Raw genomic sequence first — 57,671 nt, 5'->3', positions numbered from 1 at the left:
ATACTTCCGTTCCCCCCGAGCACACCGTAGGCGGCGCTAGCTCCGGTAATGCAAGCCAGTAACATCAAAAGCGGCAGGCCCGCCGCGGCCGCCTGCTGCATGCGGTCGTAATAGACCGTCAGGCCTTCACGCTGCGCAATCAACCGGGCCCGCTGCACCAAACGTTGTGCGAAACCGCCGCCGCCCGCAATACTGCGACGCGTTTCGGCGGCATCTTCAATGGGTCCCCAGGTGGCTTCTTTGACACGCAGGGACTCGGCCAGACAGTAGTCCTTAAAACCAACCGGATCCGATGGCGGAACTACAGTTTTAGGCATAATAAACACTAATAATTTAACGACGATAAATCACGCCAGGTGCTGGCGGGGCAAAACCCATGCCAGCCACTACGCCTGCTGCTTATACTTACAAAAAGACGGGTTCGTTGGGCAAGTAGTCAACATCGGACGCTGCGCCTTCTTCTGATGCAGGCGCATGGGCTTTTAGAATAACTTCAATATCATCAACCGCCGCCATCAGGCCCTCAACATACTCTTTACGCACAAATGCCTGCTGCAAGGTTACGCAGACCCTGCTCCATTGCTCGGGAGTAGCCGTGATCGCACGATCCGCAACAATTTCAATACGGCGCTGGTCCAGCGCCAAATACAATAACACCCCACTGTTCTGGGGCGTATCCCACACGCGCAGTCGGCCGTAAACTTCAAGGGCACGCTGGTGACTGTCACTTTCGTGACTGGGCATGATGGCTTCGATAGCCAACACGAGCTCTCCAGTGTGTCCCACCTCACTGGTGCGGATGCGTTCAGCCACATGTGCCAGGACCTCGGCGTTGAAGTGCCGCCTGCGTAGCCACTGACCCTGCATTTGGGCCAGCCCAGTGACGTTTCTGAATGTGCTTTGCATGATTGATTGTCTCCTTACCAACTGCCCGAGGCGCCACCGCCGCCGCTACTGCCGCCACCGCCTCCACCGAAGCCGCCGCCTCCAAAGCCACCGCCTCCACCGCCAAATCCACCCATTCCCCCTCCGAGACCGCCAATAACGGCACCTCGTCTGGATGCACGTCCTGAACTGGAGCGGCCACCTGCGCCAAAGGCGCGGCCAATTTTAGAGAGAACGAAGGCAACTACCGCTGCCAGCAACGCGAAAGGCAGACTCCAAAACATGAGGAATACAAAGACTCCGATAGCAAAAGCAGCGAACCACGAAGGCATGAGGAACGCCATCATGGCTAAAGGTAGCAGCATAATGCCAGGCCCTTCGTCATCATAAGCCCCCTGCTGTCCTGCACTTTGTACCGGAGGCGGCGGCAGCTCTTCACCCTTGACCAGGCTGATCAGGGAGTTGACGCCCGCCTGTATGCCTCCAACATAATCGTCTTCACGAAACCGGGGGTAATTTGCTCACGGATGATGCGACCACTTTGCAAATCAGTGACGGCTCCTTCCAGACCATAGCCGACCTCAATACGTAGGCGCCTATCGGCTTTCGCAACCACGAGGAGAATGCCATCATCGACGGACTCCCTGCCCACCTGCCATGCGTCATAGGCGCGGCGAGCATAAGACTCAATCGTATCCTCACCCGTCGTTGGCACAATCAAAACGAAAATCTGCGACCCTTTCTCTTCTTCCAACGACTGCAGCTGGGTGCTCAGAGCCTGTTTCTGTTGTGTAGTGAACGTGGCCGTCGTATCGGTCACCCAGTCTGTCAGCGGGGGAATAGGCTCTGCCTGGGCCCATGCCGAGGACATGAATAGCAGTGTGACGAGCGCACACAAGCCTGCAGCCGCGTATTGCCGCCATCGTACACGCTGTACCATCGACATAATGGTCATGAAGGACTCCCCTGGGAAATGGCTTAATCAGCGACGGGTGAAGGAATATCAAACTTCACTTCAGGATCACGACGCAATTCGTCTTCACGCGAGACGCCGTAGGGTTCTTTGAGCTTATAGCCAAATACCTTCGCGGTAATCAGGGTTGGAAACTGACGAATATAGAGGTTATAGGCCTGAATGGCATCGACATACCGACCCCGCTCGGTTGCGATACGGTTTTCGGTGCCTTCAAGCTGCGTCATCAAATCGCGAAACAAACCATCGCTTTTAAGCTGAGGGTAGTTCTCCGAAACGGCCAACAGACGAGACAGCGATGACGAGAGCTGATTCTGTGCCTCTTGGAAACGCCCCATGAGCTCTGGGTTGTCCAGGTCTTCGACATTAACGTTAATGCTACCCACCCTCGCCCGGGCTTCGGTCACTTCAGTAAGTACCGTACGCTCATTAACCATGTACGCATTCACCGAGTTAACCAGCTTGGGTACAAGCTCGGCACGGCGCTCGTATTGATTCAGAGTTTGCGACCAGGCGGCTTTTACTTGCTCGTCCAGGCTTTGGATGGTGTTATAACCGCAGCCACTTAACAGCAACGCTACGGCGGACACCATCAATAGTCGAAGATAATTTTTCATACTTTACTCACGAAAAAATCGAATAAAAAGGGTATCCGCTTGCATCCATAACAACAAGAACAACTTAACATTGCTTGTAGTCCTGATGCTTTCTGAACACCGTAGCGAGTGGAAAACGCACCGCCTGTCTCCACACTGCTGCTGTCGATTCTAATTCGAATACGTGTCTAAGCGCCGGCTCAGGGACGCTTTCGCAGATAATCTGCAGAGCATAGGAGAAACACGCTATAATATTCGGATTGCGCAACCTACCAATCGTCGCGTTATTTCTGCAGGTCAATCTTTCCTGCGTAGGCATATTCGCCTTCAACCATTCTAATCGTCAGCCTAGATTGGTATTGCTTTAACTTGCAATAGGCTCGTCGCTGGAAAATCTTTTGAACTCTGAAATTACTTTTGCCTCCCTCGGTTTGGCAGATGCTATTCTGCACGCCGTCACCGATGCTGGCTACACACACCCTACTGCTATTCAAGCGCAAGCTATCCCGCAAGTCATGAAAGGCGGTGACCTTTTAGCTGCTGCACAAACAGGAACAGGTAAAACCGCAGGTTTCACGCTGCCCATCTTGCATCGTTTGCTGGGCCAGCCGGCCAAGCAGCGCAAAGCTGGCACCCCACGTGCCCTGATTATGACTCCCACGCGCGAACTCGCAGCGCAGGTCGAGGAATCAGTACGCCTCTATAGCCGCAACACCGATATTCGCTCGCTCGTGCTGTTTGGTGGCGTCAATATCAACCCCCAAATTCGCGCCCTGCAACGCCCCATCGATATTATCGTGGCGACACCCGGCCGCCTGCTGGATCACTGCCGTCAAAAAACCATTGATTTAAGCCAGGTAGAAATCGTGGTGCTGGACGAAGCCGACCGCATGCTCGACATGGGTTTTATCCGCGATATTCGTCGCATCCTGAGCCTCATGCCTTCCGAGCGTCAGAACCTTTTGTTTTCTGCTACGTTTTCGCCTGAAATCCGTGAGCTGGCGCGCAACACGCTGCGCAGCCCTATCGAAATCTCGGTCACACCTCGCAACACCGCCTCTGAACTCATCACTCAGCAAGTTGTGGTTACCGAGCAAGCGCATAAACGTGATTTGATCAGCCACATTATTCGTCAAAGCGGATGGCATCAGGTGCTGGTGTTTTGCCGTACTAAACATGGTGCTAACCGTCTTGCCGAAAAACTCAGCAAAGACGGCCTGAACGCTGCTGCCTTACATGGCAACAAGAGCCAGTCTGCACGTACGCGTGCCTTGGACGGCTTCAAAACCGGCAAGGTTGTCGTCTTGGTTGCCACCGATATTGCTGCCCGAGGCATCGATATTGACCAGTTGCCTTACGTCATTAACTTCGAACTGCCTCAGGTGCCAGAAGATTACGTACACCGCATTGGCCGTACAGGCCGTGCCGGTAGCGAAGGCCTGGCCCTCTCACTGGTTGATCGTAGTGAAATCAAATTGCTCAAGGCCATCGAACGCCTGATCAACCGCGATATCGATCACATTGAGATCGCTGATTTTGAACCACCGGCACGTAGCGCACAAAGCGAAAGCGACGAACCACGTCGTCGAAACGCGCCACGTCATGGCGAAGGCGCACGTAACGGTCAAGCCAATCGCCGCCCTGGCGGTCGTGACAACGCAGGCCGCGGCGCTCAGCCCGCAGGAGGCCGTGCGCGTACTGCCGATGCCCGAGGCCGCCGTCCACAACCGCAGCGTACGCGCAGCAGTGGTTCGACCTCTGCCGTAGCCACTACCCAAGGCTAGGCATACACGCTCGCAGCAAAAGCTAAACTAGCACACCGAGGCTATACATGCCTGGGTGTGCCACCTATTTCATTGGACGTTACCCGTAGAACATCCGCTTGCTCCGTAAAGGAAAACCCATGTCCGCCGGCGACTTAAGCAAAGAAGTCAAAAAACGTAGAACTTTTGCTATTATTTCCCACCCTGATGCTGGGAAAACCACGCTAACTGAAAAGCTGCTCTTGTTCGCAGGGGCCATTCAAATCGCGGGCAGCGTTAAGTCGCGCAAGGCAGAACGTCACGCATCGTCCGACTGGATGGAAATCGAAAAGCAGCGCGGCATTTCGGTCGCATCGTCGGTAATGCAAATGGAATACCGGGATTGCGTGATCAATTTGCTCGACACCCCGGGTCACCAGGATTTCTCTGAAGATACCTACCGGGTACTGACTGCCGTTGATGCAGCGCTGATGGTTATTGATGCGGCCAACGGTGTTGAGCCTCAAACCATTCGTCTGCTACAGGTCTGTCGCGCACGCAACACGCCGATCATCACCTTTGTGAACAAGCTGGATCGAGAGGTTCAAGAACCACTGGACCTGATCACCGAGATTGAAGAGCACCTGGGCATGGAAGCCATTCCTTTTTCGTGGCCAGTGGGTATGGGACGCTCCTTTGGAGGGGTGTTCAACATCCAGAAAGACCACCTTCACGTCTTTACTTCGGGCAAAGACCATCGCAGCGCCGACGACGAAATGCTACCAGGCCTGGACAATCCTGAAGCTGAAGCACGCTTTGGCGATAACTTTCGCAAGGCACGCGATGAAGTCCAGCTTATACAAGAGGCTGTGCCTGATTTTGATCACGACGCCTTCTTGTCCGGTCAGCAAACACCTGTTTTCTTCGGCTCTGCCATTAATAATTTTGGTGTGCAGGAAGTATTGGACGCCCTGGTAGACCTGGCTCCGGCGCCTGGCCCACGCGAGGCCTTGCAACGCGTAGTTCGTCCGGAAGAGGACAAGTTCAGCGGAATGGTTTTTAAAGTTCAGGCCAACATGGACCCTGCTCACCGCGATCGTGTGGCATTTTTACGCGTCAGCTCTGGTCATTTTCAACGCGGTATGCGTCTGAAAGTGGCACGCACCAATCGTGAAATCCGCCCTAACAACGTGGTCTCTTTTCTGTCACAACGTCGCGAACTGTTAGACGAAGCCTATGCAGGGGACATCATTGGTATTCCCAACCATGGCGTGCTGCAGCTGGGCGATGTGCTCACTGAAGGTGAAAGCCTGCAGTTCACTGGCCTGCCCTTTTTCGCCCCAGAACTATTTCAGGCGGTCGAGGTCAAAGACCCTTTACGAACCAAGCAATTGCGGGTTGGTCTCACTCAGCTAGGCGAAGAAGGCGCTATCCAGGTATTCCGTCCTTATCTTGCCAGCGGAACTTTGTTATTGGGCGCTGTAGGTCAGTTGCAGTTCGAAGTGGTCGCACATCGGCTAAAAACTGAATATAACGTCGAAGCCCGCTTGTCACCCTCACGCTACAATCTGGCGCGCTGGGTAACGGCAAGCGACGATAAGGTAATGAAGAAATTCATCGACACCAACGCCGCTAACATTGCCTATGATGTTGTTGATGCTGTAGCGTTTCTGGCAAGCTCGCCTGCACAACTTCGTGTGGCCCAAGACCTGAATCCCGGCATCGAGTTTCACGCCATGCGTGAGCATAGCGGTCATGTGTTTGGCGAAGGCGTCTGAACTCTACGGGCGTTGCGAACTTTCCAAAGCCAGCAACCCCATTGCACCAGTCGGATTCTGTCACAAGCCCGCCTACAGTTTTCGCTACAATGTGCACAGTCGTCTAAACAAGCTCTTGCTACACAGAGCCAGATGATGACCTTTTTTATCACGGACCCTTATCAATTATGTCCTGGCGTTTAATTCTTGCTGTACTGTTGCTGGCGATCGGAGCCTCGATATGGGGCGGAATTACCATGGGTAACTGGCTTATCGAGCATGGCCCTCTACGGGACCCCATCATGACGGAAATTATCGAGCCTGTAATGATGCCCACCCTTGATGCCGATGGAAAACCCTTCACTGCCGAACCCCCGCAGCCTTTAGTCAATGGCCGACTGGGTGTACCTGAGCCCTACGATGCCATAGCCTGGCAAATCGATAACCAAGCTGCCGACAAAGACAATCCACCTATAGCGCTGGCTACTACGCGCATCACCATGGCCGAAGCGCAGGCTGTTGCAGCGCAGTCCAGCGGCGGTTTACAGGGTATTGCCAGCGTAGGTAATCTGGGCCTCTCCGGGGGTGCCAATGAAGTTCAGCCTGTCGATATATCAGCGCCTCCCCCACCGCCAGCCCAAGAGGTAGCCAGCGCTACCGATCCCAATTGGCGTGGTGATATGCAGCGCGAGCTACACGCCTGCTCGCAACGTGGCTTCTTTGATCGCCCTAGCTGCTCTTGGGATGTACGCAATAAATATTGCGGCCCGAATAACGCCTGGGGAAAAGTAGCAGGATGCCCAAGCAAATCGTTCTGACACGCTGCGGCGGCCTTTAGCGGTGCAACGCGCTTGCTATGACTGAAGCGGATGCTTTGACCTGAAAAAGGTATACGCAATGTGTCTGGCAGAAATAAAAAAGCTTCTTGGTATTGCTGTTATGCAATAAACCAAGAAGCTTTTTAGCTGTACTTAAGCAACAATTACTGCTCAGACATCTGAGATTGTAAATAGTTGTGAATACCGACTTTCTCGACCAGTTCAATTTGTGTCTCAAGCCAATCGATATGCTCTTCAGTATCGATCAAAATCTTAAGCAATAAATCTCGCGAAACGTAATCGCCTACCGACTCACAGTGGGCAATACCTTCTTTAACGGTAATTTTCGCGCCTTTTTCAAGACTAAGATCACAGGCCAGTAGCTCGGGTACGTTTTCACCAATGCGCAGCTTGTGCAAATCTTGAAGATTAGGCAGGCCATCAAGCATAAAAATACGTTCGATAAGCATGTCGGCGTGCTTCATTTCGCCGATGGACTCATCGTATTCATGCTTACCCAGCTTATCGAAGCCCCAGTGATTCAACATGCGCGCATGTAAAAAATACTGGTTAATGGCAGTAAGTTCGTTTTTAAGCTGTTGGTTCAGATGATAAATAACTTGTGTGTCGCCTTTCATACGCGCCTCCTGATGGTCATCGCTCTATGCAATCGACACTATAGCAGCCCAGACACGAAAATAGATGACTAGGCCTACGGCGAGACAGGCTAATTTTACCCACACAAGGGGTATCGACCGCTGCACCGCTATCAAAACACGCGGCTTGCGGTGATTCAGGAGTATTACGCTAGTGAAGCGTAAGAAGGCATGCGGACTGGACTCGCATCGGTATCATTGGCAGCCGTTTCGGCTGTACGGGTAACTTGAGTGGCAAACATCGAACTTTGACCCGCATATTGGCCACCAGGTAAATATTCAATAGCCGTATCGGCACACGCCCCACAACACGACGCTACCCCCAGCTGACCTTGCAGATCGGAGATGCTGGTAGCCCCGTTAGAGACGGCCTCTTTAACTTGACGCTCGGTAATGGCGTTACATATGCAAATATACATGAGAACTATTATCATCCGCACTCAGGAAAATTGCAACGCCCTAAACCGTAAAATCTGACCTTCTTTATTAGGAATAACCCTGGAAATCCAAAGAACGTGGTTTTTATACATTTAGTGTATCTGATCAGACACTTAAAATCCGGATTGCTCTGGCTAACATCAAGTGGGAGCGCAGCCATTTAACAGCAGAGAGGCTTTAGCGTCTCACCGCCAAAGCACGAGCCTTACGCTGCGAGGCTGCCTCAATGCCAAGCAGATCACGATACTTGGCAACCGTACGCCGTGCGACCGTGATTCCGTCTTTGGCCAATAGCGTAGCCAAAGCATTGTCTGACAAGGGCTTGAGCGAAGGCTCCTGAGCAATAAGCTCACCAATGCGCGCCTGCACCGCGCTAGGCGCAATGGAGCTTCCGTCTTCGTTGGGCAGGCCTTCACCAAATAACGAGCGCAACTCAATCATGCCCATCGGTGTCTGCATATACTTCTGGCGTGTGGCTCGCGAGACAGTGGACTCATGCAAGGCCAGCGGCTCGGCAATATCACGAAGCAGTAAAGGACGCATGGCCGCCGGCCCATATTCAAAATAGCTGCGCTGATGATCCACTATGGCCTGAGCCACGCGTACGATCGTTATATGCCTGTTGTGCAGGCTTCGGATCAATGCCTGAGCGGCCTGATGCTGCTGTGCCAGCTCGGGATGGGTTTGCGAAGTCCAGCCATCCAGCTGGACCAGCTTCAGTTTGGGCACAATGCGTGAATTCACACTTGCTATCCACTGATTGCCTACTCGTTTGAGAAAAACATCAGGCACTACATAGTCGGCAACATTGTCTGCCCACGGCGCTCCGGGACGGGGATTAAAACGGAGCAACAAACCATAGACCTCTTGTGCCTGAACAAATGACACACCCAGAGCATCGGCCAGGCGCTGCACACTGCCTGTAGCCAAAAGAGGCAAGTGCCTGGCAATAGTCGCTTGCGCATTACGAGCCAGCGACGGGCTCAGACGATGCCGCTCTCGATCCAACTGCAAACGCAGGCAATGTTCCAGCGAACTTGCCCCAACCCCGGCAGGCTCCAGCTGCAGCAAATGCTGATAGGCTGACTTTATATCGTCCAGATCCAGCCCCGCTTCTTCAGGCAAATAGGCCAAAAAGTCGCTAAGCTCACACTGCAGATAACCGTTATCGTCTAACTCGTCGATCAAAAGCTCAAGCAACACACGTTCGTAGGGCTGAAAGCGGCTCATGATTAATTGTTCTTTCAGGTAACGCGCTAAACTCGGAGACTCAGACGCTTCTGGAAACCAATCGTTGTCGTCGTCGGGTGCAGAGTTGGTAAAACCCAACGCCGAACTTTCAGAGGCCAGGTTTGCAGGTGCCTGATCAGCAGATTCGGTGCCATACTGCTCACTATCTATACGCTCTAGCAACGGGTTATCCAGCAAAGCTTGCGCGACTTCTTGCTCTAACTCCAGCGTCGATAATTGCAATAGCCGTATCGACTGTTGCAATTGCGGTGTCAGCGCTAATTGCTGCTGCTGACGTAACTCCAACGACTGACTAGTTTGCATAAATACAATGAATAATCCGATTACTGAACGTAGGCCTTTACCCAAAGCCCAAGATAGCACCGTATTACGCAGCACCATCATTAAACTCACCGCCACGCAAAAAATACTTAGTGCCAGCGTGATTGTGGTGGTGGCCTTGATCTGGTGGGACTTGCTTAATCGCTTAATCGCCTTCGGGCGTGGTATCGATTACAGCGGTCTCAGTGCCTTAGGGCTGGACACCATTGCGTTAATACAGCAATACAACCCGTTTTTCTGGTGGACACTGGTTGTAATCTGTACCTTTATTATTGCCTATTTTCTGTACCGTTTTACCCTCTACACCCATGTTCTATGGCAACGTCGTTCGGTTGATGAAACCGTGTTTGCAGAACTCATCAAAAACCTCTCCGCCTCTGCCTGCGAAGTCATCAACTGGGCATGGCATGATCGACGCCACCCGATTACTGTCGGCGATTTGCAACGAGCAGCCAATGAGCTGCGTTCGGGCCGATTTTCAAAGATAAGTCTGGCAGAACAGCATGCGGCACTGGTCGATGCCGGACGTAAGCGTACTGAAACCGATGAAAACAACTTGCAATCTGTCGAATTCCATGTTTGACTATCATAATGGAAAATTCGCACAGCCTTCTTCTTAGCACTTCGTTCAGCAGCCATTCGGCCTGCTACGGGCTATGGGGCGCGTCGCTTAACCTCAACGGTTTATTTTCGTCAGCACAAACAGCACTCCTGCCACTACTACTAGCGCCCGGTTGCCGGGCCTAGAGTCTAGTGGCAGCTCGGCAGCCATACCAGCCACCTCATTTGAACACCGTCACCGGTTATTCAAGTAGTTAGTGGTTCTGGTGGCGGTGAAAAGTTACTTAGCCTTTTCGCCCGACAGGTGCAACAATGATCTCCAACCCTTCAAAAAAATACATTTCGTTCTCTCCGTTTGAACGCGACTTTGCCGAACGCACATGGCCTTCCAAGCGTATCGAAAAAGCGCCCATCTGGATGTCTACCGATCTACGCGATGGTAATCAGTCGCTGATCGAACCCATGAGTGTGCCGCGTAAACTCCGCTTTTTCGAGTTGCTTGTAAAAATAGGTTTTAAAGAAATCGAAGTCGGTTTCCCTTCCGCCTCGCAAACCGACTACGACTTTGTACGAAAGCTAATCGACGAAAACCGAATTCCAGACGACGTTACCATTATCGGCTTGACGCAGTCGCGTCCAGATTTGATCGAACGTACGGTAGAGGCCATGGCCGGTGCCAAAACCGCCATGATTCACCTCTACAATGCCTGCGCTCCCGCTTTTCGAAAAATCGTCTTTAACATGAGCAAAGACGAGATCAAGAATATCGCTGTCACCGGTACGCGTTTGATCAGGGAAGCCGTGAAGACCCATCCTGAAACCACGTGGCGCTACGAGTACTCGCCAGAAGTCTTCAGCACCACCGAGCCTGAGTTTGCCCTCGAAGTGTGTAACGCCGTGGTCGAAGCCTGGGATCCCAGCCCTGCTGATCCTGTCGTATTGAATTTGCCCGCCACGATTGAAGCGACCTCGCCCAACCTTTACGCCGACCAGATCGAGTGGATGCATCGTAACTTGAAGCGTCGGGACAGCATCGTGTTAAGCCTGCATCCCCATAATGATCGTGGTACTGCCGTTGCCGCAGCTGAGTTCGGTGTAATGGCAGGCGCAGACCGCATCGAAGGCTGTCTATTTGGCAGCGGCGAGCGTACCGGCAACGTTTGCCTGGTAACGTTAGCCCTGAACCTGTACACCCAGGGAGTACATCCGGGCCTGGACTTTTCGGACATTGACGAAGTTCGCCGCTGCGCCGAAGAGTGCAATCAGCTGCCCGTGCACCCCCGTCATCCGTATGCAGGCGACCTAGTCTTTACCGCATTTTCAGGTTCGCACCAGGATGCCATCAAAAAAGGCTTTGCTGTGCAACAAGCCGATGCGCCCTGGGAAGTACCTTACCTGCCCATTGACCCCGCCGACCTGGGCCGTAACTACGATGCAGTGATTCGTGTCAACAGTCAGTCTGGCAAGGGCGGGGTGTCGTATCTGCTTGAACAGGAACACGGCCTGGCCTTGCCGCGCCGTTTACAAATTGAGTTCAGCCGTGCAATTCAGCGGGTTACCGAAGAAACCGGCAAAGAAGTCACGCCCGACTCTGTACACAGCATTTTCACTCGCGAATACCTGGATACTAAAGGCCCCTGGAAACTGATCACGCATACGGTCAGCAGCCAGCCCAAATCAGAAACGGGCGGCCAGCGCTTTGACATCGAAATCCTGGTAAAAGTGGACGGCGAAGAGCGTCGCCTGCACGGTCATGGCGAAGGCGCCTTAGCCGCATTTATCAATGCCATAGACCTGCCTATTAAAGTAATGGACTACACCGAGCATGCCATAGGCAGCGGCACTGATACCAAAGCAGCTACCTATGTAGAAGCACGTATTGACGACGGTATTAACGGTTTTGGCGTAGGTATACACCAAGATATCCTGACATCCTCATTCAAAGCGATTCTTAGTGCAGTAAACCGTTATGAATTAGCAAAGCGGGCAGATACGGTTAGCGACTTAACAGACACCAATGCCATAAGCGTATAAGTCTGCCCAAACATCATCTGCGGTGATCCTGCAGAGATATAAAAAAAGCGCCTGTATACAAACAGGCGCTTTTTAGCTTCTACCTTATAGACAGGCAGTCGCATAGACGGATTACTTACCAAGCAGTGTCGGCGGGCTCCCAGACCACGTCAGCCTCTGCGTTGGCCGATTTGCGCATCAAATCGAGCAATGGATACGCGCGCTGACGAAAACTGACGGGCTGCTTCATGGCAGGCACAGGAGGCTCATCGTCGTGTTCGGGAGTGTCTTCGGAATGCTCGGGCTCATTATCCATAGACATCACCTTTTCGATACGTCGAATGGCTGTAGCCAACTGATCATGGGGAATAACGCCGCGGGGCGGAAGCTCGTCGGTGTAAGGCCGGCCCGCAGCCTGTAAAATAGGCAAGGCATGTGCAGAGAACATCATGACTTTAGCAGCGGCTTTGGAATTAAACACAAGTAGCATAATGGCTTCCTTTATTGGTGTATCACAGACCTATGATAGCGATCATAAAGCAAAAGCGTTAGTCATAAAGACACCCCACGTTCTGCGCCACTACTCAAACGTTACCAGCCAGAGAAGAATTCAAGCCCAAATCACGCTATTATGTAAGCCTTAGTCGCTTTGGTCCTGACTACGCAACTTGTTGGCGCCCACTAGGGGCCGCTACACCTAACTACAGAATTTTCTATGCTTGCAGAGCAACAACAACAGCTCATCGCGCTACTTCAAAGCGCTGTCAGCGCACTGGTTCCAGATGCGTCTCCCACGATCACCCTCGAGCGCCCAAAGGTCGCTGCTCATGGTGACATTGCGTCCAATGTGGCGATGCAACTGGCTCGTCCCGCCAAACGCAACCCGCGCGAGCTCGCACAACAGGTGCTTGATCACGTGCTTGCCGATGCCGCTTCCGCAGCGCTTATTGCCTCGGCCGAAATCGCAGGCCCGGGCTTTATTAATTTCCGCCTGACGCATGCTGTACATCAGGCCGTGCTAAACGCCATACGCGAGCAGGGCTCAAACTATGGTCTGCAGCCAGCCCGCGACGATAAGGTTATGGTCGAATTTGTATCGGCTAACCCTACCGGCCCCTTGCATGTAGGTCATGCCCGGCAAGCGGCCTTGGGCGATGCGATTTGCCGCCTCTTCAGCAGTCAGGGCCATAGCGTCACCCGCGAGTTCTACTACAACGACGCAGGCAATCAAATTGATAACCTGGCCATCAGCGTTCAAGCGCGTGCCAGGGGTATTGATCCCGACTCTGAGCAATTCCCCGCTGATGGCTACAAAGGCGATTACATCGTTGATATTGCTCGCGAGTTCACAGCCAAAAGTAGCGTAGAAGCTGCTGATGTTGAACGTGTGGACGCTACCGGCGACATCGACAACCTCGACGATATTCGTCACTTCGCCGTGGCTTATTTACGTCGGGAGCAAGACCTAGACTTGCAGGCTTTTGGTCTGAAATTTGATAATTACTACCTTGAAAGCTCACTCTACAGTTCTGGCCGTGTCGAAAAAACCGTAGCAGCCTTAACCGCCGCTGGCCATACCTATGAAGACGACGGCGCATTATGGTTGCGCACCACTGAATTAGGTACCGGCGACGACAAAGATCGCGTCATGCGCAAGCGGGAAGGCGGCTATACCTATTTTGTGCCCGATGTCGCCTATCACGTAGCCAAATGGGAACGTGGGTTTCATCACGCCATCAATATTCAGGGCACTGACCATCACGGCACTATTGCTCGCGTCCGCGCCGGCTTGCAAGGGCTAAACATGGGTATTCCCAAAACCTTTCCAGCCTATGTGCTGCACAGCATGGTTAAAGTCATGCGCAATGGTGCAGAAGTCAAAATATCCAAACGGGCGGGTAGTTATGTGACGCTACGCGAGCTCGTCGAATGGGTAGGACAAGACGCCGTACGTTTCTTTCTGGCCCAACGCCGCGCCGACTCAGAGTTCACTTTCGACATCGATCTGGCCCTATCTCACAGCGAAGAAAACCCGGTGTATTACATTCAGTACGCGCATGCCCGCATTCACTCGATGGTGAGCCAGTCAGGCTCAACCGCCGAAGCCATTAGTGCTGCAGACCTAAGCCTGCTTAGCGCGCCTACCGAGTTATCGTTGCTGCAGCGTCTAGCCGAGTACCCTGCCATGCTTAGCCAGGCCACTATCGATCTCGCCCCCATCAAGTGGCTTTCTGGCTGCGCGATTGTGCTGCCGACTTTCACTCCTGGTATAACGCCGAGCGCGTCAATATCGACGATCAAGCCTTGAAACTGGCTCGTCTTGCGCTAGCGACGTCCTGCGCGCAAGTCATTGCCAATGGCTTAAATGTGCTGGGCGTTTCAGCACCTACAAAAATGTAATTTCTTTATGGCCACCCGACGCAAAACCTCTCGCTCAAAACCCGCACGCAGCGGCAGTACACTGTTTGGGATCATCATCGGGCTCGTCCTGGGGCTTGCCGCTGCGGTGGCGGTGGCGCTTTATATAACAAAAGCGCCCATGCCTTTCGCGGATCGTGCCAGCCGAGACCCGGCCTCAATCTTGTTGCCCGATGTCCGTGACGCTCCCGACCCAAACCTGGCGCTGTATCCGGGCCATACCGACGCACCCGTCTTTAATGGTAACGATCCTCTGTCCGGCCTGACTACGCCCGGCTCGCGCCCGCCGGCAGCTTCTGCTCCAAAGGCACCTGATGCCTTGGGCGACTTGATCGCGACCCTGCCCAGAGGCACTAACCCGGCGCCTGGAGCAGCTAATCCCACAGCCACGCCCCCGCCAACAATTCCACCACAACCAATGCGCCCACTGTTGCCGCATTGACGCCAGCCAAGACAACGGCGCCCAAACGCAATACCTACTTTTTACAAGCGGGTGCATTCCGCTCATCCAATGATGCCGAAGCCGTCAAGGCACGCATCTTGATGATGGGTCTGCAGGCAGACGTACAGGTGGCTCAACTTAATGGCAGCGCCATCAATCGGGTACGTGTAGGGCCTTTCAACGGTATAGACGAAATGAACCGTGCCCGGGTCAGCTTGGGCGATGAAAAAATTGAAACTTCGGTGGTGGCTCAGCCTTAAGTCAAAATAATTTGTCCCCAGACAGTCAGTCGCAAGCTACGCAGGCTGATAAACAAACATTGCTGATACAAAGCTGGATCTTAGAACGTTCGGCAATGTCAGATACTGAACTTCGTAAACGAAACGCAGTCATAGCTGTTGTCGCTATTAAGGAAATTTTCGATGAACAATAAAAACCGTATTTTAAAACTGGCCGCTGGTACCGCTATTGCGTTTAGCGCCCTGCTAAGCCCCCTTGGCATGACGGCCAATTCGGCTTCAAACCAAGGCTATGTCACATTGAGCACCACCATGCCCTCTGACACAGCCAACAAAACCGAAGTTCTTGAATTCTTTGCCTATAGCTGCCCCCATTGTGCAGCGGCCGACCCTATTGTAGAAAGCTGGTCTGAGACCTTGCCCGACAATATTGCCTTTAACCGTGTGCCTGTTGCATTTAATGCCGGCATGGGCGACTTACAGCGCATGTACTACACGCTCGAAGCCCTGGACAGGCTGGATCTGCATCCAAAACTGTTCGATGCGCTGCACAAAGAGCGTAAGTCACTGTTTGACGCCAAAGCGTTGGCCAAGTGGGCTGTAGATCAAGGTATTTCCAAAGACGAATTCGACGCTACCTTTAGCTCCTTCGGTGTAAATACCAAGATTGCCAAGGCCAATGACCTTGCCAAGGCCTATCGCATTGACGCTACCCCTATGATGGCGGTTGGCGGCAAGTATGTAACGTCACCATCCATGACCAATGGTCTTGCCGAAATGGTGCAGCAAGCCGATGCGCTGGTAAAACAGCTTGATTAAAGGCTGACTGTAACGGGTTCTTAAGAGCGGACTATAACGAGTTCTTAAGGCGGGCCGTCGCTTCCAGAGGAGCCGGCACGGTGTGCTTGTTTCCGCATCTGCCTCGTCCAGTCGGCGGCGGACGAACTCGCTGCGCTCAAACAGCGTCCGCCTTTACCCGACTTCCCTTCGTCAGCCTGCGGCGCACACCTACTCGCCGGCTCCTCTGGAAGCGACGGCCCTCTAGCACAGGTGGTTGCTCCCCCAATTGCCCAGAGCTACTGGAAAGGCAACAGGGGTAGAGAGACGGGCTTATAAACTACTTGGCTTGAAGCAACTGCTTGGCGTTTAACAGTACAAGCTCATTGTCATCCTGCTGCTTAGGTTCGCGGCTGCTGGAAAATGGGAAGTTATTATCGTTTCCAACCACGATACGCTCCTCATCAATAATATCGACATTTTCGATGGTCAGGAACGGAAACTGCAGAACGCCATCTGTTAACGGTTTGCGTGCAACCTTATTGGGATCCTGAATATTCAGTAAATCAATATAAGCGATCTTGCGCATTGGCTTAGCGACTGTATCAGCTGAGAACTCCACTTTATAGACACGCTTGAACTTTGGCAGGTTTGAGAAACACGTCGTCGTGTCGGCTCCGTCCTTGCAAACCTTGTCGGGCGTACCTTCGCCATTGTCCCGCTCGATAACCAAGGCGGTGGTCTCGTCAATCATGTTGAAGTCACCAATGGCATTGCCTTTATTTTCTAGCGGGTAAAACCAGGAACGGCCTGTCCATTTTTCATCCGCTACGCTGAACTCCAGAACGCGCAACCCCCTTTACCATCAACCTGTTCCATCTCGCTGCCGTCTTCATCCCATAGCGGGCCTTCAAGCATTGGGTATAAGAACTTGCCATCCTTGGATGCTGCCATGCCCTCATAGCCCTGTGAACGCCTCAAGTTAACGTTCGTGTAGGTAGCGCCAGGAGCCCCAGGCGATGTCACAGCATAGTGATCAGGCGAATGAATTTTTTGCCATCTACTTCAGTTTCAAAAAAGGCCAGCACCTTGCCGCTTTTATCGACCTTAATTAAATAAGGGCCGAACTCATCACCTATCCAAAAATTTTCGCCGATGGGCTGAAAGCTTTCGGTGTCCAGATCGGAACCCGTCAGGTAGCGCTCTGCCGACTCTTCATGAACAATGCGAAATGGTACTTTTTTATCTGGGTCGCTTAAGAAAATGGTCGCCATAGGCTTGAACTCACCTGACTTCCAATCAATTTCATACTGATTCAAATACAGCATGGAATCCATGGAGTTGGCTTTGTTGCCAAAGCCGTTGTCGGTAAGAATCCAGACACTGCCATCATCCATGACCTTTATCCCGGAGTGCCCCTGCAATGGCTGGCCTTTGATGGGTAAAGAAATTCCGGTTTCGCGATCTGCCGACTTGCCCATGACGGTGCCCAGGGCCTCGACTCGCTGCCTCGTGGTGTACTTACCGGAAATTTTCAAATCGTTCGGTGCATTATCAGGAACCTGAATAACGCTTTGCGCAGGCAGCACGGCGTGCGCTTCAAGCACAGCAGGAAGCTCCTGCTGCGCTGCTACCGTCATCGACGCTGAACCTAATACTGCTGCCAACACTGTCAAACGAAAAAGCTTCATGTTTTATCCTTAAACAACTACGAGAAGCAGCTAGTCTAGGGACCATTGATGACGGGATAATGAAATAGCGTATACGCTACTCGATTGCAGCGATAAGTGATATTTCGAGTGGGGCTTTACCGGGAAGGGTAAAAACACCTATCGCAGCACGGGAGCTGATTCCTTCCTGACCTAATTCGGCAAAGAGGTAGTCAGAGGCAAAGTCGGCGATCTTCGAGTGCTTATCAAAGGCCTCATCGCTACTGGCCACATAGACTGTCATGCTTAAAATCTGTGCGATGCGCTCGTTCGTGGTCAAGGTAGCCCGTGCAGCATTCAGGGCGTTAGCCACGGCCAGTTGGGCAGCTTCTTTGTAATCATTCAGGTCGTCGCCGCTTTGCACGCCACCGGTGCGAATCAGCTGGCCATCGCGGCGAGGTGTCATGCCAGCGGTAAAAACCTGTGCACCACGTCGGGTAGCGGGTGCGTAATTGCCTTGTGGAATGGGCGGGTTCTGCGAACTCATTTTCTATACCTTTGAATCATCAGCACGCAACGCTCGACGGCGTGCACTGCCGCATTGTGATCCTGTGAGAAGTTAAAACGAATACTATTGCCGGAGTGCGGGCCAAACTCATTTCCTGGTGTGACCGCCGCATCTACCTGAAAAATCAGTATACCCACTCTGAAAAGCACGTAATCAACACTTTTATTGCGCTGACTCCATGTTTCTAAAGATAGTTGCCTGCTCAACGGCCAGACGCTGCGCCTGATCAAGCTCTACCCATTCAAATCTAAGAAACTCTCCGGGTGCGCGCTGTGCCAGCCGTGGTAAGTCTACCCAGGCAACATTCGCGATACGAGGGTAGCCGCCCGTCGTTTGCGAATCAGCCATCAACACGATCGGTAATCCATCAGGGGGAACCTGTATGGTTCCTGCCGTCACAGCCTCGGATAGCAGTTCTGGCTGCTGAGTACGTTCAAGGACTGGCCCTTTCAGGCGATAGCCCATGCGATCAGACTGAGGGGAAATTTGATAGCTTTCTGTTCCAAGCGCCTGAATGCTTTCCGGAGCAAAACTATCGTATTCACGGCCAGCCACAATACGTACAGACGCATTCACACCCTGCACCACACCTAAACCAAACATGGGCATGCCGGTTAAGGCTCGTGTCAACGCTCCAACCGGTGCGGGTTTTAGATGAATCTGCGAACCTTTCTTCAGTGGCCCTCCATCTAGCCCACCATAGCCGGCACGCACATAGGTGCTGGCACTTCCCATAACGGGCTCAATGGCGAACCCGCCCTGAACGGCCAAGTAGGCCCGCAGTCCGGCGCGCCGTGCGCCAAAGGCCAGGGTGCTTCCCGCTGCAATGGTAATGACCTTATTAAGCGCTATGGCCTCGCCATTAATAGACGGCGACAAGTCGGCGCCACACACCACCATCACGGCCGGAGTGTTAAAGCGTAATGTGGGTCCGAGCAAGGTGATTTCCAGAGTGGCTTCGTTAGCATCATTGCCGACCAGCCAATTTGCTATTCGATGCGCTCTTTCGTCCATCACGCCATTCAATGGCACACCTAAATGCTGAAAACTTCTGCGGCCCAGATCCTGAAATGTAGAAAGCAGCCCTGGCTTAATGACATCAATACTCATGCACGGTCTCCTTGCTCGCTGGCAATTTGCAAAAACTCCTCAGCCTCGATTGTTACAAAACGCACCTGATCTCCGGCCAGTAATAACGAAGGAGCTGACCGCTTTGCATCAAACAGCGTAAGGGGCGTACGGCCAATAAGATGCCAGCCTGCGGGAAGAGGCATAGAATAAATAACACTTTGGCGATTGGCCAGCCCAATAGAGCCCGGAGCCACAGAAGTACGCGGCGAACTGCGGCGTCCAACGCTAAGACTCTCACTAAATCGACCAATATAGGAATGCCCGGGCGAAAAACCGAGCATAAATACGGACACCGGGTACTGCGTGTGCAGACGAATCACTTCTTCAGGACTCATCTGACATCGTTCGGCTACTTCTTCCAAATCAGGACCGTACTCGCCCCCGTAACAGACGGGAATCACGACTTCCCGGGGCCGTACAGCCTGGGCATGACGCGGCTGTACAATACGCAGCTCTAACTGCTCAACAAGCAGCTTATAAGGTGACACCCATGCGTTGTCAGTTGCAGCCTCTGCCGCTTCCAGCACCCGCTCGGGAGCATAGTGCAAGGCCACGCTCACCATGCCCGGCACAATAGCGTGCACACCCGCAGGCATGTCTCGCTGCAGATCACGGGCAAGCAGGCTAGCATGCCGATTAGCTTCTGCCGGATCATCATCATGGAAGACGACGACTAAAGACCGGTCACCAGCAGCATGAATTGTCCATACTGGTTTGCGTACGCTCATAAACTATTCCTTCAGGGCCTTGGATTGGATATTGGGTTCCAGGCAGTATTCTCATCAGGCATCCACTCGTTGCTAAGCATATCCATCAGCATCACCCCCAGGGCCCTGACCATGGGATCGGCGGTTGGACGATGGCACACGGCCAGCTCAAACACATCAATTGCCGGCAGGCCCTGCGCTGCACCCAAGACGAAGTGATCAGCGGTGACCGCGCGGCGCGGCAGCAAGCTAATGCCCATGCCGTCGGCAACTGCCGCCTGTATTCCACTTAAGCTCGAACTGGTGAAGGCAATGCGCCACTTGCGCCCCATGGATTCCACCGCGTTGATAATTTCATCGCGATAGACCCCCGCCGTGGAAAAGTCACCAGCGGAATGGGATCAAGATGAAAAGAGGGATGCTTCGCGCTATCTACCCACGCGGTCTTTTCCGGAATACGTGCGATAGCCTCGCGGGCCTGGTGGCGTTGCTTAATAAGAATAAGGTCCAGCTCGCCGTGATCGTAGCTGGAAATCAGATCCGTGCTTAAGCCGCTCGTTACCTCGAGCTTGACTTGAGGATGCTGCCGATTAAATGCAGCAAGCCTGCGCATGGTGGCACCACTGGAAAAATCTTCAGGCACACCAAGCCGAACAGCAATTGTTACCGCCACCCCGGACAACGCCTCGTGCAACTGATCATTAACAGCGAGCATCTGGCGCGCATAGCCCAGTACGACCAGCCCCGCATCGGTAGGAAGTACGCCACGGGTGCCACGATCAAGTAACTTATGCCCCGCCATGTCTTCAAGGCGGCGCACCTTCTGGCTGACGGTGGACTGCGTCGAATGCAAGCGCGTCGCTGCCGTGGTGAAGCTTGCACAGTCGGTCACCACCAGCAAGGCTTTTAATAGGTCGAGATCAAAAAGGGGTTGATTCGATTTTTCGATAATAGACATAAGCACATTCAAAACACAAATACATAAAGCTCGTGTTAATAGTAAGCTGCCAGCCATAAAATTGCGCCTAAAGCATGTCTTTAGTTATACCGCAAAAATAGCCTTGCTCTTTATAAAATCACAAAAAGTGCAGGAGCTTCTCTGATGCGGCCTCACGGTCAACAGTACCGTCATGGTTATTCAAAAAATGGATAGGCCCTATTAATACATTTAACTTGTAGATATAGAGTGATATAGATATCGTGTTTATATCCACGCCGTGCACTATTGGCTTGTCGTCCCGAAAGGTGGTCAAAGCGCGGCATGTCCATGCTTTATAGAATTAAAGACACAGGGGCTCAACGTTGTCCCCTCTGTCGCGGAATGCGCCGTTAAGTTCAACCCGGCCGCACCGCATCAGTCGCGCCTTTGACCCAAGCAGATGCCGCCCTTTGGGTTGCGAGTAATGCTTCGCCTCGAAGTCGTCAGAATCACAAAACGGCGCGACAGCCATAACAACGAAAACTATTACAGAGACTTATCTATGTCCGAAAAAACCTATTACGCGCCTGCTGGTGGCCATCCGCCGCAAACTCAACTGCTCACTGACCGGGCCATGTTTACCGAAGCCTATGCCATTTTGCCCAAGGGCGTTATGCAAGACATCGTGACCAGTTGGCTGCCATTCTGGGAAAAAACACGCCTTTGGGTGCTCGCTCGCCCCTTGTCAGGTTTTGCCGAAACCTTCGCACAATACATCATGGAAGTCAGTCCAGGCGGCGGTAGCGATAAACCTGAACCCGATGCCAACGCTGAAGGCGTATTGTTCGTGGTTGGCGGTGAAGTCGAGCTAACCCTTGAAGGCACCAAGCACATCATGAAAGAAGGTGGTTACGCCTTTATTCCTCCGGGTAGCCAGTGGACATTGCATAACCGCAGCGACGACATCGCCAACTTCCACTGGATTCGTAAGCACTACCAAGCGGTAGAGGGTGTGCCTCTGCCTGAGGCTTTCGTTACTAACGAAAAAGACGTAGAGCCCTTCCCAATGCCTGGCACAAATGGTGCTTGGGTGACAACGCGTTTCGTCGACATGTCCAACATGAGCCACGATATGCACGTCAATATCGTTACATTCGAACCCGGTGGCGTCATTCCTTTTGCAGAGACGCACATCATGGAGCACGGGCTGTACGTACTGGAAGGCAAAGCCGTCTACCGCCTGAACCAAGATTGGGTTGAAGTCGAGGCCGGCGACTTTATGTGGCTGCGCGCCTTTTGCCCGCAAGCTTGCTACGCTGGTGGCCCTGGCCGCTTTCGTTACCTGCTATACAAAGACGTTAACCGCCACCCAAGCCTGAGACTATCTGGCCTGTAAACCCGATCACGCTACAGCAGCAATATCTTAAGAAATAAAAGGCCTGAGTCCGGTATCGCACCGGACTCAGGCCTTTAGCTTGAAAGGGTTAACGAAGCTGAATGGCTAACGGCAAACCAGGCTGTACAGTCGCTCATCTACAGCCTTCTTTTTATTCATCCAGCCCTAGAAAAAGCCCAGCGCCTCATCGCTATAACTCACCAGCAAGCATTTGGTCTGCTGATAATTGCTCAACGCCATCTTGTGAGTTTCGCGCCCAATGCCCGACTGCTTATAACCGCCAAATGCAGCATGGGCAGGATAAAGGTGATAGCAGTTTGTCCACACGCGACCCGCCTGAAGCCCCCGTCCGACTCGATAGGCGCGTGAACCATCCCGGCTCCATACGCCAGCGCCCAGGCCAAAGCTGGTGTCGTTGGCAATGGCGATGGCCTCGTCCTCATCTTTAAAAGTAGTCACAGCAGCAACCGGACCAAAAATCTCTTCCTGGAACACCTTCATCGAGTTTTTACCCAAAAGCATGGTGGGACTGACATAAAAGCCATCATCCAGACCCTCGCCCATGCGATTGCGTTCACCCCCTGTCAGGCAAGTCGCCCCCTCTTCGCGCCCAATATCGATATAACCCAGGATTTTATCCATTTGTACCTGAGATACCTGGGCTCCCACCATGGTCTGAGAGTCAAGCGGGTTGCCTTTCTTGATGCGTTCGACACGCTCGACGACGCGTTCGATAAACTGCTCGTAAATGGATTCCTGCACCAGCACACGTGAAGGGGCTGTGCAGACTTCGCCCTGGTTCAGCGCGAACATCGATGCGCCTTCCAATGCTTTATTAAAGAAGGCATCGTCTGCAGACATGACGTCTGCAAAAAAGATATTGGGGCTTTTGCCGCCCAGCTCGACCGTTGCGGGAATCAGCGTATCGGCTGCGTTGCGTAAAATCATCTTGCCCACGGGCGTGGAGCCCGTGAAAGCGATTTTTGCGATGCGCTTACTGGTCGCCAGGGCGTTGCCCGCTTCTTTACCAAAACCATTCACAATATTGACCACGCCGGCCGGCAACAAGTCACCTATAGTCTCCATTAGCACCAAAATTGACGCAGGCGTTTGTTCCGCTGGCTTCATGACCACAGGGCAGCCTGCTGCCAAGGCTGGAGCAAGCTTCCAGGCGGCCATTAAAATCGGGAAATTCCAGGGAATAATCTGGCCAACAACGCCAACAGGCTCATGAAAATGATAAGCCACTGTTGTACTGTCAATATCAGAAATCCCGCCTTCCTGGGCTCGAATGCAGCCTGCAAAATAACGAAAGTGATCAATAGCCAAAGGAATATCCGCCGCGCTGGTCTCGCGCAAGGGCTTGCCGTTGTCAATAGACTCGGCTACCGCCAGCAAATGCTGCTTCTGCTCCATTCGATCGGCAATACGCAGCAAAATCGCAGAACGCTCGGCAACCGAGGTTTTGCCCCACGACTCACGCACTGCATGCGCGGCATCCAGGGCAAGATCGATGTCGTCCGCACCAGATTGCGGCACCTGGCAAAACACCTCACCCGTAATAGGCGAGATATTTTCAAAATAATTACCCCCACCGGAGGTACCCACTTTCCGCCTATGTAATTCTCGTACTTAGACTTGAACGGGAACTCAAGATCAATACCAAACTGCTTCAAATCTGACAAATTCATGATGAAACTCCTGAACGGGGCACCTAGAATCGCTGATCAAAGACAAGCCAGCACGCACTTAATGATTCTGATAATTTAACAGGCGGCGAAAAGAAGGGATATATGAATTAACCCTTTGTTTTTGAATACTTGGGCGTGAATCAAATGGTGATCTCGGTCATGCGGTCAAACTTTGTTGCGCACGATGACGTCGGCTGCAGTCAGAGGCTGATATGAAGGCTCCGGACATATTCACTAACGTTATCGTAGGCACCGTGCTTCCCTACGATCGCAGGCATGCGGAGTGTCTCTAACATCCATAAGCACATGAAAAAGGGCGACTTTTCAGTCGCCCTTTTACTAAGCTAACGCGTTAAGGCTGGTTGCCTTAGTCGTTACGCTCAGTCACCAGGATCAGGTGGTAGCCAAACTGAGTTTTAACGGGGCCTTGCACAACGCCCACGGGCGCACTGAAAACCACTTCATCAAACTCTGCAACCATTTGGCCGCGACCAAAACTGCCCAACTCGCCGCCCTGGCGGGAAGACGGGCAGCTGGAATTGTCTTTAGCCAGCTGCGCAAAATCAGCGCCGCCTTCAATTTCGGTCTTCAATTCTTGCGCTTTTTCTTCGCTGTTGACGAGGATGTGACTTGCTGAGGCTTGTGCCATGAAATGCTCCTTAATAAACGTTCTGAAAGGTTAACCCAATTCGAGCTGCGGCGCTTCAGGCTTCTGGAATTTGAGCTTAAAGGCAAGACCCAGCGCCATATCGCCAAACGGCTTATACCGCTAAATCTGCAATGCGAGCATGAAGGTCTACGCCCCACATGGTCCTTCGGCTGCTAAAACTCACACTTAGATCTTGCATGAAAAACAAGTTCAAACTACACTACCAAAACGTTTTGGTTGACAGTTTATACACAACCAAAACGTTTTATATAAAAATATAACGACAAACAAAACGGCACAGATATGCAATATCATCGCTGCCGAAGGAGACAACCATGCAAGGTTCTACATGTTCGCCAGTGGACGAAATTCAATCTCCACAAAAAATGCTCGCTTTCGGGCTGCAGCACGTTGTTGTGATGGCGGCATCGCCGATTGCCTCCGTATTCTTGATGAGCAAAGCGCTGGGCTTTACACCTGAGCTAACCATCCAGTTATTAAGCGCCACCTTCATCGTATGCGGCTTGGGCTCGCTCATCCAATCGTTTGGCCCTCTTGGATTCGGCGCACGCCTACCCTTTGTCATGCTGCCGGGGGCGCGCCTATCATTTTATTTATTTTGATAGCACAACAAACCGATTTGCAGACAGCGTCTGGAGCCGTCATTCTTGCTGCCCTCCTGTATTTCTTGATTGTGCCGATTTTCAAGCGATTCTTGCGCTATTTCCCTTCGTTGGTCATTGGCGTGATGCTGATCTTGGTTGCCATCAATCTCGCACAAATTTCTGGAAAACTTATAGCAGGTGCACCAGGATCCCCAGATTTCGGAAGCCCAGTCAATCTGTTGATGGCCTTCATCACCATTGCCTCTACGCTGCTATTTTCACGCCTGCTGCGAGGCACCAGTCGCCAGTTAACCATTCTGCTCGGTTTGCTGGTGGGGGCCTTCTCGTCAGCGCTTATGGGCCTGATGTCAATTGATCAGGTCTCGCTCACACCATTGCTTGCCGCTCCGACACCTTTTCCTTTTGGCTCACCTAAATTCAACCTTATTGCTGCTACTCCACTATTAATTTTCACCCTCATCTCTATGGTGGAAGCCACTGGACAGACTGTAGCGTTAAATGAGGTATTGGGGAAAAAACCGAACAAGAACAGCAGCTTGACGTTCCCAAGACCATACGTGGAGATGGTTTGGCCTCGTTGATAGGCGGAATCTTTGGTACCTCACTCATCATCACAAGTGGAGAGAACATTGGCATTATCCGTGCCACCAATGTCCGCTCGCGCTACGTCACTGCCGTTGCCGGAGGTTTTTTAGTGCTATTTGGCCTGTTCACACCTTTGTCTTCGTTAATCAGCCTCATTCCGGGAGCCGTCATCGGAGCGACCGGCCTGCTGGTATTCGCTATTGTCGGCACCATGGGAATCGATATGCTGCGTAAAGTCGATCTGCGCGAGCACGGCAATATGTATGTGGTCTCGACCGCTCTGGCTATGGGCCTGCTTCCTATTGTAGTTCCTGGAATCTACGAACATGTTCCCTCCCAGTTGCGGCTGTTGATGGCCAATGGTGTTGCCATGGGTGCCGTCACCGCTGCTGTGCTTAATTTTGTATTCGTACACCTGGGTAAAAGACGTACAGCCCTGCCCGCCGCCAGCCCACTACCCAGTCAAGAGTAAACAAGAAGGTATTTTCATGAAATCGCTTTTTCCCACAAACCTGGAAACACTACAACAAGCCAATGTGTTTTTGCCCGAATGGCTGCTGTTAGACAAGGGCACCGTACGCGACCATGCCGTTGTCGTAGAGAATGGCCTATTCATCGCGGCTGGCCCTCGCAGCCTCATCCTTAAACAATACCCGGATAGGCCAAGGGTAGAGCTGCCCGGCAAACTTTTAATGCCAGGCTTTGTAGACTCGCATCACCATCTGACACAGTCATATGGAAAATCGCTGGTTTTCGGGGAACCATCTGAAATCTTTAAACGCGTATGGGTGCCCTTGGAAAGCACTTTGAATGCCAATCATTTATATGCCTCTTCAAAGCTCGCTGCATTAGAAGCCTTGCGAGGTGGTTTCACTACCGTGTGTGACGCAGGCACAAGATCTTCAGAAGGGCTGGACGCCATTGTTAACGCCACGACAGATGCTGGCTTGCGCTGCGTGCTTGGCCTGATTTGCAATGACAAGGTGAATGACCAAATCGTTGACCCTATCCCGATTCAACGTCGTGCCGTGCAGCATTTGTCCCAATGGGAACATCATCCACTGATCACGCCTTCCCTGGCAATCTCCATACCCGAGGTCGCTAGTGATGCCATGTTGGCAAGCGTCTATCAACTATGCGAAGAGGCAGGTCGTGTGTTTCAAACGCATGCCAATGAGCATCTGGTCGCAGTTGAGCGTTCGCTGAATACGAATCGCCTGCGACCTATTGAGCATCTGAACAACGTCAACGCCTTAGGGCCTGCGACCCTGCTCGCTCACGCCACGTTGGTGACGCCATTAGAAATAAAAATCATGGCTGATCGAGGCTGCGCGGTTGCCTATAACCCGGTGGCCAGTGCATGGAAAGGCAATGCCGTCGCACCTGCTGAGTCCATGAGCATGCAAAATGTTAGATTAGGTCTCGGTACCGACGGCACCCGCAGCGACGCCTTCCGCCTCATGGATTACGCAGAAGCAGCTCAACGCTTCGCCTTCGGAATGGCTGTGGGTGATTCTTCCTGCGGTGGAGGCTGGTTATGGTTGGACATGGCCACCCGTGGAGGCGCAGATGCCATAGGTTTAGGAGAAGAAATTGGCGACATTAGTCCAGGGAAACAGGCAGATTTTTTACTGCTCGATATACGCGTACCTGAAATGACTCCATCCTGGGATATTCCATGGGAGCTCGTACGCATGGCCGCACGTGACCAGATACAAGCGGTATTCGTTGACGGAAAACTGCGCCTTTGGGAAGGCTGGCCTATTGATTGGGACGCCCTGGCGTTGATGGACGAAATCAATAGCATCGCCGAGCATGCCATTAGCAATGCGAATATTCAGAAGCTGCATGCCCCTTCTGCTCTGCATCGCACCCAACGTCAGGAAAAGAGTGTACTAACGTTATGATCGCCCATTTCGCCTTGATAACAGCTACAGTATTTATCGCCGCTTTTATTCAGGGCACTACGGGCATGGGGTTTGCCCTGATCGTCGTACCCATACTCGCCCTGATACAGGCAGATATGATACCGGGCGCCTTGTTATATTTAATGCTGCCTTTAAATGCCTACGTGGCCTTACGTGAATACAAAGCCATTGATATACGCGGAGCAGGTTGGATTACTGTGGGCCGATTAGCAGGCACCTTTGCAGGGTTGTGGGTCTTGGTGCTGCTTTCCAGCTACTGGTTGAATATGGTCGTCGGCATCAGCACTATTCTTGCAGTTATCGTTTCGCTCACTGTACCGGCCTTCACGCCTGGGAAAAAGGCTTTCACTTTAACGGGTCTGGTAACTGGCATTACTGAAACCGCAACCGGTATCGGGGGCCTCCACTGACCTTGGTTTACCAGCATGCGCCGGTTTCCACCCTACGTTCAACCGTGGCGCTATGCTTTCTGGTAGGCGAGATCATTTCGCTTATTGCCTTGGCAGTTACCGATAATATTGCCTGGAAACACCTAGAGTACGCACTATGGTGCTTGCCTGCGCTATTGCTGGGGATGCTAGCCAGTCATGCAATACATGCTCGAATCAATCAGCGAACGCTTCGTTTAGGTGTATTGATTTTTGCGTTTATGTCAGGCGTGTTCGTTATCTTTTCCAGCTAAACAAATGATCCAGTAGAAAGCCGCGCAACCAGTTCTGGCATAGGCCCCGCAACACAGCTTCGGTGCCTGTTGCCAGAAATATGCTCAAAAAGAAGCTCAACAGCCAGCGAGGCAATATCCGTCAAATGCAGATTAATCGCTGTTAGCGGAGGCGTTGCTGTCCGTGCCCGTAGTCCATCGTAACGAGTTGCCACCATCAGGTTATGAGGAATGTGCTTCCCCATGGCTGCCGCTTGGCGCATTACACCTGTGGCAAAGGCATCAACCGGCACACAAATCGCATCCGTGTCGGGATAGCGCATAAATAGTTCTTGGCATGCTTTTCTTCCACCCTCCTCCCCATCCTCTTCGTCGGCTTCAGCGTACCGATGCTCCAAGCCATGTACATCGATAAATTTCTTATATGCCTGGGCGTTAGAGCGATAAGAGCTCCGTGCTGCAGTGCCCTGCAACAGGGCAATTCGGCGACAGCCTCGGGCATAAAGATGTTCCAACAGCAAGGTAGCTGTTGCCTCGGAATGCAAGTCTACATAAGGAATGACGCTATCTGGCCCCGATTGAGAACCGATGGATACCAAGGCCACGCCACGATCCTGCAACAGTCGAATACTGGGGTCGTCTGCCAAAGGTTCGATTACGATGGCGCCATCAATATCCAAGCGCTGAAGTAAGTTAGCTGCAATCTCTAAAGGCGGCACAAACACCAGCGCTAACCCTTGCTTCATGGCTTCTTCCGCCGCTATGGCGGCAATCTCCATCATGAAGCCGAGCCTGGACTGCCCACCGGAAACCGCAAACGGCATTGCAGACACAATAGCGATGCTATTAGATTGCCCAGAACGTAAACGCTGTGCACGCACATTGGGCGTATAGCCCAACTTCTCAGCAACCTGTTTCACCATAGCTCGAGTCACAGGATCTACCGCACCCCGGTCGTTCAGCGCGTGTGATACTGTCGTCAGCGAAACACCAGCTACTCTGGATACATCGCGTATAGTCACACGGCGCGCAGTATCGTCGCCCTTCATGCGTCACTGACTCCTGCGGATTTAAATGGTAGAAACTGCACTTTATTATTCACCTTAGCCAATACCCTTAGCTCACATTAATCGCAAGCAAACTGGAAATAGCGGCTGCCTTACCGTTGCCTGCCTGAAGTATATGCGAAGCCTTGAACACGGATGACACTGCCGAGGCAGAATAAGAACAAAGTCCTTTTTATAGAGAGCTACAACGACTTACGTAGCGACATCATCATCAAACGATCCAATGCATTCGCAAACTCGCGCCGATCAGCCTGACTAAAGGCCGCCGGCCCGCCCGTCTCCACACCCGCCCCTCGCAATTCTTCCAGCATGTCCCGAATCGACAAGCGCTCACGTATATTATCGGCGGTAAAACGCTCACCTCGGGGGCTCAGCACGAAAGCGCTCTTCTCGACCAGTTGCGCAGCCAGCGGAATATCGCCTGTAATGACCAGATCGCCAGGGCTGGCGTGCAACACGATGTAGTCATCGGCCACATCAAAGCCTCGTGGAACCTGCACCGCTTTAATCAAAGGCGATGGCGGCGTATGCAGCATCTGATTCGCCACCAGCGTTAAAGGCCGCTGCCAGCGCTTTGCCGCGCGAAACAGAATATCTTTTACCACGACCGGACAAGCATCCGCATCAACCCAAATCTGCATCACGTCCATCCTGTAAACCTTGCTCCACCATTAGCAGCAAACGCTGCGACAAATTTTTAAGCTGCGCTTCAGGATAGTCCCGAAGAGGGCCATCAAGCATCAGCATGGCCATGCCATGCACCCCCGACCAGGCTAAAAACTCCGCTTGCGGACGCTGGGCAGCAGACAATAGACCCGCTGCCTGCATGCGGTCCAGCGCCATCCCCAGCAACTGAAAAGGGTTCAAGCCCATATCCGCCTGCACCAAAGGCAAGGTATCTTCATCTAAGCTGAAGGGAATCACAAACGCCGTACGGAACAAGCCTGGCTCATCCAGGGCGAAGCGTATATAAGCCCGGCCAATGGCACGCAAACTGTTCCTAGCGTACTCAGGTGAGGAGTCAAAAGGTCCCAATGCAGACATTTCGGTCTCCATGGAGCGCGCGACCTGCGCCAATGCCGCGGCGCGTACGGCATCCAGCAAATCGCGCTGTCCTTCGTAGTGCCGATACGCTGCACTAAAGGCAACTCCCGCCCGGCGAGTGGCCTCGCGCAGCACAATGCCATCTGGTCCATGCTCGCGGGCGAGATCCAAAGCGGCATCCAGTAAAGCCTGCTTCAGATTGCCATGCCTGTAAGTCGTGCGCGGCCTGCTCTGCTGTTTGTTACTCATAAAATTTTACGTATTTTTTCAGATTAGCGTATTGCTTCGATTCTACAGCCTATGCTAATTTATGTGAACGTCGTACACATTGTAATGCAAAGCCCCTCGTTCAATTCCTTTAGGCAGGAGAATGACATGCAGGTATATCCTTATTTGATATTCAATGGCAACACAGCTGAAGCAATGACGTTTTATCAGCAGGTTCTTGGCGGAGAACTCAACATGAGCCGTTTTTCAGAAATGCCGGATTTTGAGCAGCACTTCAATGCTGAAGTGGCTGATCGTATTATGAACGCACAACTTAAATTCGATGATGGCCTGTTTATGGCTTCAGATGGGTGCCCGGACCAACCCACCGGACCTATAGATGGTTTTGCGGTGGCGCTGGCGTTCAACGACACCACCCGGGCAGCTTATGTCTTTGACGCCCTGGCTGCAGATGGCACTACCATCATGCCGTGGGAGCCCACCTTCTGGGCCGACGCTTTTGGCATGGTCAAAGATAAATATGGCGTCACCTGGATGGTCAACAGTGGAATAAAAAATCACGGCTAGAGAAGTGGCAGGACGCGCCGGGCGGCTTACTTATCCCGTTTCTGCGCTTCCAGGGCCTGCAGAAAAACGGATAAATTCGAGTTTAAGTCGGCCAGCACTTGATCGCTTAACGCCGACAGTATTTGACGCTCATTCTCTACATGCGACTCAACTGCACGATTGATCAGAGCCAGGCCCTTATCCGTCAATTGCACCAGCATGCTGCGCGCGTCCTGCTCATTCACCACACGGTGTATAAAATCACGACTCTCTAAACGCTTGAGCCTGTGCGTCATCGTTCCCGACGTCACCATCAAAGTAGAAAAAGCTCGGTAGGACTCAGTTTGTAAGGCGCGCCTGAGCGCAACAGGGTTGCAAGCATATCGAACTCCCAGAAACTAAGCTCAAACTGTATGAAGCCCGGCTCCAGCTGTTGCTCCAGCAGGGCTGCGCAACGTTTGAGCCTACCAATAGGGCCCATGGGACTAACGTTCAGATCAGGGCGTTCACGCGCCCACTGAGCAAGGATACGGTCCACTGCATCCGGCTGTATTTTGCGAGTTTCAGATTTCATTTATCTTGACTTCAAGGTAATTGGCATTCAGAATAATAATAACTTGAATTGAAGATAGATTCCCATGAATTCCACTACTATCGCGCCATCCTCTTTGTGGCGGGCTGTCTTGCTCACTGCCCTTGCGCCGATGATCTGGGGCACCACCTACATCGTCGCCTCCGAGATATTGCCGCCTGACCGTCCTTTTACGGCAGCACTTATCCGTGCCTTGCCAGCGGGCCTGTTGCTGGTGCTGATCACACGAGAAATTCCCGCTCGCCACCTGTGGTTTCGACTGTTAACGCTAAGCGCTCTGAATATCGGCATCTTCCAGGCACTGCTCTTCGTGGCAGCCTACCGCTTACCGGGGGCTGGCAGCAGTGCTGGGTGCCATACAGCCTATATTGATCATGGGTCTGATCTGGATGGTTGAAAGCAAATCACCAACCCGGATTACCTTGCTGTCGGCCATAGCCGGAGTCGTTGGCATGGCCATTCTGCTGCTATCACCACAAACCGTATTTGAACCCATCGGCATAGGCGCAGCCTTGCTGGGCGCCATCTGCATGGCCACCGGCACCTGGCTTGCCCGCCGCTGGCAACTGGGCATGTCAGTACTTGCGCTTACAGGCTGGCAACTGCTGCTTGGCGGGCTACTGCTCGCTCCCGTAGCGTGGTTGGCAGACGACCCTCTTCCGGCGCTCTCTATGAGTCAATCCTTAGGCTATGTCTACCTCAGCGTGGTCGGCGCCATGCTGGGCTATGTACTCTGGTTTAAAGGCATCGCCCGCTTATCCAGTGTAGCCGTGTCATCGCTGGGCCTGCTCAGCCCCTTAACTGCGGTGATCGTTGGCTGGGTTGTACTTTCACAGGCAATTACCGGAGTGGCCTTTGTGGGGCTGATAATGGTGCTGGTGAGTGTGCTCGTAGTGCAGTGGGCGGCAAGTCGGCCGGTTTGAGCCAGTAAATGGTTCACCCAGAACAAAAGCTATTGAGCATGACAGCTATTTAGGTGTGTAATCGTTTTACTGGCTGCAATAATCCATCACGATGCCCAACAAGGAGGCACCATGTCGAGACTGACCGCCAAAGACTTCTCCCCGGAATTGCTTGAGCTGTATGACTTTTATGTGCATGGTGCCATCAGCAAGCGCGAGTTTCTGAACCGGGCCGCCAAATTCGCCATCGGTGGTCTAACGGCCACGGCTATTCTGGCTTCCATGCGACCTAACTATGCATGGGCTCAACAAGTCATGTTCACCGATCCGGACATTACGGCCGAGTACATTAGCTACTCATCGCCGCAAGGTAACGGCACCGTTCGTGCCTACCTGGTCAAACCCGCCAACGCCGAGGGCAAATTGCCCGCCGTGGTCGTGGTCCACGAGAACCGGGGGTTGAACCCCTATATTGAAGATGTTGCGCGCCGTCTCGCCAAAGCCGGCTTCCTGGCGATTGCACCAGATGGACTCAGCTCAAAAGGCGGTTACCCGGGCAATGACGACAAAGGGCGTGAGCTGCAGCAGCAAGTTGATCCAGAGCGGCTGATGAATGACTTCTTCGCCGCGATCGAACTGATGTCCACAAGCGAAGACTCAACAGGAAAAGTCGGCATTATCGGCTTTTGCTACGGCGGTGGCGTTTCAAACGCCGCCGCTGTGGCCTACCCGGAACTGGCAGCCGCCGTGCCGTTTTACGGACGGCAGGCCAGCCCCGAGGACGTAGCCCGCATCCAGGCTCCTCTGCAACTGCATTATGCAGAGCATGACCCCAACATCAATCAAGGCTGGCCCGCCTACGAGGATGCCCTCAAAGCGAATAACAAGGTCTACGAGGCCCACATCTACGCCGGCGCTAACCACGGATTCCACAACGACTCAACGCCCCGGTATGACAAGGAAGCGGCAGAGCTTGCGTGGAGTCGTAGTATTGAATGGTTTAAGCGGTATTTGGGGTGATGCTTGAATTGAGCCATGCCAAAACCTTATCCACCTCTGCAATTTACTTTGGATCCCGCTAGTACAGACCCCCTGTATCGGCAGTTATATTCTCGCTTCAGACACGCCATTGCTGAGGGAATTCTCAAGCCTGGCGATCGTATTCCGTCGGCAAGGTCCCTTGCTAAAGAGCTTGGCTTAGCGCGTGGCACCGTTGCAGTGGCCTATGCATTGTTAAGCGCAGAGGGCTATGTATTAGCGCGCGGGTAAGCCAGCACTATCTGGTATGTAGCCCCATTGATGCAGTCGCCGTCGATATTGGCGACTCTTATATTTTTTGAAGGAGACCCAAATGACCCAGCGGTTGAATTATTACAGTCTTGCCCCAGCCTTTGGCAAGAAACTTCAAGAGTTCAGTGTCGCGCTTGAGAGCAGCGAAGTAAATAAAGAAATGGAACACTTGATCGACATTCGTGCGTCGCAACTGAATGGCTGTGCATTTTGCCTGGATATGCATGTAAAGCAGGCAAAAATCAGTGGTGAACGCGAGCTGCGAATTCACCATATCGCCGTCTGGCGTGAATCCACGCTCTTTTCGACACGCGAGCGGGCCGTCCTTGAATGGACCGAAGCCGTTACCCAACTGCCACCACACGGTATTTCTGATGAGATCTATACCGCCGTCCGCAACGAACTTTCCGAGAAGGAGCTGACCGACCTTACATTCCGCATTGTTGCCATCAACAGCTGGAACCGCTTGTCAGTGGCATTTCGGAACGTACCGGGCTCAATGGATGCCGCGTTTGGGCTAGATAAGGCGGGACTGAAGTGAGTTGGCAATTTACGGTGTTTGCCTAGAGAAGTCGACCGTATCAGGGTTACGCGGTCAAAATTGGCAGTGTTTTAAGGTGTTTATCAATTGCGGTTCGTACATCTTTATCCATGGGCAAGTGATTCTTCTCGCTGGCCCAGCGTTGCATAAAAAGCGCAACGGTTTCCTGCGCGGTACCCATCACCAGCTTGCGTGGTAAGGCAGCTTTAGCGGCCAAATGCTCCAGTTCGTCAAAGGTGTAGTCCGTGAATGCCTTGCCACGACTGAATGTCAGGGCGGATCTGTCTTCCGGAATATAGGCAATGGTGGAGACAAAGTCGTAGGCAGGCGACAGCTCTACATGCTGTCGATCTCGATAGATAAGCGACCAGTTTTTGAGGTGCATGTCGCCATTGCCGATAAGAACATTAAACGTCGCCCTGCGGATAAACTCGGCGATGCCGCCGTCACCGGACTCGGCTGCGATGACCCTGGCCAGATTGCGGTAACTGGCTTTCTCGTACTTGGCCTGCGGAAACACGCCGAACACTTGGGCAAAGTCCTCCGTGTGAATGCTGTGGCCTTCGTCCGTGCGGTCAAAGCGTTCAATGATAAATGCTTTGCTACCCAAGTGGCTGATGCCTTCAGGCAGATTGTTGATAGTGTCAACATCGACAATATCGATGGCAGGAACATCAATGCCCACCATTTTGGCCAATGCCATCATGGAAAACTCGTTCTCAGGTACATGCCTAAAATCCCGAGAAGGCAGTTTGACAATCCAATGCCCGCCAATGCCTCGTGCGGGAATCGTCAAGCCGCCCAAAGCGCTCATGACAGCGGAAAATTTCAGCTGTACGCCGGCCAAAGAAAATCGCAAAGCATGCTCAATGGCAGTTGACGTGACATCGTCGGGATTCGTACGGGATACATTCGGCCATGCTTGATTGGTTTCGGTGGTGACAGTGATGGCACCAGGCAAATCCTGGCCCAGCGCACCTAATAGAAAGTATTCCCTTTCTGGGTGCACGCCTGCCGTGTCAGCCAGATATTGGCGCAAATGCCCTTCAGGCAGCAAGTTGGAAAAAAGGGCATGAGTTTGCTGCGGTAAGGTTTGAAGTCGGTCAGCAACTGACCGAACGTATCCTTAAAGCTCAGGCTTAGCGTCGGTCTGTTTGAGTCATTGATATAGATGTCATTAAACACGAACAAGGTACGTTCGCCGCCGACATAGGTGAGAGTGCCGATAGGCTCGTTGTAGAGTCGGACGGTCAAGGTGGAAACATCCGTCATTACTGATCGTCCTCGTCCAGGGTGTAGGCGGGCTTGGCTTCGCTGGCCGACCGTTGAATGGATGTATTACTAGCGACTTGACGCACTATTGACCGCACAGCTGGCATAGCCTTACGCGGGATAAGTGCCACTTCCAGATCCAGGGCATTGACAATGGCGATCAAACTCGAGATCCGCAGATCTACCTGATTGCTTTCAATCCTGGAGATGTGCGACTGCGGCACGCCAGCTAATTTACTGAGTTCGCGTTGACTCAAGTTTTTAGCAATGCGTGCTTGCCGCAAGCGGTCGGAGAAGTGTTCGAGGTTATAGCTCATAAACTGATGCGTGATTTTGCATCACACCCTCATTTTGATATATAAAACTATATCATGAAAAATGAGTAAATGAGTAAATGAGTAAATGAGTAAATGAAGTATCTGATATATGCTAATAGATCATATATTTTATTTATATAGAAAAATATATCAAATATCAGCCCCTCGTTCCTGAGAATGGACCAGCCCTGATACCCCGATGACATGGAATATTGCCAGTTACGCCGCAATGACGTGTGCAAAAGCCGTGGATGCGTACTGGCAGCCCACCAACTCGCTTATACGCACCTAAAGCAAATTAAAAAATCGGCAACAGCTCAAACGCCATTATTGAGAGCTGGCATGGCGAAAAGCTTATGAAAGGGTATGATACGTCGCATAGATAATCAGGAAGACAATGTGAATTTCATTTTCCGTGGCGACGAGCTTCTTTTATGCGAATCGGGCAGCGACTTTCCCGACGCTGACACCTGTGCCCTTATAGGCGCAGGGCCCGACGCACTTCATTTAATACAGCTTTCGGCTGACTCCAGGCACCATACCTGCCATGTCGCCCGCGACGTCGAGGCGCCGGCAGGCTTTGCCTTTCGCAAGCTTCGGGCTGCCATGACCGAGCTTGGTGAAGACGGTGCACTGGCAGGTCGGGCCTTTCAAGTGTCAGAGTGGGTGCGCACCCACCGGTATTGCGGTGTCTGTGCGACGCCCATGCGCAAGTCGGAGAAAGAACTCTGTTTTCACTGTCCCGCCTGCGGTTTTTCTGCCTACCCGCGCATTTCGCCTGCCATGATGGTGCTCATCAAACGAGGCGACGAAATACTGCTGGCGCACCATAAAACATACGGCACCGCGCGTTACTCCCCACTGGCCGGCTTTGTCGAGGCAGGGGAAAACATAGAAGAGGCGATCCACCGCGAGGTGCTCGAAGAAGTTGGCCTGCAGGTCAAAGACCTGCGCTATTTCGGCAGTCAGTCTTGGCCCTTCCCGCATTCCCTCATGATCGCCTACACAGCCGAGTACGCCGGCGGCGAACTTTGCATCCAAGAGGACGAAATCACCGATGCGCGCTGGTTTGGTCCGGGAGATGCCTTGCCCGAGATTCCTATGACTGAATCTATTGCTGGCCGTTTAGTGAGGGCAAATTTGCCGAAGCCCACTTCACATCAACACTAACTATCTCGGCAGATAGCAGAGCCAGTTAATAGCTTTGCTGACAAAACAATAAAAATATTATGCTTTGAAGCAATGACTAGATGCTTTTTATAAGTTCTTTCCATGCGTAAGATTCGGATCAATAACTGACAATGGCTTTTAGGGCTTAAGTATTGATATGAGTAATAACGATGACAAAGAGACAACAATCCCCAGCTCTGGCCCGGCCAAAGGCATGCGCAAGGCACTAACTTCTTATGGCGATGAAGGCTTTTCTTTATTCTTGCGTAAAGCTTTTCTCAAAGGTGCAGGATATACTGATGATGCCTTGGATCGTCCCATTATTGGTATCGCGGGTGCGGCTAGCGCCTACAATCCTTGTCACGGGAACATGCCAGAATTACTTGCTGCGGTAAAGCGTGGGATCATGCTTGCAGGCGGCTTGCCCATGGATTTCCCCACCATTTCCATACACGAAAGTTTCGCTACGCCGACCAGCATGTATTTGCGTAACCTCATGTCGATGGACGTGGAGGAAATGATCAAAGCGCAACCCATGGATGCCATTATTTTAATAGGCGGCTGCGACAAGACGATTCCGGCTCAATTAATGGGGGCTGCGTCGGCTGGAATTCCCACCATACAATTGGCCACTGGAGCGATGCTGACGGGTTCATATAAGGGAACTCGGCTGGGCGCCTGTACGGATTGCCGCAGCTATTGGGGAAAGTTTCGTGCGGGCGAAATGTCCGAGCAAGAAGTGGGCGTTGTAAACAATCAACTCGTAGCCAGTGTAGGCACTTGCTCTGTGATGGGCACGGCAAGCACCATGGCCTGCCTCGCAGAAGCGCTAGGGATTATGTTGCCTGGGGGCGCGACCCCTCCCGCCGTCACCGCTGATCGCATGCGTACTGCCGAGCAGACGGGTACTCGTGCAGTGGAGTTAGCCAAGTTTGGCGAAGGTATCGACAAAATACTCACGTATAAAGCTTTTGAAAACGCTATGCGTGTGCTGTTGGCTTTAGGCGGATCCACTAATGGAATTGTGCACTTAGCCGCAATCGCAGGCCGACTGGGCCTGACCGTAGACCTTGATCGCCTGGATCAAATGGGCCGTGAAACACCAGTTTTGGTGAACCTGAAGCCAACAGGTCAATTCTATATGGAGGACTTCCATAAAGCAGGCGGAATGCCGGCGTTGCTGCGTGAGTTGCGGCCCTTGCTACATTTGGACGCGCTGTCGGTCAGCGGACAAAACATGGGCGACATCATTGACCAGTACGACGACAGCTACAACACCGAAGTGATTCGTCCTTTTGATCGCCCTATTTATGCACAAGGCGGCGTCGCGGTGTTACGCGGTAACCTAGCCCCTGGTGGCGCCATTATTAAACAATCTGCTGCAACTCCTTCACTCATGGAGCATGAAGGACGCGCCGTTGTTTTTGATGGCATGGAAGATCTCGTGTCTCGCCTCGACGACGAGAATCTTGATGTAAACGCTGATGATGTCTTGGTGCTGAAGAACATAGGCCCCAAAGGTGCTCCTGGCATGCCCGAGGCGGGATACATTCCCATCCCGAAAAAACTTGCTGCTGCCGGCGTAAAAGACATGGTTCGTATTTCTGACGGACGCATGAGTGGCACGGCCTTCGGCACGATTGTGTTGCACGTTACGCCTGAGGCTGCCTTAGGTGGTCCCCTCATGTGCGTGCGTACCGGAGACCGTGTTCGTCTCTCAGTCAGTGAACGCATCATTGACCTTCTCATCAGCCCAGCAGAGCTAGCTTCTCGCCAAGCCGAGACAATCCCTACTGCCTTAGAAAGGCATGGTGTAACCCGCGGTTATAAACGTTTATTTCTACAAACTGTACTGCAAGCCGATAAAGGTGCGGATTTCGATTTTCTTGTGGCGAGCCCCGCTTCGTCCAACAAATCAATTTAAGCACCCTGCAGTGGGCAAGTAGACTACGGCAACTAAAAAAGAGGATAGTCATATGTGGTCTAAAGAATCTACATTTTGTATTACCCCGCCGAAAACCAGCAAAAGTCCGGCGGTAGCATCGCAAGGAATGAGCGTCACAAACCATCCCTTGGCGTCGTCGGCATCCAGCGAAATGCTCGCACTGGGAGGCAACGCCATTGATGGCGCGATTTCTGCATTACTGACACTAACGGTCGTTGAGCCGATGATGATCGGTATTATGGGTGGAGGCACGACACTGTTGCGTACCGCAAGTGGGGAAAACGTCGTAGTAGACGGACTTTCCTGCGCCCCCAAAGGCGCCTCCCCAGACTGCTATGAACCCATATCCGAATCGTGGCCCAATTACATGGAGGTAAAGGGACGCGAAAATTGTGTCGGCCCTCGTTCTTTTGCCGTTCCGGGAAACCTTAAGGCATGGCATGAAACCCATGCCAAGTATGGACGGCTCTCCTGGGGTAGATTACTAGGTCCAGCCATTCGTCACGCGCGTGAAGGCTTTGCAGTGAGTCATTATTTTGCTGCCTGTCTGAAAGACGCTTTGGCGGATATGGCTAATGACGCAGCAATGTCGGCCATCTATCTTCCCAAAGGTCAGCCGCTAGCACCAGGCGACCTGCTGATTCAGAAAGACTATGCTCAGACACTTGAGCAAATTGCCCTGGATGGCGCGGACGCTTTGTGGAACGGCAGCTTCGGCACAGCGTTAGAAACCTGGTTACCGAAAGTAGATACGTTATTGACGATGAACGACATCCGCACCTATCAGGCTGTATGGCGTCAACCGGTACGGGGCAGCTATAGAGGCTACGAGATAGTGGGCCCACCGCCTCCCTGTTCGGGCGGAGTGCATGTGCTGCAGATGCTAAAACTGCTGGAGCATGTCGATATGCGTGCTCTGGGGTTTGGTACTACCGCCAGCACCCACTTGCTGCTTGAAGTTATGAAAATAGCAGCATCGGATCGTGCCCAGGCCATGGGCGACCCTGCCTTTATCGCTGCGCCTGTAGAGACCTTGCTCTCTGCAGCCTATGCCACGAAGCGCTGGGCTCAAATCCAACAATCTCAAGCAGGACATTACACCTCGGCGTTGCCACATCATGAGTCGCCCAATACAACGCATGTCACGGTAGCTGACAGCGAAGGAAATATCGTCTGCGCAACACACACGATCAATAGTCTTTTCGGTGCGCGCATGGTGGTTCCGGGAACTGGCGTCATGATGAATAACTACATGTATTTATTCGACCCTCACCCGGGTAACGCCATGTCAATTCAGCCGGGCAAGCGAGTAACCAGCGCCCAATCACCCCTAATTGTGTACAAAGACGACCGACCGTGGTTCGCCTTGGGCCTTCCAGGCGGCGCACGCATCTATACCTCTGCGTTGCAAAGCGTAGTTAATCTCATCGATCACGGTATGAGTTTGCAACAAGCTGTGGAAGCACCCCGGGTGTGGACTCAAGGCCAGCACGTCGAGCTGGAACATCATTTTCCCGATGATCTGCGCACAGAATTAACCGAGATGGGTCACGAGCTCTGCCCTGTCCCTCATATAGGGGAGGTATGAATGCAATCCAATTTGACGCTACCGGCACGATGACTGGCGCGGCATGTTGGAGAGCAGATGGAACACCAATGGGAATCGGAGGCGGATTAGCTAAACCGGGGGTTTCTTTCTGGCCCGAAGGAAAACCCAACAATTAAAAACTGGAGGATAGACATGAAATTATTTTATAAACCGTTGATTGCAGCTACCGTACTGGCTTTCTCGCCAGCAGGAGCTGTCAGTGCCCAAGAACCGGTTACTTTAAAAGTGGCAACCCACGCGTCGTTGCGGCTGCTTGACCCTATGACCTCGACCGCTGACATCACCCGTGATCATAGTTATGCCGTCTACGAAACATTGTTTTCTTTAGATAGCAAATACGAACCCAAGCCACAAATGGTAGGCGACTACTCGGTTAGCGAAGACCAGCTGGAGTGGGTGTTCAACCTGCGTGATGGTCTGATTTTTCATGATGGTGCGCCGGTAACCGCCGAAGATGTCGTGGCATCCCTCAAGCGCTGGTTCAATCGTGACATCACGGGTGGACGCATTGGAGCGGTCACCGAAAGTATTGAAGCGATTGATGAGAAAAGCTTCAAAATTCAGCTTAGCGAACCTTACGGCCTGATGCTGGATTCACTTGCGAAACGGAATTCACATGTTCCTTTTATCATGCCCAAGCGCATCGCCGAAACACCTTCAGATCAAAGCATTAGTGAAGTGATCGGCTCTGGACCGCTGCGTTTTGTCGCAGAAGAGTTCCAGCCTGGTGTACGGGTAGTCTACGAGAAACATCAAGATTACACACCACGCCCTGAACCCATGGATGCATTAAGTGGTGGCCGCGAAGTCAAAGTAGATCGGGTAGAGTGGATTTCGTTTCCTGACGCACAAACCGCGATAAACGCCTTACAGAAAGGCGAAATCGATATTATCGAACGCCTCAACCACGACATGGCCGGTTTATTACAAGACAAAAAATCGGTTGTAGTGCATCGGTCGGGAGACATGCAAAGCCCCGCCATCCGCCTTAATTGGTTACAGCCGCCATTCGATAATATTGAAAATCGGCGAGCTGCGCTGCACGCGATCAATCAGCAGGACTTCATGGATGCCCTGATTGGTGATCCCGACGGTTATAAGGTTTGCCAGTCACTGTTTGGCTGCGATACGCCTCTAGCCAGCGATTTAGGCGTGGTTGAGCCCGATCTTGAAAAAGCCAAAGAACTGCTTAAGCAAGGCGGCTACAACGGCGAATCAACGGTAGTCCTGAATATTACGGATAACCCGACATTTCAAGGCCTGGCACCGATGACTGCTCAGGTGCTGCGTTCCATCGGCATGAAGGTCGATATGCCATCAATGGACTTTGCTACGTACTTTAGCCGCCGCAAGCTCAAAACTCCTAGCTCCGAAGGTGGATGGAGCGTAGCGTTCGGTGGATGGAGCCTGATGGATTTAACTTCGCCTATCGCCAATATCAACCTCGATACTCGGGGTGAAATAGGCTACGACGGCTGGTCGCAAGATGATCTTATGGGAAAGCTGAAAGATGATTTTGCCAGGGCCACCACTCGTGACGAGCAAAAATCAATTGCCGCAAAGATACAAGAACGCGCGTATGAGCTTGTGTTCTATATCCCCTTAGGTAATTACTACAACTACTCGGCTCATCACGAATCAGTAGGACGTTTGCCGCAAACCCCTGTATCTGTTTATTGGAATATCGAAAAAAACAACTAAGGCGCAAGCTTTTGATTAGAGGTTGAGTACTGCATGTTCAAATTAATTCTAGTTCGCCTGGCAAGCACTGTTCCCGTGATATTGATTGTCACGATGCTAATCTTCTTGCTTTTGCGCTTAAGCTCCGGAGATCCCGCCTTACTAATGGCGGGTGACACGGCAAGTGCGGAAGTAATCGAAAGCATGCGCATCAGTTTGGGCCTGGATCGTCCCTTGACCGTGCAGTACGGTATCTGGCTTGCAGATCTGCTCAAAGGCGAGTTGGGTATGTCAATTCTGACCAAACAATCCGTGGCTTCCATGATTATGGGACGGTTGGAACCCACCTTTTTCTTGACCCTTAGCGTTATCTGCCTGACGTTGCTTGTGGCCATTCCAGCTGGTGCCATTGCTGCTTGGTTCCATCGCACGCTGCTGGATCGTCTGGTCATGGCATTCTCAGTGGTTGGCTACTCTGTACCAGCGTTCGTCATCGGCTACGTGCTAATTCTCTTCTTCTCTCTTTACCTGAATCTTTTACCCGTACAGGGCTATGTAAGTCCGTTTAACGACTTCTTTGGCTTTGTGGAACACATGACGCTGCCGGCAATTACCTTGTCAATCGTAATGATGGCCCTGGTTGCCCGGGTAACGCGCAGCAGTCTATTAGAAATATTGGGTGAAGACTTTGTCCGAACGGCCAAGGCCAAAGGCAATACAGATCGACGCGTGCTATGGAAGCACGCTTTACCCAATGCCGCTGTGCCCATCATCACGGTTATCGGCATCAGTATTGCCTCAATTATCGGTGGCGTAGTGGTTACGGAAAGCGTATTTAACATTCCTGGTGTGGGGCGTCTAACCATCGACGCGATCATGTCGCGTGATTACCCACTCGTCCAAGGTCTCATCCTTTTCTTTTCTCTCGTGTATGTGGGCATTAACTTATTAGTAGATGTGATCTACGTACTTGTTGATCCGCGGATCCGCTATTAATAAATGGACTGAGTTATGCACACTGAAAAACTAAACCTCGACATGCCTCAGACAAAACCGGGTCGCATTGGCTCATTAAATAAATTGACCTTATTCAGCTTGCTCGGTTTGGGGCTAATCGTTTTATCTGCCATATTCGCTGAATTATTGAGCATGTATGACCCTTTGCACTTGCTCCCACGCCATCGGTTACAAGCTCCAGGCGCCGAACACTGGTTTGGAGCGGACGGTCTGGGACGCGACGTTTTTGCTCGTGTTTTGCACGGTGGACGAATCTCGTTGCTTGTGGGTGCAGGAGTGGCGCTGATAGCGGCCGTCGGCGGGGTCGTTGTGGGTCTTTGCGCAGGTGTTTCCCGTTACACCGACAGCATTGTTATGCGCATCATGGACGGAATCATGGCCATTCCAGGCATTCTATTGGCCGTTGCACTGGTTTCCTTGTTTGGCGCCAGCTTAAGCTCCATTGTGATCGCCATCGCCATCCCTGAAATTCCCCGTGTGGCCCGCCTACTTCGCAGTGTGGTGTTGACTACTCGTGAGGAAATATATGTAAAGGCCGCAGAAGGTCTGGGCCTGCCTATTTACAAAATTATGTGGCGGCATATATTACCAAGCTGTATAGCACCGCTGGTTGTACAGACCACCTTTGTATTTGCCTCTGCAATTCTAATGGAATCAGTCTTAGGCTTCCTCGGCGTTGGCTTTTCGGCTGATGTACCAACCTGGGGTAACGTGATGGCCGAAGGACGGGCCGTATTCCAGCGAGCACCGTGGATCATTCTCTTCCCGGGTATCTTTCTGTCTCTTACCGTACTGAGCGTAAACATCCTGGGTGATAGCCTGCGTGATCGGCTCGACCCCAAACTATCTAACAATTCGAAGGTGTTGTAATGCAAAAGTCCCGGGAAGCTATTCTGCAGGTACGTAAACTTCATGTATGCATCGCCGACGAAGGAAAAAAACGATATGCGGTCAAAGATGTCAGTTTTGACGTTCGTGCACAGGAAATTACATGTCTGGTCGGTGAGTCTGGCTCAGGAAAGTCGGTAACAGCATCAAGCTTAATGCGCTTGTTGCCCGGCAACGCGTTGTACATAGAAAGCGGCTCAATCCTGTTGGAAGGTGAGGAGATCACACTTGCCAACTCGCAGCGTCTGCGTGAGTTGCGTGGCAATCGCATCGCCATGGTGTTTCAAGAGCCCCTAACCGCCTTAAACCCCGTTATGCGCGTGGGAGACCAAATCGCTGAGGTCATACAGATACACAAGCCGCAGTTGCGGGATACTGAAGTCAGACGGCGAGTGCAGGAGTTGATGGTTGACGTGCAATTGCCCGACCCGGTAGCCATGGCGGAGTCTTATCCACACCAGCTCTCGGGGGCCAGCGTCAGCGCATTGTAATCGCCATGGCGCTGGCGTTAGAACCCGCTCTTATTATTGCGGATGAACCGACCACAGCCTTGGACGTCACCACCCAGGCACAAATCCTGCGTTTATTTAAAGAGCTGCTTGAACGTCACCACAGTGGTGTACTTATGATTACTCACGACCTTGGAGTCGTCGCCGATGTAGCCGACCAAGTTGTTGTGATGCGAAACGGTGAGCTCGTTGAGCGAGGCTTGCCTAGCCATATTCTCAAAACACCTGAGCACCCCTACACCAAAATGCTTTTGGCGGCAGTCCCCAAACTGTTCAGCAAACCAGCGCAGGAAAATACGTCCGACACCCTACTGGATGTCAAAGGATTACGCCTTACTTATCCAGCACGCTCAGCCGCTAAAACTAAAGAGCGCACTGTGGCCCTGAACTCGCTGAATTTGACCGTAGGAGCAGGTGAAGTGGTAGGCGTCGTGGGCGAATCAGGTTCAGGAAAATCCACACTGGCTCGAGCCCTGTTGCGTTTTGAGCAAGCAGAAGGAGGCACAGTTTATTTTGAGGGAATGTCCGTCCTGGATGCTTCTCGCGCGGATCTGGCACTGTACCGCAAGAAGGTTCAGATGATATTCCAGGACCCCTACAAATCGTTAAATCCCCGTCGTACCGTGGGCCAGTCTATTATAGAAGGGCCAGTGCAATACGGCATTGCCCCTGCACGAGCCATGCGGGATGCAGCTGAGCTGATGTCCCTTGTGGGCTTAGATCCTAAGGTGCTGAGCCGTTATCCTCATGAGTTCTCCGGTGGGCAGCGCCAGCGTATTTGTATTGCAAGGGCTCTGGCGATGGAACCCACATTGATCATCGCAGACGAGGCAGTGTCAGCGCTGGATGTTTCAGTCCAGGCCCAAGTTTTGGATTTGTTTGAATCTCTACGTAAAAAACTCAATTTCTCGATGATTTTCATAACGCATGATTTACGCGTCGCCTCAAATATTTGCGACAGCATCATCGTGATGCGCAAAGGGCAAATTGTCGAGCAGGGAACCGGAGCGCAGCTATTCACTAATCCTCAACATGCTTACACCAAGGCGCTGCTTGACGCGGTGCCTGGCAAAGCGTTGGCCTGATACTCTCTCTGAAACACGGACGGACTATCCAGGAGTGAATATGTATAATTACGATGTGGATATTCGCTATTTACAAAGCTTCGTGACGGTAGTTGAAAGCGGTTCTTTTGCCGAGGCTAGCCGTCGCCTGGACCTTACACCCGCCGCGGTGGCCGCACGTATACGTTCACTTGAGGCTGATCTGGGCGTAACTGTACTACGTCGTATAGGGCGGTATGTAAAACCCACTGAAGCAGGAATCAAAATCCTTGATCGGTCTCGCAGCCTGTTGCGTGACATTCGCGATCTGCGGGCCATCGCTCACGATGGGGTACCTGTCGGTGAGTTGCGCATCGGTGTATTCAACTCCGCGCTGACCAGTATCATGCCGCAAGTACTCGAAAGCCTCTACGACAGCTATCCTGATTTAGCCGTGTTTGTACTGCCCGGCGCCTCGGTTGAACTGTGCCGACTCGTCGCAGCCGGCGAGTTAGACGCGGCAATCGTCGTCGAACCACAGTTTGCAGTGGCGAAAAATTGCCGATGGACTGTACTGATGGAGGAGCCATTCGTGGTAGTGGCGCACCAGTCAATGCGTCATCGTTCGGCCCACGAATTACTGTCTACCGAAGCTTTTATTCGCTACGACCGCACAGTGTGGGGCGGTCAACTAGCCGAACAATACTTACGCGACCACGACCTTCACCCAAACCAGCGGCTGGAAATCAACAGCCTGATGGCTATCGCTAACTTGATCGACCGAAATCTGGGCGTCTCCCTGCTGCCTGATTGGCCACCCATGTGGAGTTCGCAATTGGCAATCAGCCGCATCCCCCTCCCAAACCCACCTCCGGTCCGTCGGGTGGGATTGGTTTGGGATTCGCGCGGTCCACGCTCTTTTATCGCCAAAACACTGGTGGAGACGGCTCAAAAACTGTTTGCTCCGAGTGTGTCTGATAGCCGTTAGCCGACACCATTCAAGGCAGGTTTTCATTCAGCACTACGCTGATCTGCATAGACTCGACCCCCGTCATGGCTTCTCGTCCGTCGCGCAGATTCGCGAAAATTCTTACGCTGTTCATAATTGTAGAATGCAGGCTTTGATTAATTAGAGCATCCAGCGAGCCGTCTACCAACAGCGCCCGCGTATCTGGCGTCAGACCATGGCCGACGAAGACAGTGCTCTGATCGCGCCCTGCTTCTTTCAGTGCTTGCGCTACACCGTCGGATGCACCGCCTATATTGTAGATGCCAACCAAGTCTGGGTATTGCTTTAGCAATTGCGTGGACTGTTGGTAATTGATGTGTGCATCGTCATGGCCTTCTCGCAATCCGACTAAATCCAGGTGGGGAAATTTTTCTTCAAGAATATGCTGAAACCCCATTTCGCGTTCTTCGTGGCCACGGTAGTGACGACTGCCTGCGATCATGGCGACCTTGCCCGTCCGTGGACCGATAAAGCGACCCAGTAATAGGCCCGCGGTGCGGCCAGCGGCACGATTGTCCAGCCCCACATAGGCAGCCCGGGGAGAATTGGATAGATCTGAAATCAGGGTCAGGGTTGGTATTTTCCTTGCAGACAAGGTATGGACGGCTTCCCGCACCAATGGATGTTCCAGTGCCATAAAGGCGATACCATCGGCACGGCGGCTCTCGCGCAATAAGCTTTCGACCAGAACATGAGGATTGAAACCTTCAATAAAGCGACATCGGCATTGCACATTAAAGGGCTCGAATTGCTCATGTGCAATGCTGACGAAATCCCCCAGCATATTTAAGAAACGATTGGTACCTGCGGGCAGCACGAACACGAGCCGCATAGGCTGCGGACGCAAAGCCCTGTATAGATCGTCTTGTGGCAAATAACCCAGATCGACAGCGGCTTTCAATACGGCTTGTACTGTTACTGGCCTTACACCGGGGCGGTGATTAAGCACGCGGTCTACCGTAGCCGTTGATACGCCCGCCCGGCTGGCGACTTCGGCTATGCCCACCCGGGCGGGGGCCTTAGGTTGGAGCTTAGTTGTGTTTGTAGGCACGTCTCAGTTCTTGTCGATTTTTTAAGTCATTACATCATATTTGATCATTAGGTTATACCAGATTGATGAGTACACTTGCCAAAATTCAGTACTAGATTGATGCTTTATATTTTAAAACAATCAAAAGACATCATTTTATAAAGTGGACATTCGATATGACCTGCAGATACCATTCATACTGACAAGCAATTAAAAAAATGTTGCGTAGCCCGCCAGCTTAGAAATACTTACTAATGGCTACGTGACGAGAATAGAGACAAAATCTGCCTAAGCATGAATTACGAATTCGACTTTACAAGTGTGCTGGCCTCATGGCCACAGTTCCTGGAAGGTGCATGGCTTACCATTCAGCTGTCCTTTCCAGCCACTGTGCTGGGCTTGGTGCTGGGCACCCTCTGCGCGATAGGCCGGCGTAGTACTCACCGTTTGCTGTCGCGCGTTTGCGGCTTCTATGTCGAGACCGTTCGCAATACACCTTTTCTGGTGCAAATATTCCTGGTTTTCTTCGGTCTGGCGAGTCTGGGCTGGAAAGTCTCGGCATTTACGGCAGCATTGCTCGCGCTGATCATCAACGTCGCTGCATATACCTGCGAAATCATGCGCGCCGGGATGGATTCGATACATGGAGGGCAAATCGAGGCTGCCGAATGTCTCGGGCTGACAAAAAGACAGGTGTATTGGCATGTGATCCTACTTCCGGCAATGGAAAAGGTGTATCCGGCCTTGACGAGCCAATTCGTGTTACTGATGCTCGCGTCGTCCATTACATCTCAGATTTCCGTGGAAGAACTGACGGCGGCCGCCAGCCGTGTACAGTCCGATACCTTCCGTCCCTTCGAAGCCTATATTTTGGTGGCATTTGCCTATTTAGCGCTTTCTTTGTTGATGCGTATCGGCTTATGGGCTTTTGGCCAGCTTGTATTCGCTCGCCGTCGCCGTCTCAAGACTACAGGATAAAAGCCATGATCTCAGGCGGATTCACTATCGATCATTTGCAGTTCCTGCTAAACGGCGCGCTCTGGACGATTTGTCTGTCGCTGATTGCCTTCATTGGAGGCGGCGTGGCAGGGGGCATCGTTGCCTTGCTGCGTATCAGCCCCATCAGACTCGTCAGGTGGCTGGCTTATCTCTACGTGCAAGTAATACAGGGCACACCGCTGCTGGTGCTACTGTTTGTCTTTTACTTTGGCCTTAGCATCGCTGGACTGACCTTGACGGGCCTGGTGGCAGCAAGCATTGCCATGATCATTTATGTTAGCGCCTACCTGGGCGAAATATGGCGTGGCTGTATCGAATCTGTGGCCAAGACGCAGTGGGAAGCCGCTGAATGTCTGGCGCTGTCGCGGGCGCAGCGTTTGCGTCTGGTGATCTTACCGCAGGCAGTACGCATAGCGACGCCACCTACAGTTGGTTTCATGGTGCAGATTGTCAAAAACACATCGCTTGCTTCGATTGTAGGTTTCGTGGAACTGGTACGAGCCGGACAGCTGATCAACAACTCCATTTTTCAGCCCTTCCTGGTCTATCTCCTGATAGCACTATTCTATTTGGCCATGTGTTATCCGCTATCTGCCTGGAGCCGAAAGCTCGAACGCAGACTCCAATATGGAACTCGTCGTCCTCCACTAAGCGCATGAAAGGAAAATAATGTCGATTGTCGTTGAACTAAAGGACGTCCATAAGTGCTTTGGCACAAACACAGTGCTGAAAGGCGTTTCCTTCGCTGTTACCAAAGGCCAGGTGGTGGCAATTATTGGTCAGAGCGGATCGGGTAAAAGCACTGCTTTGCGTTGTATCGATCGCCTGGAGATCATCGATCAGGGCCAGATCAACGTGTGCGGGCATAGGGTGCATGACGCGAGCATCGATCTGCGCAATCTGCGTACCGATGTAGGTATTGTTTTTCAAAGCTATAACCTGTTCCCGCATCTGACGGTAGAGCAGAATGTAATGTTGGCACCGCGCGCCGTCAAAAAGAAAAACAAGGAAGATGCGCTGGAACTGAGCAACCGGACTCTGCGTCAGGTAGGTCTTCTTGAAAAAGCTTGCTCCTATCCGGAGCAGCTATCAGGGGGACAGCAGCAACGTGTCGCAATAGCGCGCTCACTGGCGATGGAGCCCAAGGTCATGCTATTTGACGAGGTTACCTCTGCGCTCGACCCGCAATTGACGGGCGAAGTTCTTCGCGTTATCGAGCAACTGGCTGCCGACGGGATGACGATGATTCTGGTAACCCACGAAATGGAGTTTGCTGCAAAAGTGGCCGACACCATCATATTCATGCATCAGGGCAAGGTTTGGGAAACGGGAAGCGGTGACATGTTACGCAATCCACAGACGCCTGAACTACAAGAGTTTCTTGCACACGGACTGTAAACGCTAGCCATCGCTGCCTTACTTGGCATCACTTTATGCTATCCATAACGGAGACAACCATGACATTTAAAAAAATTCTCTACCTCACCACCTTTGCCGCTTGCTTCGGTACGTTTTCTGGTGCGGCCAGCGCCGATGCGCTGGCCGACATCAAAGAGGCTAAAAAGATTCGTATAGGCATTGATCTCGGGGCGCCTTTTTATGGCTATATCGATGAAAAAATGCAAGCGGTAGGCTCCGACGTCGAAGCTGCATATCTACTAGCGGAAGATCTGGGGGTCGAGCTAGAGATCGTTCAGACAACCAACTCCGGCCGTATCCCCAATCTGCTTTCGAATAAAGCTGACCTGATTATTTCGTCGCTATCCATCACGCCAGAACGCGCCAAGGCTGTCGACTTTTCCATTCCCTATGGTGCCATTCAGGCAGCAGTAGGCGCACCTAAAAGTCTAGACATCAAAAGTATGGACGACCTGGCCGGCAAGTCTGTTGCGGTAACACGGGGCGGCCCGCAAGACAAGCTCGTGTCTGAAGGTGCGCCGCAAGCGAAGGTGATCCGCTTTGATGACGAGGCGGCTTCCATAACCGCGGCGGCTACAGGCCAGGCGGAAATCGTTGCCATTACCCCGCCCATTATTCATGCCATTGGCGAGCGCAATCCATCACTTGATTTCGAGACCAAGTTCGTCATCCAGTCCTACGACCTGGGCATAGCAATGCGCAAGAATGAGCCGCAATTGAAAGACTGGGTCAACAACTGGATAGGCACCAATCTGAAAAACGGCAAACTCAATCAGATCCATACCAAATATGCCGGCGTGCCGATTCCCGACGAAATCGTTGCAGCCCAATAATCTATAGGAACAGGAATGAGTAAGTTTTTTGGTGAAATTCGTCAGTTAGGCTATGTGGTTAATGACATCGAGGCCGCCATGGAGTACTGGAGCAACACGCTCGGTGTCGGCCCCTGGTATTACAACCCCAAAGTACCCATTGAAAACTACCGGTACCGGGGTGAAACCTACGAGCCGCACAATTCTGTGGCCTTGGCCAATTCAGGCTTTGTTCAGGTCGAGCTGATCCAATGCCGCAACGATGTTCCTTCCATGTATCGTGACTTTCTGCAAGCCGGGCATACCGGGCTGCAGCATGTCGCTTACTGGACGGAAAACTACGACGATAACCTTGCCCAGTTGACCGCGCAGGGCTTCAAGGCAGTTATGAGCGGGGAGGTGGGCGATCGGGGTCGTTTTGTCTATTTCGACACCGAATATCATCCAGGAACCGTCATCGAGCTATCCGAGGTTGCCGGACCCAAGGGGAAACTGTTTGACCTGATCCGGAACGAATCCGAACACTGGGACGGCCGCGATCCTGTACGCGCTTTTCCTGACCTAAGTACGCTTTAAATCACACTGATATCTTCTAACCGTCGCTTCCTCACCCTTTATTGTGCTGCCATGAACCCAGAACGTTTTCACGCAACCTATCTTATTGAAACACCCCTGGACCCAGCTAGGGTTGCCGAAGTGATGGCCGGCGAGCAATCATGCGGCACCTTCACGCGCGTACAGGGAGAGACGGACGAACTGCGTGAGCGGGCTCGCGCGATCGTAGAGCAGGTTGAGATCCTGGGCCAGGCAAATCAGCCCACATTACCCAATGCCTGGCTGGAACGGCAGGGCACCAAGGGGCCATGGCATCGTGTTCGGGTACACATTTCATTTCCAGTAGACAATATAGGCGCTAATCTACCTACGTTGGCGGCTACCGTGGCGGGTAATTTGTACGATCTGGGAGAAACCACCGCACTACGCCTGGACACCTTGCATTTGCCTGCCGCGTATCGCAAATGTTTTGATACACCTCAATATGGCGTGGCTGGCACCCGGCAACTGACAGGGGTCAACGAAGGCCCCTTGCTAGGAACCATCATTAAACCCAATGTCGGGCTTTCTCCAGCGCAAACCGCTGAACTGGTGGCGCAGCTATGCCAAGCAGGCGTGGATTTTATTAAAGACGACGAGGTATGCGCCAACCCGGCGCATGCGCCTCTTGGCGAGCGTGTGTCGGCTGTGATGGCCGTTGTGCGAGAGCATCAGCAGCGCACTGGCAAAACTGTCATGGTCGCCTTCAACATTACTGACGAAACAGATGCAATGCGTCGTCACGCCGATCTTATTCAGCGCGAAGGCGGCAATTGCGCCATGGTCAGTCTTAATTATTGCGGTTATGCGGCTATCCAGACCTTACGCCGTAGTACATCGCTGGTTTTACATGGACATCGCAATGGCTATGGAGCCATGTCCCGCCACCCTCTGCTGGGCATTTCGTTCCAGGCTTATCAGGCCATGTGGCGTCTGACGGGAGTGGATCATATGCATGTCCATGGCCTGCAGGGCAAATTCGCTCAGAGCGATGAAGAAGTCGTAGCATCGGCACGCGACTGCCTTTCCTCACTGACAGACGGGCTGGACGATCAGGTCATGCCGGCATTTTCCTCCGGGCAGTGGGCGGGTACCGTACCGGCCACATTTGAGGCGGTAGGTAGTGACGACTTGCTGTTCATGTCTGGAGGAGGCATTTTGGCGCACCCGGATGGGCCGGCCGCTGGAGTCAGCAGCCTGCGTCAAGCATGGAGCGCGGTACGTAGCGGCGTATCGTTGGCCGACCACGCCAAGCAGGCTCCGGAACTGCGCCGTGCACTGGATTTTTTGGCGGCAGATAGCATGATCACGTCCCATAAGACGAAACTGGCCTTTTATGGCGACGACTTCACTGGCGCCACAGATACCTTATCAACAATTGCATGCGCAGGTTATCGGGCCATGCTTTTCGTGCGCATCCCTAACCGCAAACAACTAGCTGATGCAGGCCCGCTTGACTGTCTGGGTATCGCAGGCGCCGCACGCTCCATGAGCGAGCCACAGCAAACAGCAGAGCTGATCGCTACAGGACTGTTTCTTAATCAAGTCGCAGCAACCGTCACACACTACAAAACTTGCTCCACCTTCGATAGTTCACCATCAACTGGCAGCATCGGAAGAGCCGTTCAGATACTGAAGGAGCAGTTAGACCTTTCGCCATTCGTGCCAATCGTTGGTGGACAGCCTAATCTGGGTCGCTACTGCGTATTCGGTAACGTGTTTGCCGCCTTCCAAACCGGCGGTGCGGCATATCGTCTTGATCGCCACCCCACCATGAGCCATCATCCGGTAACCCCTATGCACGAGGCCGATTTACGCCTGCATCTGGCTGAGCAAGGACTAAAAAAGCTCGGACTGATCGAATTTCCCTGCTATAAGCTGACAGAAGCCGAGTTCGATGCCGCTCTTGATCGCACGATAAGCAATAACACAGACGGTGTGCTGTTTGACGTAGGGCAAGCAGAGCATTTGAAGATTGTAGGCAAGGCGATCTGGCAGCGGGCCTACCGGGAACCGCTGCTTGCGGTGGGGCCCAGCAGTGTCGCCCAAGCTCTGATTGCTCACTGGAAAGAATCCTGTCCAGGCACCCAACAACTCAAGACAGCTATAAACAAAGCCCATGACCCCGTCTTCATCCTGTCGGGCAGTCGCTCACCGGTAACGGCTCGCCAAATCAGGATGGCCACCTCCTACCAACACATACCGCTGGATGCCTCTGTTCTAAGCTATGGAAATCATGCTGCGCATGATGCACTGCTCGCTCAAGTATTAAACGGCTTATCGCAGGGTAAAAACGTACTAGCGTATGTCTCCAGCGAATCGGATCAAAACCGTCCTATCGCTGCTTCCGTTCTGGCCGAGGCTTGCGGCCAGTTCCTATCGCGCGTTCTAGAACATAGCAATTTGTCCCGGGTCGGCGTCGCAGGCGGAGATACCTCCAGTCTGGCCCTTAAGGCCCTAGACGTGTGGGGCTTGTCTTATATCGGCCAAATAGATCCCGGCACAGCGCTGTGTCGCATACACTCCGATCTGCCACATCTGTCAGGAATAGAGATTATGCTCAAAGGCGGCCAAATGGGATCTGAGTCCGTGTTCGAGAAGCTACTTTCCCCTGCCTAGAAAATGGGGAGGGCAAATTTAAAGAAAGCGGCGGATTTCGAACACGCAGTCCACCTGGCCCGATCCTCTCAGGTAACCTTCAAGGCTCAACTTCAGGAATGGAAAAACATTCTCATTCGTGGTGGCGATCCAGAACAGCTCGATAGCATCGCCCCAGCCTGGGGAGGGTGTGCAACTTTCATCGGGGCAAGTTACTATCATTTCCAACAAGTTAAACCTGAACAGGCTAAGGAAATGGACCAAGTCATACAAAGATTGCGCCAGTTTCGTGATGATCGCGACTGGCAACAGTTTCATAATCCTAAAGATTTGGCAGTGGCCCTAAGCATCGAAGCAAGTGAGCTGCTAGAAGCTTTTCTATGGAAAACACCCGAAACTGCCGATACCGAAAAAGTAAAGGAAGAACTGGCAGATGTTCTGGCCTACGCCCTGCTTCTATCTGATGCTTACGGTTTTGACATTAAAAAAATCGTCTTAGATAAAATTGAACGTAACGAAGAAAAATACCCGATAAACAAAGCCAAAGGCAGCGCCAAAAAATACACCGAATTATGAGCCAGACACATCTTGTCGAAGTAAACCGATACGGATTTTCGGCCAAAACTTTGGCGGGAATAAAAGCCAACGCTTACGCCACCAGTAATTGGCCGCTGGTATATATACTCAGCGATGGCGCTACGCGCCGTGCATACGTTGGCGAAACCACCGACACGCTCACTCGTCTAGGCACACACCTAAAACATACACACAAGAAATCGTTAACTACGGTACACCTGATCAGCAGTGAGCGCTTCAACAAATCAGCGACGCTGGATATTGAATCGGCGCTCATCAAATATTTGGCAGCCGACGGTTGCTTCGACCTGCTGAATGGCAATCTGGGTCTGGTCGACCACAATTATTATCAGAAAGACGAACTTTACTCGCAAATCTTTCGTGAAACCTGGAACAAACTGCGAACCCAAGGCGTTGCAGAACACTCACTCGAATCCATCGACAACTCCGATGTCTTCAAGTACTCGCCCTACAAATCCTTATCATTCGACCAGCGGCAAGGCTTAATTGAAATAATGCGCGCACTGCTGAACCCAGGGATGAAAAACCTTGTGGTAGAAGGAGGCGCAGGAACCGGAAAGTCAGTTCTGGCTATCTTTCTTTTCAAACTTATTCATTCCGATGATACCGACCTGAGCCTGCGCGAATTTTCTGAAGAAGAAAGTGAGCTGCGCGACCTGCTAGCACAATTCAAGCGAACCTACATAAAGCCGCGCATGGCGCTGGTTGTCCCGATGGCTTCATTCAGGGCCACCTTGAAAAAAGCGTTCAGACATGTGGTCGGCCTGCACCCAAATATGGTCATCAGCCCTTCAGAGCTGGCACAGCAGCGCTATGATATTGTGCTGGTTGATGAATCGCACAGGCTGCGTAAGCGCATTAACTTAGGTGCATACTACGGTGCATTTGACAAGGCGTGCCTGGCGCTTGGGCTAGACAAACACACCTGCAGCGAGGTTGACTGGGTAAGTCTGCAGGCCGATAAGGCCGTGTTTTTCTATGATCCAAACCAATCTATCAAACCGTCTGATGCCAATGCCGCCGATTTTCAGGCAATCAAATCGTCACCTGAATCAAAAGTAATGACGCTGGTTTCACAGTTTCGTGTCCAGGGAGGTCAGCACTATGTGCGTTTCATCGATGCACTTCTGAACACCCGTCTGGAAATCAATGAAAAATTCAGTTCAAGCAAGTACGAGTTTTTACTGTTTGACGACATTTCCGCGCTAGTAAAGGAAATTGGCCTGAAGAATCAACACTACGGCCTAGCGCGCCTGGTCGCTGGCTTTGCCTGGCCCTGGCTGTCAAAAAAAGACACAAGCCAGCACGACATTGAAATCGATAATGTTCGGCTACGCTGGAATAGCACCAGCACCGACTGGATCAATACACAAGACGCCGAACATGAAGTTGGCTGTATCCATACCACCCAAGGCTATGATCTTAACTACACAGGCGTCATTTTCGGTAAAGAGATTCGTTACGATAAAGTGAACGACCAAATCGTCATCGACAAAGACAACTATTTCGACCGCAACGGCAAGCAAACAATAAAAACCGCAGCCGAACTGAAGCAATACATACTGAATATTTACAGAACCATTATGTTGCGCGGTATCAAAGGCACTTTTGTTTACGCTTGCGACGCTGATCTTCGCGATTACCTGAAGCAGCATATCCCTATGCACCATTCTGCTGTCGGCAAGTTCACCAAACCGGTTGCCAAGCTAGTACCCTACATCAACGCCGTTCCTTTCTACGACTTACAGGCCGCCGCAGGTGGTTTTAGCGAGCTTCAGCACGCCGAACAAAAAAATGGATTGCCGCGCCACAAGGCGTGACAGTGGGTAAAAACCTTTTTGCGTGCCAAGTTGTTGGTGAGTCAATGAATAAAATCATTCCTGACGGTGCCACCTGCCTTTTCCGTTTAAATCCAGGCGGGAGCCGAAACGGTAAAATCGTGCTGGTTGAATGTGCTGACATCCAAGATGGCGATGAAGGCTCTCGGTACACCGTCAAAGAATATGAAAGCATCAAAGTTGACACTGAAGACGGGTGGCATCACCAGCAAATTCGCTTGAAACCTCGATCGACTAATCCAAATCTCATCACGCTTGAGCTTAGTAACGAGGACGAACACCGTTACCGGGTTATCGGTGAGTTTGTGTGTGTCATCAGTTAAGCCTAGAAGTTAGCCTCATGGCGGGGGATTTTGAGAATGAAGGAATTTGAGAAGATAAAATCCTCTGGAGCACGCTAAGCCTTGCTGGGCTTGGTTTTCCGGAGGGTTTGCCCGGGTTAGTCTTACGCTTCAATTAGACGATTTTGGATGGGTTTTACCTTCCGGTGGCTCCTATTTGGCACCTAGAAATCGTCACTGACAGGAGGCGTCATGGCTACCTTAAAGCTTACCAAGACCGTTATAGAAACCGCAGTACCGCAGGGTAAAGATTATGAACTGCGCGATACCCTTGTCCCGGGCTTTCATTGCAAAGTCACGACTAAGGGCAGAAAGATATTTGCCCTTCAGTATCGCACTAATTCGGGAGACCGTCGAAAGCCCACGATTGGAAAATT

52 protein-coding genes and 11 pseudogenes (2 of these 63 cut by a window edge) are annotated in these 57,671 nt (G+C 52.2%); 39 read left to right on the top strand and 24 right to left on the bottom strand.

The genetic code is table 11. From position 1 onward, the window contains the following. The 5 genes from L1889_RS16160 to L1889_RS16140 all read right to left on the bottom strand — a co-directional run. On the bottom strand, positions 1-317 hold the start of the coding sequence (locus tag L1889_RS16160) for a DUF2868 domain-containing protein (RefSeq protein ID WP_238666061.1). It extends 1,093 nt beyond the left edge of the window; 317 of the gene's 1,410 nt are visible here — the first part of the coding sequence; its start codon is at positions 315-317; its stop codon lies beyond the left edge, outside the window. Positions 318-405: 88 nt separating this feature from the next. Further along, positions 406-906, bottom strand: coding sequence for a TPM domain-containing protein (locus L1889_RS16155; protein WP_238666060.1), 501 nt, complete (start codon positions 904-906; stop codon positions 406-408). Between the two features lie 14 nt (positions 907-920). Continuing rightward, positions 921-1,250, bottom strand: coding sequence for a hypothetical protein (locus L1889_RS16150; protein ID WP_238666059.1), 330 nt, complete (start codon positions 1,248-1,250; stop codon positions 921-923). An 89-nt stretch (positions 1,251-1,339) separates the two neighbouring features. Continuing rightward, positions 1,340-1,840, bottom strand: a complete 501-nt coding sequence (locus L1889_RS16145; RefSeq protein WP_238666058.1) for a TPM domain-containing protein — start codon at positions 1,838-1,840, stop codon at positions 1,340-1,342. Between the two features lie 23 nt (positions 1,841-1,863). Beyond that, entirely contained in the window at positions 1,864-2,475 is a 612-nt protein-coding gene (locus L1889_RS16140; protein WP_238666057.1) for a LemA family protein, read from the bottom strand. A gap of 377 nt (positions 2,476-2,852) precedes the next feature. On the opposite strand from L1889_RS16140, the gene L1889_RS16135 reads away from it, so the two are divergent. The 3 genes from L1889_RS16135 (at position 2,853) to L1889_RS16125 (ending at position 6,771) form a co-directional block, all read left to right on the top strand. Further along, positions 2,853-4,238: a DEAD/DEAH box helicase gene (locus tag L1889_RS16135; RefSeq protein WP_238666056.1), complete on the top strand. Its 1,386-nt coding sequence runs from the start codon at positions 2,853-2,855 to the stop codon at positions 4,236-4,238. Between the two features lie 119 nt (positions 4,239-4,357). Beyond that, positions 4,358-5,974: a peptide chain release factor 3 gene (locus L1889_RS16130; protein ID WP_238666055.1), complete on the top strand. Its 1,617-nt coding sequence runs from the start codon at positions 4,358-4,360 to the stop codon at positions 5,972-5,974. Positions 5,975-6,141: 167 nt separating this feature from the next. Continuing rightward, entirely contained in the window at positions 6,142-6,771 is a 630-nt protein-coding gene (locus L1889_RS16125) for a hypothetical protein (protein WP_238666054.1), read from the top strand. A 164-nt stretch (positions 6,772-6,935) separates the two neighbouring features. Here the strand turns inward: L1889_RS16125 and bfr are convergent, their stop codons facing one another. The 3 genes from bfr to rpoN form a co-directional block, all read right to left on the bottom strand. Next, on the bottom strand, positions 6,936-7,409 hold the full coding sequence (gene bfr / locus L1889_RS16120; RefSeq protein ID WP_238666053.1) for a bacterioferritin: 474 nt from the start codon (positions 7,407-7,409) through the stop codon (positions 6,936-6,938). A gap of 164 nt (positions 7,410-7,573) precedes the next feature. Continuing rightward, on the bottom strand, positions 7,574-7,846 hold the full coding sequence (locus L1889_RS16115; protein WP_238666052.1) for a (2Fe-2S)-binding protein: 273 nt from the start codon (positions 7,844-7,846) through the stop codon (positions 7,574-7,576). A gap of 196 nt (positions 7,847-8,042) precedes the next feature. Beyond that, complete coding sequence (gene rpoN, locus L1889_RS16110; RefSeq protein WP_238666051.1) at positions 8,043-9,419, bottom strand: RNA polymerase factor sigma-54; 1,377 nt, start codon at positions 9,417-9,419, stop codon at positions 8,043-8,045. A gap of 7 nt (positions 9,420-9,426) precedes the next feature. Here rpoN and L1889_RS16105 point away from each other — a divergent pair, with 7 nt between their 5' ends. Both L1889_RS16105 and leuA read left to right on the top strand, forming a co-directional pair. Continuing rightward, positions 9,427-10,020: a hypothetical protein gene (locus L1889_RS16105; protein WP_238666050.1), complete on the top strand. Its 594-nt coding sequence runs from the start codon at positions 9,427-9,429 to the stop codon at positions 10,018-10,020. A gap of 290 nt (positions 10,021-10,310) precedes the next feature. After that, positions 10,311-12,032 (top strand): 2-isopropylmalate synthase, encoded by a 1,722-nt coding sequence (leuA, locus tag L1889_RS16100; RefSeq protein WP_238666049.1) that lies wholly within the window; start codon positions 10,311-10,313, stop codon positions 12,030-12,032. 115 nt (positions 12,033-12,147) lie between these two features. Here leuA and L1889_RS16095 read toward each other — a convergent pair whose 3' ends face one another. Beyond that, positions 12,148-12,501, bottom strand: coding sequence for a DUF1840 domain-containing protein (locus L1889_RS16095; RefSeq protein WP_238666048.1), 354 nt, complete (start codon positions 12,499-12,501; stop codon positions 12,148-12,150). Positions 12,502-12,726: 225 nt separating this feature from the next. On the opposite strand from L1889_RS16095, the pseudogene argS reads away from it, so the two are divergent. From argS to L1889_RS16075, 4 genes and pseudogenes are all read left to right on the top strand, one after another. Next, positions 12,727-14,411: pseudogene (argS, locus tag L1889_RS16090) on the top strand (arginine--tRNA ligase). A gap of 7 nt (positions 14,412-14,418) precedes the next feature. Further along, positions 14,419-14,871, top strand: a complete 453-nt coding sequence (locus L1889_RS16085) for a hypothetical protein (RefSeq protein WP_238666047.1) — start codon at positions 14,419-14,421, stop codon at positions 14,869-14,871. Next, complete coding sequence (locus L1889_RS16080) at positions 14,868-15,131, top strand: SPOR domain-containing protein (protein WP_238666046.1); 264 nt, start codon at positions 14,868-14,870, stop codon at positions 15,129-15,131. Before L1889_RS16085 ends, L1889_RS16080 begins: the two co-directional genes overlap by 4 nt. 162 nt (positions 15,132-15,293) lie before the next feature. Beyond that, the gene (locus L1889_RS16075) at positions 15,294-15,929 is read left to right on the top strand and encodes a thiol:disulfide interchange protein DsbA/DsbL (RefSeq protein WP_238666045.1); all 636 of its coding nucleotides are present in this window, start codon (positions 15,294-15,296) and stop codon (positions 15,927-15,929) included. A gap of 298 nt (positions 15,930-16,227) precedes the next feature. Here the strand turns inward: L1889_RS16075 and L1889_RS16070 are convergent. From L1889_RS16070 to L1889_RS16050, 5 genes and pseudogenes are all read right to left on the bottom strand, one after another. Continuing rightward, positions 16,228-17,578: pseudogene (locus L1889_RS16070) on the bottom strand (esterase-like activity of phytase family protein). A gap of 76 nt (positions 17,579-17,654) precedes the next feature. Next, a complete protein-coding gene (locus tag L1889_RS16065; protein WP_238666044.1) occupies positions 17,655-18,083 on the bottom strand; it encodes a RidA family protein in 429 nt (142 codons plus the stop codon). 183 nt (positions 18,084-18,266) lie between these two features. After that, positions 18,267-19,214 carry a 5-oxoprolinase subunit C family protein gene (locus L1889_RS16060; RefSeq protein ID WP_238666043.1) on the bottom strand — a complete coding sequence of 316 codons (948 nt, stop codon included), beginning with the start codon at positions 19,212-19,214 and terminating at the stop codon, positions 18,267-18,269. Beyond that, positions 19,211-19,963, bottom strand: a complete 753-nt coding sequence (gene pxpB, locus L1889_RS16055) for a 5-oxoprolinase subunit PxpB (RefSeq protein WP_238666042.1) — start codon at positions 19,961-19,963, stop codon at positions 19,211-19,213. Before pxpB ends, L1889_RS16060 begins: the two co-directional genes overlap by 4 nt. 11 nt (positions 19,964-19,974) lie before the next feature. Further along, positions 19,975-20,900, bottom strand: a pseudogene (locus tag L1889_RS16050) (LysR family transcriptional regulator). Between the two features lie 523 nt (positions 20,901-21,423). Here L1889_RS16050 and L1889_RS16045 point away from each other — a divergent pair. Further along, positions 21,424-22,257 carry a bifunctional allantoicase/(S)-ureidoglycine aminohydrolase gene (locus L1889_RS16045; protein ID WP_238666041.1) on the top strand — a complete coding sequence of 278 codons (834 nt, stop codon included), beginning with the start codon at positions 21,424-21,426 and terminating at the stop codon, positions 22,255-22,257. 165 nt (positions 22,258-22,422) lie between these two features. Here L1889_RS16045 and L1889_RS16040 read toward each other — a convergent pair. Together L1889_RS16040 and L1889_RS16035 are read right to left on the bottom strand one after the other, a co-directional pair. Next, positions 22,423-23,948: pseudogene (locus L1889_RS16040) on the bottom strand (aldehyde dehydrogenase family protein). A 367-nt stretch (positions 23,949-24,315) separates the two neighbouring features. Further along, positions 24,316-24,597: a peptidylprolyl isomerase gene (locus L1889_RS16035; protein ID WP_238666040.1), complete on the bottom strand. Its 282-nt coding sequence runs from the start codon at positions 24,595-24,597 to the stop codon at positions 24,316-24,318. 335 nt (positions 24,598-24,932) lie between these two features. Between L1889_RS16035 and L1889_RS18590 the strand changes: the two genes are divergently transcribed. From L1889_RS18590 to L1889_RS16015, 5 genes and pseudogenes are all read left to right on the top strand, one after another. Further along, the gene (locus tag L1889_RS18590) at positions 24,933-25,220 is read left to right on the top strand and encodes a solute carrier family 23 protein (RefSeq protein ID WP_257794022.1); all 288 of its coding nucleotides are present in this window, start codon (positions 24,933-24,935) and stop codon (positions 25,218-25,220) included. A 17-nt stretch (positions 25,221-25,237) separates the two neighbouring features. Beyond that, entirely contained in the window at positions 25,238-25,804 is a 567-nt protein-coding gene (locus tag L1889_RS16030; protein WP_257794021.1) for a solute carrier family 23 protein, read from the top strand. Continuing rightward, positions 25,792-26,280, top strand: a complete 489-nt coding sequence (locus L1889_RS16025) for a solute carrier family 23 protein (protein WP_238666039.1) — start codon at positions 25,792-25,794, stop codon at positions 26,278-26,280. Before L1889_RS16030 ends, L1889_RS16025 begins: the two co-directional genes overlap by 13 nt. Positions 26,281-26,296: 16 nt before the next feature. After that, complete coding sequence (locus tag L1889_RS16020; RefSeq protein WP_238666038.1) at positions 26,297-27,715, top strand: amidohydrolase family protein; 1,419 nt, start codon at positions 26,297-26,299, stop codon at positions 27,713-27,715. Beyond that, positions 27,712-28,418, top strand: a pseudogene (locus L1889_RS16015) (sulfite exporter TauE/SafE family protein). Before L1889_RS16020 ends, L1889_RS16015 begins: the two are co-directional and overlap by 4 nt. Here the strand turns inward: L1889_RS16015 and L1889_RS16010 are convergent. The 3 genes from L1889_RS16010 to L1889_RS16000 all read right to left on the bottom strand — a co-directional run bounded on the left by L1889_RS16010 (position 28,415) and on the right by L1889_RS16000 (position 30,757). Further along, positions 28,415-29,446 (bottom strand): substrate-binding domain-containing protein, encoded by a 1,032-nt coding sequence (locus tag L1889_RS16010; RefSeq protein WP_238666037.1) that lies wholly within the window; start codon positions 29,444-29,446, stop codon positions 28,415-28,417. The pseudogene L1889_RS16015 and the gene L1889_RS16010 sit on opposite strands and share 4 nt — an antisense overlap. Before the next feature lie 200 nt (positions 29,447-29,646). Next, positions 29,647-30,105, bottom strand: coding sequence for a YaiI/YqxD family protein (locus L1889_RS16005; protein ID WP_238666036.1), 459 nt, complete (start codon positions 30,103-30,105; stop codon positions 29,647-29,649). Then, complete coding sequence (locus L1889_RS16000) at positions 30,089-30,757, bottom strand: TetR-like C-terminal domain-containing protein (protein WP_238666035.1); 669 nt, start codon at positions 30,755-30,757, stop codon at positions 30,089-30,091. Before L1889_RS16000 ends, L1889_RS16005 begins: the two co-directional genes overlap by 17 nt. 126 nt (positions 30,758-30,883) lie before the next feature. Here L1889_RS16000 and L1889_RS15995 point away from each other — a divergent pair, with 126 nt between their 5' ends. Further along, positions 30,884-31,303: a VOC family protein gene (locus tag L1889_RS15995; RefSeq protein WP_238666034.1), complete on the top strand. Its 420-nt coding sequence runs from the start codon at positions 30,884-30,886 to the stop codon at positions 31,301-31,303. Positions 31,304-31,329: 26 nt separating this feature from the next. On the opposite strand, the pseudogene L1889_RS15990 reads toward L1889_RS15995, so the two are convergent. Continuing rightward, positions 31,330-31,856: pseudogene (locus L1889_RS15990) on the bottom strand (MarR family winged helix-turn-helix transcriptional regulator). Between the two features lie 64 nt (positions 31,857-31,920). Between L1889_RS15990 and L1889_RS15985 the strand changes: the two are divergent. The 4 genes and pseudogenes from L1889_RS15985 to L1889_RS15970 all read left to right on the top strand — a co-directional run bounded on the left by L1889_RS15985 (position 31,921) and on the right by L1889_RS15970 (position 34,607). Then, positions 31,921-32,797: pseudogene (locus L1889_RS15985) on the top strand (EamA family transporter). Between the two features lie 111 nt (positions 32,798-32,908). Continuing rightward, a complete protein-coding gene (gene yghX, locus L1889_RS15980; RefSeq protein ID WP_238666033.1) occupies positions 32,909-33,796 on the top strand; it encodes a YghX family hydrolase in 888 nt (295 codons plus the stop codon). A 15-nt stretch (positions 33,797-33,811) separates the two neighbouring features. Further along, positions 33,812-34,042: pseudogene (locus L1889_RS15975) on the top strand (GntR family transcriptional regulator); the annotation flags it as partial. 85 nt (positions 34,043-34,127) lie between these two features. Beyond that, a complete protein-coding gene (locus L1889_RS15970) occupies positions 34,128-34,607 on the top strand; it encodes a carboxymuconolactone decarboxylase family protein (protein ID WP_238666032.1) in 480 nt (159 codons plus the stop codon). 46 nt (positions 34,608-34,653) lie between these two features. Here L1889_RS15970 and L1889_RS15965 read toward each other — a convergent pair whose 3' ends face one another. The 3 genes and pseudogenes from L1889_RS15965 to L1889_RS15955 all read right to left on the bottom strand — a co-directional run bounded on the left by L1889_RS15965 (position 34,654) and on the right by L1889_RS15955 (position 36,196). Further along, the gene (locus L1889_RS15965) at positions 34,654-35,616 is read right to left on the bottom strand and encodes a type II toxin-antitoxin system HipA family toxin (protein ID WP_308217705.1); all 963 of its coding nucleotides are present in this window, start codon (positions 35,614-35,616) and stop codon (positions 34,654-34,656) included. Then, positions 35,608-35,879, bottom strand: a pseudogene (locus L1889_RS15960) (HipA N-terminal domain-containing protein); the annotation flags it as partial. The pseudogene L1889_RS15960 and the gene L1889_RS15965, both read right to left, overlap by 9 nt. After that, positions 35,879-36,196: a helix-turn-helix domain-containing protein gene (locus L1889_RS15955; protein WP_238666031.1), complete on the bottom strand. Its 318-nt coding sequence runs from the start codon at positions 36,194-36,196 to the stop codon at positions 35,879-35,881. The gene L1889_RS15955 and the pseudogene L1889_RS15960, both read right to left, overlap by 1 nt. A gap of 366 nt (positions 36,197-36,562) precedes the next feature. Here L1889_RS15955 and nudC point away from each other — a divergent pair, with 366 nt between their 5' ends. The 8 genes and pseudogenes from nudC (at position 36,563) to L1889_RS15910 (ending at position 47,045) form a co-directional block, all read left to right on the top strand. After that, on the top strand, positions 36,563-37,366 hold the full coding sequence (gene nudC / locus L1889_RS15950) for an NAD(+) diphosphatase (RefSeq protein WP_372871807.1): 804 nt from the start codon (positions 36,563-36,565) through the stop codon (positions 37,364-37,366). Between the two features lie 157 nt (positions 37,367-37,523). After that, positions 37,524-39,290 carry an IlvD/Edd family dehydratase gene (locus L1889_RS15945; RefSeq protein ID WP_238666029.1) on the top strand — a complete coding sequence of 589 codons (1,767 nt, stop codon included), beginning with the start codon at positions 37,524-37,526 and terminating at the stop codon, positions 39,288-39,290. 127 nt (positions 39,291-39,417) lie between these two features. After that, on the top strand, positions 39,418-40,899 hold the full coding sequence (gene ggt, locus L1889_RS15940) for a gamma-glutamyltransferase (RefSeq protein WP_238666028.1): 1,482 nt from the start codon (positions 39,418-39,420) through the stop codon (positions 40,897-40,899). Positions 40,900-41,052: 153 nt separating this feature from the next. Further along, positions 41,053-42,621: an ABC transporter substrate-binding protein gene (locus L1889_RS15935; protein WP_238666027.1), complete on the top strand. Its 1,569-nt coding sequence runs from the start codon at positions 41,053-41,055 to the stop codon at positions 42,619-42,621. 33 nt (positions 42,622-42,654) lie between these two features. Further along, positions 42,655-43,596 (top strand): ABC transporter permease, encoded by a 942-nt coding sequence (locus L1889_RS15930; protein ID WP_238666026.1) that lies wholly within the window; start codon positions 42,655-42,657, stop codon positions 43,594-43,596. A gap of 15 nt (positions 43,597-43,611) precedes the next feature. Further along, entirely contained in the window at positions 43,612-44,487 is an 876-nt protein-coding gene (locus L1889_RS15925; protein WP_238666025.1) for an ABC transporter permease, read from the top strand. Next, positions 44,487-46,099 (top strand): annotated as a pseudogene (locus L1889_RS15915) (dipeptide ABC transporter ATP-binding protein). The gene L1889_RS15925 and the pseudogene L1889_RS15915 overlap by 1 nt, the downstream one beginning before the upstream one ends. Before the next feature lie 40 nt (positions 46,100-46,139). Beyond that, complete coding sequence (locus tag L1889_RS15910) at positions 46,140-47,045, top strand: LysR family transcriptional regulator (protein WP_257794020.1); 906 nt, start codon at positions 46,140-46,142, stop codon at positions 47,043-47,045. A 10-nt stretch (positions 47,046-47,055) separates the two neighbouring features. On the opposite strand, the gene L1889_RS15905 is transcribed toward L1889_RS15910, so the two are convergent. Beyond that, a complete protein-coding gene (locus L1889_RS15905; protein ID WP_238666022.1) occupies positions 47,056-48,117 on the bottom strand; it encodes a LacI family DNA-binding transcriptional regulator in 1,062 nt (353 codons plus the stop codon). A gap of 273 nt (positions 48,118-48,390) precedes the next feature. Between L1889_RS15905 and L1889_RS15900 the strand changes: the two genes are divergently transcribed. The 11 genes and pseudogenes from L1889_RS15900 to L1889_RS15850 all read left to right on the top strand — a co-directional run. Continuing rightward, positions 48,391-49,074, top strand: coding sequence for an amino acid ABC transporter permease (locus L1889_RS15900; RefSeq protein WP_238666021.1), 684 nt, complete (start codon positions 48,391-48,393; stop codon positions 49,072-49,074). A gap of 5 nt (positions 49,075-49,079) precedes the next feature. Next, complete coding sequence (locus L1889_RS15895) at positions 49,080-49,754, top strand: amino acid ABC transporter permease (RefSeq protein WP_238666020.1); 675 nt, start codon at positions 49,080-49,082, stop codon at positions 49,752-49,754. 10 nt (positions 49,755-49,764) lie between these two features. Next, entirely contained in the window at positions 49,765-50,493 is a 729-nt protein-coding gene (locus tag L1889_RS15890) for an amino acid ABC transporter ATP-binding protein (RefSeq protein WP_238666019.1), read from the top strand. A 59-nt stretch (positions 50,494-50,552) separates the two neighbouring features. Next, positions 50,553-51,347, top strand: a complete 795-nt coding sequence (locus L1889_RS15885) for a transporter substrate-binding domain-containing protein (RefSeq protein WP_238666018.1) — start codon at positions 50,553-50,555, stop codon at positions 51,345-51,347. Positions 51,348-51,362: 15 nt separating this feature from the next. Further along, positions 51,363-51,902, top strand: a complete 540-nt coding sequence (locus tag L1889_RS15880) for a VOC family protein (RefSeq protein WP_238666017.1) — start codon at positions 51,363-51,365, stop codon at positions 51,900-51,902. A gap of 51 nt (positions 51,903-51,953) precedes the next feature. Further along, positions 51,954-53,207, top strand: a pseudogene (locus tag L1889_RS15875) (ribulose-bisphosphate carboxylase large subunit family protein); the annotation flags it as partial. 15 nt (positions 53,208-53,222) lie between these two features. Beyond that, positions 53,223-54,539, top strand: a complete 1,317-nt coding sequence (locus L1889_RS15870; RefSeq protein ID WP_238666337.1) for a four-carbon acid sugar kinase family protein — start codon at positions 53,223-53,225, stop codon at positions 54,537-54,539. 3 nt (positions 54,540-54,542) lie between these two features. Then, complete coding sequence (locus L1889_RS19405) at positions 54,543-55,094, top strand: nucleotide pyrophosphohydrolase (protein ID WP_238666016.1); 552 nt, start codon at positions 54,543-54,545, stop codon at positions 55,092-55,094. After that, positions 55,091-56,935: a DUF2075 domain-containing protein gene (locus L1889_RS15860; RefSeq protein WP_238666015.1), complete on the top strand. Its 1,845-nt coding sequence runs from the start codon at positions 55,091-55,093 to the stop codon at positions 56,933-56,935. The genes L1889_RS19405 and L1889_RS15860 overlap by 4 nt, the downstream gene beginning before the upstream one ends. Positions 56,936-56,979: 44 nt before the next feature. Continuing rightward, positions 56,980-57,276 carry a hypothetical protein gene (locus L1889_RS15855; RefSeq protein WP_238666014.1) on the top strand — a complete coding sequence of 99 codons (297 nt, stop codon included), beginning with the start codon at positions 56,980-56,982 and terminating at the stop codon, positions 57,274-57,276. Positions 57,277-57,486: 210 nt separating this feature from the next. After that, positions 57,487-57,671: the 5' end (the start) of a tyrosine-type recombinase/integrase gene (locus tag L1889_RS15850; RefSeq protein ID WP_238666013.1), read on the top strand. The gene runs 1,144 nt beyond the window's last position; only the first 185 of its 1,329 coding nucleotides appear in the window; the start codon lies at positions 57,487-57,489; the stop codon falls past the right edge of the window.

Source organism: Paenalcaligenes niemegkensis, assembly GCF_022230885.1.
GTDB classification, from domain to species: Bacteria; Pseudomonadota; Gammaproteobacteria; order Burkholderiales; family Burkholderiaceae_B; genus Paenalcaligenes; species Paenalcaligenes niemegkensis.
This window is presented reverse-complemented; position numbering and strand designations above follow the sequence as displayed.

Bases quoted from the DNA above. Each gene is read 5' to 3' on its own strand.
- L1889_RS16155 (WP_238666060.1), bottom strand. From the start codon at position 906: ATGCAAAGCACATTCAGAAACGTCACTGGGCTGGCCCAAATGCAGGGT.
- L1889_RS16150 (WP_238666059.1), bottom strand. From the start codon at position 1,250: ATGCTGCTACCTTTAGCCATGATGGCGTTCCTCATGCCTTCGTGGTTC.
- L1889_RS16145 (WP_238666058.1), bottom strand. From the start codon at position 1,840: ATGACCATTATGTCGATGGTACAGCGTGTACGATGGCGGCAATACGCG.
- L1889_RS16140 (WP_238666057.1), bottom strand. From the start codon at position 2,475: ATGAAAAATTATCTTCGACTATTGATGGTGTCCGCCGTAGCGTTGCTG.
- L1889_RS16130 (WP_238666055.1), top strand. From the start codon at position 4,358: ATGTCCGCCGGCGACTTAAGCAAAGAAGTCAAAAAACGTAGAACTTTT.
- L1889_RS16125 (WP_238666054.1), top strand. From the start codon at position 6,142: ATGTCCTGGCGTTTAATTCTTGCTGTACTGTTGCTGGCGATCGGAGCC.
- bfr (WP_238666053.1), bottom strand. From the start codon at position 7,409: ATGAAAGGCGACACACAAGTTATTTATCATCTGAACCAACAGCTTAAA.
- L1889_RS16115 (WP_238666052.1), bottom strand. From the start codon at position 7,846: ATGTATATTTGCATATGTAACGCCATTACCGAGCGTCAAGTTAAAGAG.
- rpoN (WP_238666051.1), bottom strand. From the start codon at position 9,419: ATGCAAACTAGTCAGTCGTTGGAGTTACGTCAGCAGCAGCAATTAGCG.
- L1889_RS16105 (WP_238666050.1), top strand. From the start codon at position 9,427: ATGAATAATCCGATTACTGAACGTAGGCCTTTACCCAAAGCCCAAGAT.
- leuA (WP_238666049.1), top strand. From the start codon at position 10,311: ATGATCTCCAACCCTTCAAAAAAATACATTTCGTTCTCTCCGTTTGAA.
- L1889_RS16095 (WP_238666048.1), bottom strand. From the start codon at position 12,501: ATGCTACTTGTGTTTAATTCCAAAGCCGCTGCTAAAGTCATGATGTTC.
- L1889_RS16085 (WP_238666047.1), top strand. From the start codon at position 14,419: ATGGCCACCCGACGCAAAACCTCTCGCTCAAAACCCGCACGCAGCGGC.
- L1889_RS16075 (WP_238666045.1), top strand. From the start codon at position 15,294: ATGAACAATAAAAACCGTATTTTAAAACTGGCCGCTGGTACCGCTATT.
- L1889_RS16065 (WP_238666044.1), bottom strand. From the start codon at position 18,083: ATGAGTTCGCAGAACCCGCCCATTCCACAAGGCAATTACGCACCCGCT.
- L1889_RS16060 (WP_238666043.1), bottom strand. From the start codon at position 19,214: ATGAGTATTGATGTCATTAAGCCAGGGCTGCTTTCTACATTTCAGGAT.
- pxpB (WP_238666042.1), bottom strand. From the start codon at position 19,963: ATGAGCGTACGCAAACCAGTATGGACAATTCATGCTGCTGGTGACCGG.
- L1889_RS16045 (WP_238666041.1), top strand. From the start codon at position 21,424: ATGTCCGAAAAAACCTATTACGCGCCTGCTGGTGGCCATCCGCCGCAA.
- L1889_RS16035 (WP_238666040.1), bottom strand. From the start codon at position 24,597: ATGGCACAAGCCTCAGCAAGTCACATCCTCGTCAACAGCGAAGAAAAA.
- L1889_RS18590 (WP_257794022.1), top strand. From the start codon at position 24,933: ATGCAAGGTTCTACATGTTCGCCAGTGGACGAAATTCAATCTCCACAA.
- L1889_RS16020 (WP_238666038.1), top strand. From the start codon at position 26,297: ATGAAATCGCTTTTTCCCACAAACCTGGAAACACTACAACAAGCCAAT.
- L1889_RS16010 (WP_238666037.1), bottom strand. From the start codon at position 29,446: ATGAAGGGCGACGATACTGCGCGCCGTGTGACTATACGCGATGTATCC.
- L1889_RS16005 (WP_238666036.1), bottom strand. From the start codon at position 30,105: ATGCAGATTTGGGTTGATGCGGATGCTTGTCCGGTCGTGGTAAAAGAT.
- L1889_RS16000 (WP_238666035.1), bottom strand. From the start codon at position 30,757: ATGAGTAACAAACAGCAGAGCAGGCCGCGCACGACTTACAGGCATGGC.
- L1889_RS15995 (WP_238666034.1), top strand. From the start codon at position 30,884: ATGCAGGTATATCCTTATTTGATATTCAATGGCAACACAGCTGAAGCA.
- yghX (WP_238666033.1), top strand. From the start codon at position 32,909: ATGTCGAGACTGACCGCCAAAGACTTCTCCCCGGAATTGCTTGAGCTG.
- L1889_RS15970 (WP_238666032.1), top strand. From the start codon at position 34,128: ATGACCCAGCGGTTGAATTATTACAGTCTTGCCCCAGCCTTTGGCAAG.
- L1889_RS15955 (WP_238666031.1), bottom strand. From the start codon at position 36,196: ATGAGCTATAACCTCGAACACTTCTCCGACCGCTTGCGGCAAGCACGC.
- nudC (WP_372871807.1), top strand. From the start codon at position 36,563: ATGATACGTCGCATAGATAATCAGGAAGACAATGTGAATTTCATTTTC.
- L1889_RS15945 (WP_238666029.1), top strand. From the start codon at position 37,524: ATGAGTAATAACGATGACAAAGAGACAACAATCCCCAGCTCTGGCCCG.
- ggt (WP_238666028.1), top strand. From the start codon at position 39,418: ATGAGCGTCACAAACCATCCCTTGGCGTCGTCGGCATCCAGCGAAATG.
- L1889_RS15935 (WP_238666027.1), top strand. From the start codon at position 41,053: ATGAAATTATTTTATAAACCGTTGATTGCAGCTACCGTACTGGCTTTC.
- L1889_RS15930 (WP_238666026.1), top strand. From the start codon at position 42,655: ATGTTCAAATTAATTCTAGTTCGCCTGGCAAGCACTGTTCCCGTGATA.
- L1889_RS15925 (WP_238666025.1), top strand. From the start codon at position 43,612: ATGCACACTGAAAAACTAAACCTCGACATGCCTCAGACAAAACCGGGT.
- L1889_RS15910 (WP_257794020.1), top strand. From the start codon at position 46,140: ATGTATAATTACGATGTGGATATTCGCTATTTACAAAGCTTCGTGACG.
- L1889_RS15900 (WP_238666021.1), top strand. From the start codon at position 48,391: ATGAATTACGAATTCGACTTTACAAGTGTGCTGGCCTCATGGCCACAG.
- L1889_RS15895 (WP_238666020.1), top strand. From the start codon at position 49,080: ATGATCTCAGGCGGATTCACTATCGATCATTTGCAGTTCCTGCTAAAC.
- L1889_RS15890 (WP_238666019.1), top strand. From the start codon at position 49,765: ATGTCGATTGTCGTTGAACTAAAGGACGTCCATAAGTGCTTTGGCACA.
- L1889_RS15885 (WP_238666018.1), top strand. From the start codon at position 50,553: ATGACATTTAAAAAAATTCTCTACCTCACCACCTTTGCCGCTTGCTTC.
- L1889_RS15880 (WP_238666017.1), top strand. From the start codon at position 51,363: ATGAGTAAGTTTTTTGGTGAAATTCGTCAGTTAGGCTATGTGGTTAAT.
- L1889_RS15870 (WP_238666337.1), top strand. From the start codon at position 53,223: ATGATCACGTCCCATAAGACGAAACTGGCCTTTTATGGCGACGACTTC.
- L1889_RS19405 (WP_238666016.1), top strand. From the start codon at position 54,543: ATGGGGAGGGCAAATTTAAAGAAAGCGGCGGATTTCGAACACGCAGTC.
- L1889_RS15860 (WP_238666015.1), top strand. From the start codon at position 55,091: ATGAGCCAGACACATCTTGTCGAAGTAAACCGATACGGATTTTCGGCC.
- L1889_RS15855 (WP_238666014.1), top strand. From the start codon at position 56,980: ATGAATAAAATCATTCCTGACGGTGCCACCTGCCTTTTCCGTTTAAAT.